Below are 55263 nucleotides of genomic sequence, written 5' to 3' on the forward strand. Positions count from 1 at the left end.
ATATTGCCAATAGACTAAGGATAATGTACGAGAGACCGCTCAACCGTCTTCCGAAGTTCGAACGGTTGTTTTTGACCATTGTTTTGTACCATGTTAATTACTGCTGCTGGACAAAATTCTTCCGGAGATAGAATCCACTATACCGTTTGGTTGAGGTTTGTTCGATGTACTATCCATCGTTATTGGGAGACTACCTCGACACCGCCGGAATATCTATGATCGGGTGCTCTGAGCGTGGTGGTTAGTCTGTGGTGGTTCGGTGGTCGTCGCGATCGGTGAGCGACCGGGAGCGGCGAGCGAGCACGTAAATTGAAGCACCTGCGAGGAGAGCGACAGTGAGGACAGCGAGGACAGCGGCGAGGAGAATGGTTGTGAGAAGGTGCGGAGCGCGAAGAGCGAGAACGAGAAGGATGATGACCGAGGCGGCGAGAGCGCCGAGTGAGAGATAGAGAGCACGTGTAGTGAAGTGAGCACGGCGGCGGTCGGCAAGAGCGTGGTGTCGGAGGTGTCGGTACTGTTTGGTCTGTATAGCGTCAATTCGGTTCGTGAGGCGATCGTCGGTGGTATCGATCCGGTGGTCAAGATCGTCGAGATCGTCGGTGAGTTGGGCAGGTGAGCGGGTTCCGCGGCCGTCCCAGTGATCGAGAACATCGCGGAGTGTGTCGGCTTCGACGCAGCGCTCGATAGCCTTCGGCGGGCGGGGGTAGCGATCATGCTCGGGCTGGTAATCGGGGACCTCGAGCACCGACCGCTGTGTCGAGCCGCCCCGAAGCCGGACGGTTAAGACGACCGCCAGCGAAACCGGCGTGTGAGCGACGACACGGGCCGAATGGAGGGACTGGAGGTGATCGAGTGCGAGCGCTGCCCCGAACTCTGTGAGTCACGCAGCCGGATCGTCAACGGGACGGGGCCCGACGACGCGGACCTGCTGTTCGTGGGCGAGGCACCGGGCGAACACGAGGACGACGGCGGCGAGCCGTTCGTCGGCCGGAGCGGAACCGTTCTCGACGAGGCGCTCCGCGAGCACGGCCTCGCACGCGACGCCGTCAGGATCACCAACTGCGTCCGGTGTCGCCCGCCGGACAACCGCGATCCTCACAAAGAGGAACTCACGAACTGTCGGGAGTACCTCGAACGTGAGATCGACACTGTGGACCCCGAGCTCGTGGTCACGCTCGGGAAGGTCCCCACCGAACACCTCCTCGAACGGGATGCCGCGGTCACGAAGGAGGCGGGCACCATCGAGGACGCGCGACTCGACGGCACCGCCCACCGCGTCCTGATCTGTGTCCACCCCGCGGCCACGCTGTACGATGGGAGCCAGCAGGAGACCTTCGAGACGGCGATCGCGACGGCCGCCGAGGTCGCCGGCGTGGCCGAGGGCGACGGGAGCGGCCAGTCGCGCCTCGACGGGTTCTGATTCACCCTCTCATCGAGTCACGGGGAACACGTCCGCGGGAAGTCCGTCGCGAACCCCGCTGGCAACGTCCTCGGGAGTCGTGAGATCGAACGACGACAGCGTGTGGACCGGCACGTCGGTCATCCGTTCGAGTTCCGCTTGATTCGTCCGCTCGGCGACGGTCTCGCTCGTGTACTCGTTCAGAACGACGGCGTGCGTTTCGACGCCGTGCGCCGCGAGCCCCTCGACCGTGAGCGCGGTGTGATTCAGTGTGCCGAGCCCGGAGCGGGCGACCACCACCGCAGGGAGTTCGAGATCGGCGACGAGATCGATCACTTCCCGATCGCCGGCGAGCGGCACCCGAACCCCGCCGACGCCTTCGAGCACCCCGACTTCGCTCGCGGCGAGCGCCCGCTCGCATCCCTCACGGATCGTCACATACGAGAGCTCCGTCCCGACCCGCTCGGCGGCGACGCGCGGCGCGAGCGGCGGTTCGAGCCGTTCGATGCAGGTCGCAGCATCGCCGGCCCTACACGCTTCGGCAACGAACCCCGCATCGTCGTCCGGCGGATAGCCGGTCTGGACCGGCTTGACCGCACGAGCATCGATACCCTCCTCGCGGAGCCAGGCGACGAGCCCGGCGGTCACGACCGTCTTTCCGACGCTCGTATCGGTCCCGACGACCGCGAACGCGTCCCCGCCGTGTGTTTCACTCATCGAGCACTCCCACGGCACGCCCTGCTTCGTGGAACGCCGCCAGGCACCGATCGATCTCGGCGTCGGTGTGGGTCGCCATCGGCGCGACCCGGATCCGACTCGTTCCCTCGGGCACCGTCGGCGGCCGGATCGCGGGCGCGACGATCCCGCGGTCGGTGAGCGCTTCCCCAAGTGCCACCGCATCGGCACGATCGCCGACGAGCACCGGGAGGATCTGAGTCTCGCCGAGCACGCGATATCCCATCCCTTCGAGTCCCTCGCGAAGGCGCTCGACGACCGTCCAGAGTCGTTCGCGACGATCGCCCTCACGAGCAACGGCGAGTGCCTCGCGTGCCGCACCCGCCGCCGGCGGCGCGAGTCCGGTCGAGAACACGAACGAGCGCGCGGCGTTCGCGAGGTGTTCGACGAGCGCCTCGTTTCCGGCGACGTACCCGCCCTGACTCGCCAGCGCCTTCGAGAGCGTCCCCATCTGGACCTGCACTCGATCTCCGAGTTCCTCGCGCCCGACGATTCCCGCGCCATCGGCGTAGAGTCCGGTAGCGTGAGCCTCGTCCGCCATCACCCACGCGCCGTGGCGCTCGGCGACGTCGCAGATCGCCGCGAGCGGGGCGACATCACCGTCCATGCTGAACACCGAGTCGGTCACGACGAGCCACGATTCGCCCGCGTCCGCCTGCTCGCGCCGTTCCGCCATCGCCGCGGCGAGCGCTTCGGCGTCCGCGTGATCGTAGACCACCGTCTCCGCGCGTGCGAGCCGACAGCCGTCCACGATGCTCGCGTGGTTCAGCTCGTCGGAGAAGATCACGTCGGGGGCGAGCGCGGCGATCGTACCGACGTTGGCGGCGTAGCCCGACGAGAAGACCAACGCGCGCTCGGTATCCTTCGTCCGGGCGAGGTCGCGTTCGAGCGCGCGGTGGATCGGTGTATTGCCGGTGACGAGCCGGCTCGCGCCCGCGCCGGTGCCGACCTCCTCGGCCGCCGTCGCGGCCGCCCGCTGGACTCGCTCGTCGTCCGCCAATCCGAGGTAGTTGTTCGACGCCAGGATCACCTGGTCTTCGCCCTCGAAGTTCGGGATTCCATCATCTGGATCGGCGACCACGCGAGCCCGCGCCGCGACCCGCTCGATCGGCGCGAGATCGCGCCGCAGGCCCCGTTGTTCGCGTGCCTTGAGGCGCTCTCGGAGGGCGAAGCTGTGTCCCGAATCCTCGTGGCCGCCCTCGACGAGCTCCGTCCGGCTCGCGTCGCGTTCTGCCATCAGAAGCCTGGCATCAGGTCGGCGGGGCCGAACACGCCGTACTCGCCCGCACGATTGCGCCGCACGCCCGCCTTCAGGTAGCCGAGCGCGGGGCCGTTGACGTTCGCCGCCATACTGGTCTCGTCGCCCAATTCGAAGGTGTTGGTCGCGCGCTCGCCGTCGAACGTCCGGCCAGTCACGTCGACGGTCGTGGTCGTGGGTTTCTCGTCGTTGCGCACGTCGAGCACCCCACCGACGGTCACGTCTTCGGCATCACAGATGCCCGCCCGCTCCAGCAACACGTCGTCGGCGTGTTCCATGTCCTCGAACTCGATGACGCCGTCGTGCTCGTCCACGATCGCCTCGATTTCGTCGTCCGAGAGGTCGCGCGCGCTCTCGATGTCGAAGCCAGGCAGGTGCGCGATGTCCTCCCGAACGGTCCCGCGATTGTCCTCGTAGCCCGACTTCAGCCCGACGCCCCAGTGGATGTCGACTGCCTCGACCTCGACGAACGACTGTGCGGCGAGCGCCGCCGCACCGGTCAGGAAGCCTGGCGTCGCGCCCGCACCGCAGACGAACGTGATTCCCGACTCCTCGAAGACGTCGGCGCGCTCGTCCAACAGCCCGATCACCCGCGAGCGCTTCAGGACATCGACGAGCACGCCCTCGTAGTCCGCATCGGCGAACTCCGCTGCAACCTCGGGGATGAAGTCGTGTTCTAAGCTCGGCAGCGCGATCAGTACCGCATCCACCGCGTCGCTCGCGGCGATGGTGTCCTCGATGGGCGTCTCTGTGGGTCGGGCTTGCGCCGACGCGACCACGCCCGCCTGCTCGCCGTGCTGTTTGACCGCCCCGCCGCCATCCGCCCGCGGCTCGCGGCTCCCGTCGGTCGCCGCTCGCCCGTCCGCGGCCTCCCGTCGGTCGGCCGCGCTCGCCACGTTCCCTTCCGTCGCGGCGAGGAGTTCGTCCACGTCGAGACCCTCGTGATCGACCGCGATGCCGTGGCGATCACACGCCGCCACGGGCGTCAGCCCCTGCTTGGCCTGCGAGACTTCGAGTGCTCGCCGCCCGATCCCGCCCGTGCCGAGTACTGCGAAGCTGATGTCGTCCATAGTGGTGTCTCCGTCCGCCATCGTCAGTCGTCACTCGCGTTGCTCGTGGCCGTCCCCGCCGCCGTCTCGATCGGCGGGTCCGACGGGTCGTCCCGTCCGCGCGCTTTCACCGCTGCCGGATCGAACTCGTTCGTCTCCATGTTCGGCTCCAGACCGGCGCGCTCGATCGTCTCGATGTCCGCACCGGGTGACTGGCCGGAAGTCGTGAGGTAATCGCCAGTGAGCACGCCGTCCGCACCCGCCTCGAAGGGCAGGTGTTGCTCGTCGTCCCGGAGGTTGACCTCGCGTCCGCCGGTCAATCTGACTCGTGCCTCGGGGTGGAGCAACCGGTAGACCGCGATCGTCTCGATCAACTCCGCCGTCGAGATGGCGGCGTGGTCGGCGTCGCCGAGCGGCGTGCCTTCGACCGGGTTCAGGACGTTCACCGGTAGCGAGGACACCCCGATCTCCTGCAACTCGATCGCGGCCTCGACTCGATCCGCGGGCGTCTCGCCCATCCCGAGGATCACGCCGGCACAGAGGTCCATCCCGGCCTCCTTGGCGACCCGCAGGGTGTGCAGCCGGTCCTCGAAGTCGTGCGTGGAGACGATCTCGTCGAAGTATCGCCGGGAGGTCTCGATGTTGTGATTGTAGTGGTTCAGCCCCTCTTCGACGAGGATCGCGGCCTCCTCTTCGGTGAGGAGGCCGAGCGAGGCGTCGGCCTCGACATCGGTCTCGTCGCGCACGAGCCGAATGGCCTCGATGACCTCTGCCCACTCCTCGGGGCGGCGCTCCTTCGAGACACCCTTCTCCGCGACCACGATCCCGAAGCGCTGTGCGCCGTCGCGTTCGGCACGCTTCGCAGCCGCGAGGATCTCTTGGGGGTCGAGGAAGCCGTAGGTGTCGATTCCCGTGTCGAAGTGGACTGACTGCGCACAGAACCCACAGTCCTCGGCACAGTCGCCCGCCTTCGCGTTCACGATCGAGCACGCGTCGACCGTGCCGTCGCCGAACGCCGCTCGGACGAAATCGGCGGCCGTCGCGAGCTCCTCGACCGGCTGAGCGAGGAGCGCGAGGCCGTCCGTCCGGTCGAGGCGCTCGCCGTCGAGCACGCGCCCCACCGCGCCGTCGATCGTCGCGTTTCCAGTCTCGTAAACCACAGAGAAGTCAACAGTTGACGGGATCATAGTCCTTGCGGGCGACGGCCGAATCCATGAGGCGACATCGCCGAGAGAAAGCGACTTAGCCCGTCCCGTGGTACGAAACGACATGAGCGAAGCGCAGACCCAGCGTACCGCGGCGGCGTCAGTGGTCGTGGTCGACTACGGTCTCGGCAACCTCCGGAGTGCGACCCGCGGCCTCGAACGCGCGGGGGCCACAGTCGAGATCACCGACGACCCTGCCGCGTTCGACGCGGCGGACGGGATCGTGCTGCCTGGCGTCGGCGCGTTCCGCGAGGGCGTCGAGAACGCCGGCCCCTACCGCGAGGCGCTGCTCGACGCCGCCGACGCGGGGACGCCGGTGTTCGGCATCTGTCTCGGGATGCAGATGCTCCTCACGACGAGCGAGGAGGCCGAACGCGCTGGCGAGGGCGACGTCGAGGGACTCGATCTGATCCCCGGCCGGAACGTCCGCTTTACCGGCGATCGGAAAGTCCCTCACATGGGCTGGAACGAGCTCACGGTCGAGCGCGATCACCCGCTCGTCGAGGGAGTAGATGGGGAGTACGCCTACTTCGTCCACTCCTACTACGCCGAGCCCGACGACGGAAACGCGGTCGTCGCCCGCACGGAGTACGGCGTCGACTTCCCGTCCGTCGTGGCCGACGACTCCGGGACCGTCTTCGGCACGCAGTTCCACCCCGAGAAGAGCGGCGAGACCGGGCTGCGGATCCTGCGGAACTTCGTCGATCTCTGTGCCGACTGAGCGATCCACGCCATCGATCCGCGGCCGCTGCTCAGGGGTTCCGAACTCCCTCGCATGCAGAAGAACCTTTGCGAATGCGCATCGACGGGCGGAGTATGGCAGAGAGCAGATCCGTCGTGATGGCCGCCCTCATCGCCAACGGCGCGATCGCCGTCATGAAGTTCATCGGGTTCCTCCTCACCGGGAGCGCGGCGATGCTATCCGAGACCTACCAGTCGGTTTCGGATACGGGCAATCAGATCTTTCTCCTCATCGGCATCCGCTACTCGAAACGGAGCGCCGACCGCACCCATCCCTTCGGCTACGGCAAGTCACAGTTCTTCTACAGCTTCCTCGTGTCGGTGCTGCTGTTCGGCGTCGCGGGGATCGCGAGCGTACGGAAGGGCTACGGAGCGATCACCGGCGAGAGCACCTTTCACGTCAGCAACGCCACGCTCCCGGTGATCGGCGTGACGCTCTCGGGTGCGGTGATCAGCTACATCGTTCTGTCGCTCGCGATCGTCTTCGAACTGTGGGCGCTCAAGAAGGCCTACGCCGGGATGCAGGCCCAGATCGACGAACACGACTGGAGCGGACTCCGCGAGGCGTTCCGGAAGACCAGCGACGTGACCACGCTGACGGCACTGATCGAGGACTCGCTCGCGCTCGCGGCGGCGGCGATCGGAATGGCCGGTATCTACCTGACCGAGCAGACGGGCAACGTGCTCTACGACGGGATCGCCGCCTTCGTGATCGGGCTGCTGCTGATGGGCTTTGCGGCTGCGCTCGCGTGGCAGAACAAGCGCCTGCTGCTCGGCGAGAGCCTCCCGGCCGACGAGGAGCGCCGCCTGCGCGACGTGATCGCCGACCACGACGGCGTGAGTGGAGTAGTCGACTTCCGGTCGGTCTACTTTGGCCCCGAGGAGATCATCGTGACTGCCGACGTCACCTTCGAATCCGGGTTCGACACCGGCGAGATCGACGACCGGATCACCGCCATCAAGAAGGCGATCAGGGAGGCCGAGCCCCAGGTGCGCAACACGTACATCGAACCCGAGGCGTAATCCCGTTTAGAACCACTTCCGTCGTGGGATACGACCCCCTTTCGACTGAACCCGCTCTAACACCAGCCACTAGGGCCGACGAGTTCGGGATCGTCTTCGGCACGCAGCTCCGTCCCGAGAAAGGCGACGAGACCGAACCGTAGATTTTGCGGAACTCCGTCGACTGAGCGACTCACGCCGTCGATCGACCGATCGCCGTCTTGGACTTCGAGTCGCTTCGTATGCAGAAGAACCTTTGCGGGTTCGCTTCCACGGACGGAGTATGGCTGGAAACAGGTCCGTCGTGATCGCCGCCCTGATCGCCAACGGCGCGATCGCGATTCTCAAGTTCGCTGGCTTTCTCCTCACCGGAAGCGCGGCGATGCTCTCGGAGACCTACCACTCGATCTCCGATACGGGCAATCAGATCTTCCTCCTCATCGGGATCCGGTACGGCGGCAAGGAGGCCAGCCGTGACCATCCCTTTGGCTACGGGAAGGCACAGTTCTTCTACAGCTTCCTCGTGAGCGTCCTCCTCTTCGGGATCGCGGGCTGGGAGAGCGCGAAACACGGCTACAACGCCATCGTGAACCCCCACGCCGCGGAGGTCGGCCAGGCGTCGCTCCCCGTAATCGGCTCCTTTCCCGGCGTTTGGGTCAACTACGTGGTGCTCGTCGGCGCGATCGTCTTCGAGAGCTACGCGCTCAAGAAGGCCAACGACGAAATGAGCCGCCAGATCGACGAACACGGCTGGAGCGGGTACCGCGAGGCCTTCCGGAAGACCAGCGACGTGACCACGCTGACCGCGCTGACCGAGGACACGATCGCCATGGCGGGTGCGGGGATCGCGCTGTTCGGGGTGTTTCTCAGCCGATACACCGGCAACCCGCTCTACGACGCGGTGGCTGCACTCCTGATCGGCCTCATGCTGATGGGGTTTGCGATCGCGCTCGCGTGGGAGAACAAGCGTCTGCTGCTCGGCGAGAGCCTGCCGGCCGACGAGGAACGCAAACTCCGCGAGGTGGTCGCTGGCTGGGATGGCGTCGAAGAAATCGTCGACTTCCGGACCGTCTACTTCGGCCCCGAGCAGCTCCTCGTGACTGCCGATGTCGCGCTCGACGCGGGCCTCGAAACCGAGGACATCGACGACTACATCTCCGAGATCGAGAACGCGCTGATGGAAACGCAACCGCAGATCCGGAAGGTCTACATCGAACCCGAGGTCTGATCGGGGATCGCGAACGCCGCCTTCGACCACTTCCGCCGCGCCACACGAACCCTTTTGACCGAACCCGCTCCAGTACTGGGTACTGTGGCCGTCGATCCGTCTCCCTCGCTGCGTTTCTTTCCGTACGACGCTCCCTACGAGAATCAGGCCGCGGCGATCGAACGCATCCACGACGCGCTCGGCGACGAACGCGACGTCCTCTTCGAGGGAGCCTGCGGCACGGGCAAGACCCTCTCGGCGCTGGTGCCCGCCCTCGAATTCGCCCGCGAGAACGACAAGACGGTGGTCATCACCACGAACGTCCACCAGCAGATGCGCCAGTTCGTCGCGGACGCCCGCGCGATCAACGACCACGAACCACTCAAGGCGACGGTATTCAAGGGCAAGGCCGCGATGTGTCACATCGACGTTGACTACGAGGAGTGCCAGGTGCTCCGCGATAGTACGAAAGACCTCGTCGACGCCGAAGAGGACCTCGCGGAGCTCGAATCCCGTGAAGACGACCTCCTCACGGCGAGCCAGGCGGGCGACGGCGACGCCGCCGAGGCCCGAAGCGCGGTGATGGACGAACTGGAGAGCGTCGAGAGCGAGGTCGACGACCTCCGCGGGGAATCGATCTGCGAGCACTACTACAACAACCTCACCGCCGACACCGACGCCTTCTACGCGTGGCTCGCGAGCGATGTCAGAACTCCCGAGGAGATCTACGAGTACGCCGAGCAGGAGTCGCTTTGCGGGTACGAACTCCTCAAGGAGGGGATGGAGGCGATGGATCTCGTGGTCTGCAACTATCACCACCTGCTCGACCCCACCATCCGCGAACAGTTCTTCCGGTGGCTCGGCCGCGATCCCGAGGACGTCATCGCCGTGTTCGACGAGGCCCACAACGTCGAGAGCGCGGCGCGCGAGCACGCGACTCGCACACTGACCGAGACCACACTCGACAGCGCGCTCGCTGAGCTCGACGACGCGGGCGATCCACGAGCGGACCAGGCGAAAAACGTCGTCGAGGCGTTCCGGCGCGCGCTCGTCACGACCTACGACGAACAGTTGGAATTCGGCGAGCGCGAGCGGATCGGCGAGGACTGGGAGGACCTCGCGATCGCCAACCCCGAGGGTCGCGACGATCTCACGCTCGCCTTTCTCGACGTCTACACCGGTCAGGGGATCGACGCCGACGTGGAGACCGGCCTCGCGCTCGGGGCGGCGCTCGACCGGGAGTACGACCGGGCGTACCGCAACGGCGAGACCCAGGTTCGAAAGGAGTGCCAGACGCTTCAGACGATGCGGTTCGTCGAGTCGTGGCTCGCCGATGGGAGTTCGGACGGTCGCCATCCCGTGGTTTCGGTGCGAGAGGGCCCGGAGGGCGTCTACGGTCGCGCGGAGTCGTTCGCGTCGATCCCGCGCGACGTGACCGAGCCGCTCTTTTCGAGCCTCCACGCGAGCGTGTTGATGAGCGCGACGCTCCGCCCGTTCGGCGTCCTCGAAGACGTGCTCGGCCTCGACGATCCGGGAACGATGGCGTACGGCCTGACCTTTCCCGAAGCGAACCGCCGAACGTTCGCTGTCGACACGCCAGCGCTGTTCGCGAGCGAGCGCGACGATCCCGCGGTCCAGGAGTCCGTCGCCAGCACGGTGGGCGACGCGATCCGCTTCACGCCAGGCAACAGCCTCCTCTTTTTCCCGAGTTACGCCGAGGCCGAGCGCTATCACGACCGAGTTGCTCCCGACACGGCGGCGACGACGTATCTCGACGAACCGGGCGAGTCGGTCGAGTCGCTGCGCGAGCGGTTCGCGGCGGACGGCAACGGCGCGCTGTTCACCTCGCTATGGGGCACGCTCACCGAGGGCGTGAGCTTCGACGGCGACGACGCCCACACCGTGCTCGTGGTCGGGGTGCCCTACCCCCACCTCGACGATCGGCTCGAAGCGGTCGAAGACGCCTATGACGCCGCGTTCGACGACGGGTGGCAGTACGCCGTCGAGATCCCCACGATCCGGAAGACGCGCCAGGCGCTCGGTCGGGTGCTGCGCTCGCCCGAGGAGATCGGCGTCCGCGCGCTGCTCGACGCCCGCTACACCCAGCGCGGCCACGAGGAAATGGGCAAGTACAGCGTCCGCGAGACCTTTCCCACCGAGGAACGCGCCGAACTCCTCGATGTCGCGCCGGAGAAGCTCAAATACGCGATGTTGAACTTCTACACTGACCACGACGCCTACGACGGTGACCCGCCGACGCCCTGATCGATAGCGTCTCGATCGTCGCATAATCCTGCGCTCTCGGCCGCAAGCCATTCGATCCGTTCCGGTAGCACCGACAGTTTTAAGTATGCGTGTAAAAGATGCTTTACTGTAAAGCAAGCTTTACGGAACGTTTGCTTTACACACCAACCATGACACGAACCGCGATATCGTCCGGGTCGAACCGACTCGCCAAACGAGACACGTATCGCCGTCTGCTGTGGGGATCCATCCTCGCCGGCGTCGTGGGGAGCCTCGCGCTCAGGTTCCTCGAGTATCCGCTCGTGGGCGAGGGTGTGTACTGGCTCGGGATCGTCGGGGCCGTCGCCGTTTGGCGCGGAACGTCGACGACGTTGTTCGACGAACGTGACGCCGCTATCGAACGCCGGGCGAGCCAACTCGCACTGTACGCGTCGGCCTTCGTGTTGGTCGCCGGCGCGTCGCTCATGCGGGTGTTGCCGAGGGTCTCCGAGTACACGGTAGCGCCGGTGATCCAAGGTTTCCTGTACGGGTACATGGCAGTGTTCGCCACGTTCGCGGCCGCCTTTCTCTGGGTTCGGTACCGATCGTGAAGAACGATCTCCGGCAGCGGCGGGAGATCGACGGGTCGAGTCAGGCCGACCTCGCGGCGGCGGTCGACGTCACCCGTCAGACCATCAACGCCATCGAACGTGATCGCTACGACCCGTCGATCGAACTGGCATTCAAACTCGCCGCCCACTTCGACTGTCGCATCGAAGATCTGTTCGAACCGGAACTGAACGGAACGGGGGCTGAACGCGATGGATGACCACTCGTGGATCCGTCGGTCGTGGTCCATCTGCCACAGCACAACGACGGACCCCACCCGCACTGCGACGAACTGAACACTTTTGTCGCCGCCGCGCGACCGCGTGACTATGGACTACCAAGCACTCGACGCCGGTCGCGAGTTCGTCGCCCGGCTCGATACCGGTGCGGACTGGCGAAGCGAGATCGAGGCGCTCGCTGCCGACGCCGGCGTGGACGCGGGCTTTTTCTTCGGGCTCGGTGCAGTACAGGACGCCGAACTCTACTTCTACGACCAAGATGAGAAAGAGTACGACGCGATCGAATTCGACGAACCGCTCGAAGTCGCGGCCTGCGTCGGCAACGTCTCGTGGCTCGACGGCGAGCGCTTCGCCCATACTCATGCAGTCTGCTCGCGCGAGGACGGCTCGACGGTCGCGGGCCACCTGAACGCTGGAACGGTGTTCGCCGGCGAAATATACCTCCGCGAGTTCGACGCCCACCTCGAACGCGAGCACGATCCGACGACTGACCTCGATCTCTGGCCGTTTTGATGAACGCCGACGACGAACGCTACTTCGAGCGGCTCGAATCCCAGCTCGACGAGGCGTTCGCGGTCGCCGAGACCGCACGCGAGAAGGGCGGCGATCCCACCCCTGAAATCGAGATCCCGGTGGCGAAGGACATGGCCGACCGGGTGGAGAACATCCTCGGGATCGAGGGCGTCGCCGACCGCGTCCGCGAACTCGAAGGCGAGATGAGCCGGGAGGAGGCCGCCCTCGAACTCGCTGCGGACTTCGCCGAGGGTCGTGTCGGCGACTACGAGACCGATGCCGGGAAGATCGAGGGTGCGGTCCGGACCGCGGTCGCGCTCCTCACCGAGGGCGTGGTCGCCGCGCCGATCGAGGGGATCGACCGGGTCGAACTCGCCACAAATCCCGATGGCACCGAGTTCGTCCGGGTGTTCTACGCCGGACCGATCCGCTCGGCCGGTGGGACCGCTCAGGCACTCTCGGTGCTCGTCGCGGACTACACCCGCGCGCTGCTCGGTCTCGCCGAATACGAGGCCCGCGAGGAGGAGGTCGAGCGCTACGCTGAGGAGGTCGACCTCTACGACGCCGAAACTGGCCTCCAGTACTCTCCGAAGGACGCCGAGACGAAGTTCATCGCCCGAAACTCACCGGTGATGCTCGACGGCGAGGCCACCGGCCAAGAGGAAGTCTCGGGCTTTCGCGACCTCGAACGCGTGGGGACGAACAACCCTCGCGGCGGGATGTGTCTCGTGCTCGCCGAGGGGATCGCCCAGAAAGCACCCAAGATCGAGCGCTACACCACCGACCTCGACGAGGTCGACTGGCCGTGGCTCGACGACCTGATCGCCGGCACCGTCGGGAAGACCGACGATGGCGACGACGCCGACGACTCGGATGCTGACGACGCCGAAAGCGAGACCGATGGAGCTGATGACAGCGACGAAACCGGCGACGAACCGGAGTCGGCTGCCGACGAGGATTCAGAACCCGACGGCCCGCTCAGGCCCGAGCCCTCGACGAAGTTCCTTCGGGACCTGATCGCCGGCCGGCCGGTGTTCGGCCACCCGAGCGAGGCCGGTGGGTTCCGACTGCGGTACGGCCGCGCGCGCAACCACGGCTTCGCGACCGCGGGGGTCCATCCGGCGACGATGCATCTCGTCGACGACTTCCTCGCGACCGGCACGCAGTTGAAGACCGAGCGTCCGGGCAAGGCCGCCGGCGTCGTTCCTGTCGACTCGATCGAGGGGCCAACTGTGAGACTGGCGAACGGCGATGTCCGCCGGATCGACGACCCAGAGACGGCGCTCGAACTCAGAAACGGGGTCGAGGCGATCCTCGATCTCGGCGAGTACCTCGTCAACTACGGGGAGTTCGTCGAGAACAACCACCCGCTCGCGCCCGCCTCGTACACCCACGAGTGGTGGGTTCAGGAGTTCGACGCCACCGATGCGAACGTCCAGGCACTCGCGGACTCGACGCGGACCGACCTCGAACACCCCACTCCCGAGGAAGCGATCGAGTGGGCGATCGAATACGATGCGCCGCTCCATCCCGAGTACACCTACTGCTGGCACGATCTCTCGGTCGAGTCGTTCGAAACGCTCGCCGACGCGGTCGCGGCGGGCGAACTCGTCGAGGGCGAGCTGGCGCTCGAACCCGCTCCCGAGGTCCGTGACGCGCTCGAAGCGTTGCTCGTTCCGCACAACCAGGCCGCGGACGCGCTCCGAATCGCCGAATTCCGGGCGCTCGTCCGATCGCTCGGGTTCGACGAGAACTGCGATCGGACGTGGAGGTCTCTTTCGACGGACGCACGCGCGTGGCCGAACGCGATGAAGGCGGCCCGCGAGGTCGCGCCGTTCGCCCTCCGCGAGCGCGCTCCCACCCGGATCGGCGGCCGGATGGGGAGGCCGGAAAAATCCGAACAGCGCGAACTCTCGCCGGCGGTCCACACCCTGTTCCCGATCGGCGAGGCCGGCGGCAACCAGCGCGACGTGAGCGAGGCCGCCGAGCACGTCCACGACGACGTCGGGGAGCGCGGTGTCGTCCCGGTCCAGGTCGGCCGACGTGAGTGCACAGAGTGCGGCGAACGGAGCTACGAGACGCGGTGCCCAGACTGCGGCGGCGTCACCGAGCCACGCTACGAGTGTCGTGACTGCGAGATCGCGGTCGAACCTGACGAGTCGGGGCGGGCCGAGTGCCCGCGCTGCGGCAGCGAGGCCACCCCGACCGAGTGGCGCACGATCGACATCCGCGAGGAGTTCCACGACGCGCTCGACGCGGTCGGCGAGCGCGAGAGCGCCTTCGACATGGTGAAAGGCGTGAAGGGGTTGACCTCGAAGCTCAAGACGCCCGAACCGATGGAGAAAGGCGTCCTGCGCGCGAAACACGGCGTCTCGTCGTTCAAGGATGGCACGGTCAGGTACGACATGACCGATCTGCCCGTCACGAGCGTCCGTCCCGCCGAACTCGACGTCTCGGTCGATCAGTTCCGCGAGCTCGGCTACCACGAGGACATCGACGGCGAGCCGCTCCGCCACGCCGATCAGTTGGTCGAGCTCCGGGTTCAGGACATCGTGCTCTCGAACGGTGCGGCCGAGCACCTCCTCCGGACGGCGGATTTCGTCGACGACCTCCTCGAACGGTACTACGGTCTCGATACCTTCTACGACTTCGACGACCGTGACGACCTCGTGGGCGAGCTCGTCTTCGGGATGGCTCCTCACACCTCGGCGGCGGTCGTTGGGCGGGTTGTGGGCTTCACGAGTGCCGCCGTCGGATACGCTCATCCGTACTTTCACGCCTCGAAACGCCGTAATTGTGATGGAGATGAAGACTGTGTGATGCTTTTGATGGATGGGCTGTTGAACTTCTCGAAGGAGTACCTCCCGGACAAGCGGGGCGGGCGGATGGACGCTCCGCTGGTGATGTCCTCGCGGATCGATCCCGCCGAGATCGACGACGAGGCCCACAACATGGACGTCGTCGAGTCCTACCCGAAGGAGTTCTACGAGGCGACCCTCGACATGGCCGATCCGGGGAGCGTGGACATCGAGATCGCCGAGGAAAGCGTCGGGACCGAGGACGAGTATTCCGGCTTCCGCCACACCCACGACACGTCAAATCTCGCGCTCGGCCCCTCCTTGTCGGCGTACAAAACGCTCGGCGCGATGACCGAGAAGATGGACGCTCAGCTCGAACTCGCCAGGAAGCTCCGCGCTGTGGACGAGACCGACGTGGCCGAACGCATCATCGAGTACCACTTCCTCCCCGACCTCATCGGCAACCTCAGAGCCTTCTCGCGCCAGGAGACGCGATGTCTCGACTGCGGCACCAAGTACCGCCGGATGCCGCTCACGGGCGAGTGCCGCGAGTGTGGCGGCGGCGTGAACTTGACCGTGCACGAGGGCTCGGTGGAGAAGTACATCGACACCGCCACCCGGGTCGCCGAGGAGTACGGCACCCGCGACTACACCAAACAGCGCCTCGAAGTGCTCGATCGCACCCTCGAAAGCGTGTTCGAGAACGATAAAAACAAACAGTCAGGAATTGCCGATTTCATGTAACAACTCCCGCCGGATTCGAGCCACACAGCATGGTTTTAGACATGGCCGTGTTGCAACTGCTCTGACCGACCGGCAGCAGACAGTATCTTGAAACCAAGCCGGTGTCTTATGATGATCTGAGATGGACCGTCGCCAGTATCTTAGAAGCGCAATAGCGCTCTCGGTCCCCCTGGCATCAGGTTGCACCTCCAACTTGCCGTTCAGTTCGTCTGGGAGAGCAAAACTCGGCGACATCAATGCCATTAATTACGACACCAAACCACACACTCTTCATGTCCTGGTTCAGGAGAACAACGAACCAACTCACTGGTCTTCACACCACCTAAAACCCGTAGAAAGGGAAGGTACGCTTGTATCTCTGAAGAACACATGGGGAGACAACGATCGACAGGACACGCTATATGCCCGACGTGACATGAATGGTTATTGGAAGAAAACGACCCTCTCCAATCTCCCAGAAGGGGCCACCTTCGATTTCGATATTGGAATCCAGACGGACAAGGAGATCACATTCTCCATGTCGCCGGTTAATGAGACGAAAAAAGGTTAGTGCCTACTCGATGACGAGCTGATGTATCCATACTTTCGTTCGTGTTTGACGAGCGCTGTCGACCATGGTTGGTCTCACTCTATATGGAACACTCGGTGGAACTTATATTCACGCGACGCGAACCACCGCCATGAGCCAGGAACCTCCCGACGTCGCGGTCGGGGCGACCGTCTACACCGAAGAAGGGGAAGAACTCGGCACCGTCCGCGGGTTCGACACGGACGGCTTCTTCGTCACGACTCGCGAGGGCGTCGCGTCGCTCTCGGTCGAACACGAGCGCGCGGGCCACGCGCTCGGCGAGGCGGAGCTGATGTGGCGGTGTAGCGACTGCGGCGAGATGGGCGAACTCGCCGACGACATCCCCGACGCCTGCCCGAACTGCGACGCGCCGAAGGAGTACCTCTACTACTGGACCGAGGACTAGCCCCACCGAATGGAGATCGTCGTCTTCGGTGCCGGGAGCCTCGGCAGTCTCGTCGGCGGCCTGTGCGCTCGCGAGCACCGCGTAACCCTCGTCGGGCGCGATCCCCACATCCAGACAGTCCGCGAGGCGGGCCTTCACGTCGGCGGTGCGTTCGATCTCGCCGTTCATCCGGCCGCACGAACCGATCCGCCTCCGTCTGCCGACCTCGCGCTGGTGACTGTCAAGGCGTTCGATACGGCTGACGCCGGCCGCACGCTCGCCGACCGTGATCTCGACGCCGTCTGCTCGCTCCAGAACGGCCTCGGCAATGAGGAAGCTCTCGCCACGCACCTCGACGGGGTTCTCGCGGGCACCTGTACCTACGGCGCGCGGTTCGTCGAACCGGGTCACGTCGAGTGCACCGGGATCGGCGAGATCGCGCTCGGCGCACCCGACGGCGGCAACTCGGCCCGTGCCGAGCGGGTCGGCCGCGCGCTCCGAGTGGCGGGCATCGAGACGGTCGTCGCCGACGACATGCCTCGACGGCTCTGGAAGAAACTCGCGATCAACGCGGGCATCAACCCCACGACCGCGCTCGCCCGGGTCGAAAACGGTGCACTCCGCGACGATACACTCTCCGGCATCGCTCGCGAAGCCGCCCGCGAGACCGCTCGCGTCGCGCGCGAGCAGGGGATCGATCTCGGAGATGACGAAGCCGTCGCGGCGCTCGAAGCTGTCGTCGAGACCACGGCCGAGAACACCTCCTCGATGCTGCAGGACGTGCGTGCGGGCCGGCGAACGGAGATCGACGCGATCAGCGGGGCCGTCGTCGACCGCGCCAGTGGTCCCGTTCCGGTGAACCGGACGCTTGCCGGCCTGGTCGGCGCGTGGGAAGCCGGCGATCGGTAACTCCGCTCGCCTCTCTCCTGTTCACTCGATGTAACCGAGGTCTTCGAGGCGCTGTTTCGCGTCGTCGCCCATCCCCGAGAGCACCGCGTCGTCCTCGACGTCGGTCCACGCCTCGCGGTCGGTCTCGAACTCACGGAGGGCGGTTTCGAGCGCCTCGATCACGGGATCGTCGGCCCCGAGCACGTTCTCGGTCTCGCCGGGGTCCTCGTCGAGCCGGTAGGCCTCGTCGGTGATCCGCTCGTTGTGGATGTACTTGCCCGCGGGTCGGCGGGCCGCCCGCATGCGGGAGTAGTATCGTGAATCCTTCGGGAGGTCGATCCCCGCATCGCTCGCCTTTCCTTCGAGCTGGTTGAGTTCGACTACCGGCCGGTAGTACTCCACGAACGCGTTCGGCTCGTCGCGGAACCCCTCACCGAGCAGCGACCGCTCGGGATCGAGTGGGACGCCCCGCCCGTCGACGCCGGCGTGATCGAGCACGGTGTGATAGCAGTCGACGAGTTCGACCTGCTCGTCGTACCGGCCCGGGTCGAGATCGGGGTGTTTGACCATCAACGGGACGTTCACGATCGGGTCGTACACGCCGAACTCGTGGCCGTAGAGGTCGTGTTCGCCGTGAAGCTCGCCGTGGTCCGCACAGACGATCACGAGGGTGTCCTCCCACTCGCCGTTCGCCCGCATCCAGCGGAACAGCCGGCCGAGCTGGTCGTCGACGTGGTGAATCTCGGCATCGTACAGTCCCCGGATCGCCTCCCACTCGTCGTCGTCGATGTCGCGTGCGCCGGCGTTGTACTCCTTCGAGTTCTGGCACACAGCAGTCGAATCGACGCCGGGCGCGAACTCCTCGCGGTGTTCGTCTGGCGGGTGGTAGGGAAGGTGGGCGTCCATCAGATTGATGAACGAAAAGTACGGCTCGTCGGTCCCGTCGATGAACTCGATGGTGCGATCGATCACCGCGGGCGTCTTCGAGTCCGCGCCGCCGCCGCTCGCGAGGTGTTCGTGGATCGCGTTGCCGACGCCGACGAGCCAGTCCGCGACCTGCCGGAGGCGCTCGCTGTCGTTCATCGTCTTCCACGCCCGCGCGAGCGGTCCCGAGAGGAACTCGCCGGGCATCACCTCGAAGAAGTTGTCTTGACTACTGAACCCGTCGGTGAGGTGGGTGTAGGGGGTGATCCACGCGTTCGAGGAGTAACACGCGCTCGCGTGGGTCGGGGAGAGCGACTCGGCGAGCGTGGTGGCGTCCTCGAGATACGGGTTCTCCTGGGTCGCGCCGTGATCGCCCGGATACAGCCCCGTGAACATCGAGGCGTGGACGGGGAGGGTCCACGGCGCGGGCGCGACCGCCTCCTCGAAGACGGCGGCCTCCGCCGCGAACCGTTCGAGCCCGGGCGTCGTCTCGCGGTCGTAGCCATAGCAGGAGAGGTGGTCCTTTCGGACTGTGTCCATGACGACGAACAGGACGTTCCGGTTCGACGCGCGATCGCTCATACATACCCGTCGCCGTCCCCGCGCATAAATACACGCCGTTCGCGCGCCGTCATCGGATGAGCGCGAGCGGTGTCACCGTGTCAACTACCTGCCGATCCTCTCTCCCGAGGACGACGCGGCACCCGCAAACACGGGGCTTAACACGCCCTGTTGAGTATCGATGGGTATGTTGGCACAGACGGTCGCGGCGACCGAGATCGATCTGCTCGTGGTGTTCATGATCGCCGCGGGCGTCGGCATCTTCGTCGCGAAGGTCGGTCGGTTCCCCTATACGATCGCGCTGCTGATCGCCGGGTTCGGGATCTCCGTCATTCAGACCGTCATCGGGGTCGATCTGTTCCCCTTCGAGCTCTCACACGACCTCATTCTCCTGGTGCTCCTCCCGCCGCTACTGTTCGAGGGCGCGGCGACGACCGAGATCGACTCGTTCCGGGCGAACCTCGTTCCGATCCTCGCGATGGCCGTCCCCGGGCTCGTGATATCGGTGCTCGCGCTCGGGTTCGTCGGGCAGTTCGCGTTCGGGTTCTCGATCCTGCTCTCGCTGTTGTTCGCCGCGATGATCCTCCCGACCGACCCGGTAAGCGTGCTCGCGCTGTTCAAGGAGCTCGGGGCGCCCGAACGCCTCGCGACGCTGGTCGAGGGCGAGAGCCTGCTGAACGACGGCGTCGGCGTCGTCGTCTTCACGGCTCTATTGGCGCTCGCCGAGGAGTCCCAGCAGTCCGGCACGCCCGCTGCAGAGCTGCTGACACCATCGCGAATCGGCTCGACGGCGATCGACATCGGGATTTCGAGCGTCGGCGGGATGGTCGTCGGTCTCGTCGCCGGATACGCCGTCTACCGGGTGATGGCGAACCTCGACGAACACATGACCGAGATCGTGCTCACCCTCATTCTCACCTACGGGAGCTTCCTGCTGGCCGAACACTACTTCCACGTCTCGGGTGTAATCGCGACGGTGGTGGCGGGGCTGTTCATCGGCAACCGTGGGGCGGAGTACGCGATGAGTCCCCAGACCAAGCTCTCGGTGTTCAACACGCTCGAGACGGCTGCGTTCATCGTCAACACCTTCATCTTCGTCGCGATCGGTGCGACCACGCCCGTCCAGAGCCTCGTCACCTACGCCGGCCCGATCCTGATCGCGATCCCGCTCGTCCTCCTCGCACGCGCCATCGCGGTCTACCCGCTCACCGCGATCGCCAATCGGTTCGTGACCCGTGAGGTCCCCCGCAACTACCAGCACGTGATGCTCTGGGGCGGGCTCCACGGCTCGATCCCGATCGCGCTCGTGCTCGGTCTCCCGGCGGAGTTCGCCCAACGCGCTCAGCTCAACGCGATGGTGTTCGGGGTCGCCGCGTTCAGTCTCGTGGTCCAGGGGCTCTCGATGGCCCAGCTGCTCGATCGGCTCGACATCGTGACCCAGTCGGACGACAAGCGCCTCTACGAACTCCTCACCGGCCGGGAACGCGCCACCGGCGCCGCGCTCGAGGCCGCCGAAGAGCTCCGCCAGCATGGCGACATCCCGAGCAACGTCTACGAGGATTTCACCGCGGAGTACGAACGCGAGCAGGAGGACCTCCACGAGGCGATCTCCCGGCTCATGCAGGACAACCCCGAGCTCCGGCGCGAGGAGCTGCTGGTCGGCGAGCGCCGGCTGCTCCAGCGCGAGAAGGGGGCGATCCAGGACGCGATGCGCGACGGCGTCATCGCCGACGACGTCGGCGATCGGCTGCTCGAAGAGGTCGATCTCAAGCTCGATCGGGTCAACGACGGCGAGAGCACCGTCGACGAGGGTGAGGAGGAGTACGAGGAGTTCTGGCGCACCCAGGCGAACGAGTTCGGGCTCGACACCGAACCACGACGCGAGGGCGCGGACGACTAATCGAACGGCGCGTTTCTGGCTGTGGATGGCTCTCGGGCGTCAGGAAAACGGGCGCAAAACCGCCACCACCGACCGTGAGACGCTGCTCGCGCCTTTCAGAACGGGGCCTGCGGCCCTTCGTCGTCGTCACCGCCGCCCTCGCCGGGGAAGGAGGGGCTCATCCCGCCGCCGCCGAAGCCGGCGTCGCCCGCGCCGCCGCCGTCCATCCCGGTGTTGGCGTGAACCTGTTCGATCTCGGGGATCTCCTTGACCATCCGGCTCTTAATCGCCTGGATCGTCATCGGCGAGATGCCACAGCCCGAGCAGGCACCGCCGAGCTGGACGGTGACCTCGCCCGACTCGCGGTCGAGGTCCTGGATCGCGGCGCTCCCGCCGTGCATCTGGATCTGAGGGAAGTTCCGGCGCAGGAAGTTCGAGATCTCCTCGCGCAGGTCGTCGTCGCTCCCCTGGGTTTCCGTGCTCATGATCGTACTCGTCGGTAGGGCGTCCCTCTTCTTAGGCCTTTGGTCCGCCCTCGTCGAGCCCGAACACCGCCGCGAGTTCGGCTTCGAGCGTGTCGACGTACTCCGCGAGAACGCCCTCCAGTTTCTCGTCGTCGACCACCACGCCGGTGACGCGCTCGGCAGGATCGTCGGGGAGTTCGATCCTGAACCCTTCCTCACTATGTCCGTCGTCTTCGCCGCTCTCGTCGGCTTCGTCGTAGAACGGTTCGCTCTCGTTCAGGATCTGCTGGTCGATGGCGTGGATCAGTTCGGAGTCGTAGCGCTCGCCCATCGCCTCGAAGGCGTTCCGGTAGGCCGTCTGGAGTTCGGGGAAGTAGTGCTCGTACTTGTCCTCGAACTTCGCGGGGCTGAACTCGGTCATGATCGGCCCGTCGGGCGGGACGGACTAAAGCGGGACGATCGGTGCGCTGGGTCGGAAGCGCGTTCGACGACTCACGCCGACGCCTGCCGTTCCGCAATCGGTTTGTGGCCCGTGACTGAACGATCGGTATGGATCCGCGCGTCAGCGACCACGCCGACGTCCTCGTCGAACACTGCTGTGATGTGACCGCCGACGACAACGTTCTCGTCCGTGCCCCGCCGGCCGCCGAGGACCTCGTGGTCGCGCTCTACGAACGCCTCGGCGAGCGCGGCGCGCGACCCGCCCTCCACTGGGGCAGCGCACGGGCCGGGCGGGCGTACGCGAGGGCGATGGATCCCGAGGAGTACCGCACCGCCGATCACACGCTCGCCGAGATGAAAGCAACCGATATCGTGTTCATGATCGGCGGGTCGCGAAACACCGCCGAGACCAGCGACGTCGCCCCCGAGATGAGCGCGGCGCGGGGCCGGGCCCGCGAGCCCATCCTGAAGGAGCGCCTCGACACCCAGTGGGTCATCACCCAGCACCCCACCGCGGGCAACGCCCAGAAGGCCGAGATGAGTACTGAAGGATACGAGGCGTTCGTCTACCGTGCGGTGAACAAGGACTGGGACGAACAGCGCGAGCACCAGGCACAGCTCGTCGACCTCCTCGATCCCGCGAGCGAGGTCCGCATCGTGAGCGGCGACACAACCGACGTCACGATGTCGGTCGACGGGATGGACGCCATCAACGACGATGGCGAGATGAACATGCCCGGTGGCGAGGTGTTCACCGCCCCCGTGCCCGACTCGGTCGATGGCGAGGTCCTCTTCGACAAGCCCCTCCTCCGGAGCGGCCGGGAGATCGAGGACGCCTTCCTCCGGTTCGAGGACGGCGAGGTGGTCGAGCACAGCGCCGAGCAAAACGAGGAACTGCTCACCGCGATCCTCGACACGGACGAGGGCGCGCGCCGGCTCGGCGAGCTCGGCATCGGGATGAACCGCGACATCGACCGGTTCACGTACAACATGCTGTTCGACGAGAAGATGGGCGACACCGTTCACATGGCTGTCGGGGACGCCATCGGCGAGTGCGTCCCCGAGGACGCCGAGAAAAACGAGAGCGCCCAGCACGTCGACATGATCGTGGACATGGCCGAAGACTCCCGGATCGAGATCGACGGCGAGGTGATCCAGCGCAACGGTACGTTCCGCTTCGAGGACGGTTTCGAGACGTAGCGCCCGTCGTTTTTGGCGCAGATTTTTGCGAGGCCCGAGCGGAGCGAGGGCGAGCAAAAAGGTGCGACTGGTACGTTCCGCTTCGAGGACGGTTTCGAGGATCCGGCGACCGACACCAAAATCGACAACCAAAAAACAGAAGCGATGTTCTGGAAATCGTTATCCGGCACCCGATCGACGCACGGGGTATGGACCCTCGCATCCACGACCACGCCGAGGTCATCGTCGAGCACTCCACGAGCATCGAGCCTGACGACGCCGTCTCGATCACCGCCCCGCCGGCCGCGGAGGACCTCGTGATCGCGCTCTACGAGAAGCTCGGCGAGCGTGGCGCGAACCCCTCGACCACGATGAGCAGCAGCCGCGCCAGGCGGGCGTTCATGCGCGCGAGCGAGCCCGACGACTTCGAGCTTCCGGCCCAGTCGATGGCCGCGGTTGAGGCCGCGGACGTGTTCATCCAGATCCGAGCGGCGACGAACACCCACGAGACGGGCGACGTCGCACCCGAGAAGAACGCCGCCTACGGGGCCGCGATGAAACCCCTCAGCGACGAAGTGATGGACAAGCGCTGGTGTGGCACCCAGTTTCCCACACACGGCAACGCCCAGGACGCCGAGATGAGCTCCGAAGGATACGAGGCGTTCGTCTACGACGCGGTGCTCAAAGACTGGGACGCCCAGCGCGAGCACCAAGAACAGCTAGTCGAGATCCTCGACCCCGCGAGCGAGGTCCACATCGTGAGCGGCGACACCACCGACCTCCGGCTGAGCGTCGACGGCATGGTCACCCAGAACGACTACGGCGAGAACAACCTGCCCGGCGGGGAGGTGTTCACCGCTCCCGTCCCCGACAGCGTGGAGGGCGAGGTGCTGTTCGACAAACCGGTGATGGCACAGGGCCGTGAGGTCAACGGCGTCTCGCTCCGATTCGAGGGCGGCGAGGTGGTCGAGCACAGCGCCGAAAGGAACGAAGACGTGCTCACTGCGATCCTCGACACCGACGAGGGCGCACGCCGCCTCGGCGAGTTGGGGATCGGGATGAACCGCGACATCACGCAGTTCACGTACAACATGCTGTTCGACGAGAAGATGGGGGACACCGTCCACCTCGCGGTCGGGCGAGCCTACGAAGAGACCGTTGGCGAGGACCGTGAGCGAAACGAGAGCGCGATGCACCAGGACATGATCGTGGACATGAGCGAGGACTCCCGGATCGAGGTCGACGGCGAGGTGATTCAGCGCGACGGAACCTTCCGGTTCGAGGACGGCTTCGAAGAGTAGCGTTTCGTCGGATTCCGTTGTAAGGGCCCGTAGCGGGATCAACGGGTCAGCCGATGGGATGTTTTTACGAATACCCTGCTTGGGACGCGCCGTACCGGAACCCGCCGCTCACGCGACTCAAATGAGGGCCGCAGGCCACTCCCTCCCCAACCGATTCGCTCGGTCACTTCGTTCCTTCGCTCATCCCTCGCACGAGTCGTGCGCACCGCGCACTCCCGCGCGCCAACCCGCTTCCGCCGCAACCGCACCGACGCTGTTTGTCGCTCGGTTTCGACGACGGCTTTGTCCTGAGTCCCCGTGGCAAAAGTTGCGTTTCGAAACTGGTTTGGACGACCCAGCGGGTGAGTGAGTATGGACCCCCGCATCCGCGAGCACGCCCATCTGATCGCCGAGGCCGTCGATCTCTCGGCGGGCGACGAGTTCGTCATCAAGTCCGAACCACCGGCCGACGACCTCGTGACTGCGCTGTACGAGATCGCCGGCGAGCGCGGCGCACACCCGCTCGCGGTGCGCACGAACCGAAGCGGCCGGGCGATCCGGGCGTACCTCCGGGCGGCCGACGAGGCCGACGTCGAGTTCGAGACGCCGGGCCACCAGCAGGCGTTGATCGAGGCAGCCGACTGCCACGCCATCATCCGCGCCCACCAGAACGTGACCGAGCTCGGCGACGTCGACAGCGAGACGAACGCCGCCTACGAGAGCGCCCACAGCCCGATCCTCGACGAGCGCCTCGGCGACCGCTGGACACTGACCCAACACCCCGCGCCCGCGAACGCCCAGCTCGCCGAGATGAGCACCGAGGCCTACGAGAACTTCGTCTACGACGCCGTTCTGAAGGACTGGGACGAGCAGGACGGGTTTCAGGCACAGATGGTCGAAATCCTCGACCCCGCCGATGAGGTCCGGATCGTCTCGGGCGAGGGGACTGACGTGACGATGTCGGTCGCCGGCAACCACACCATCAACGACACGAACACCAACAACCTGCCTGGCGGCGAGGTGTTCACCGCCCCCCAGCCGGACAGCGTGGAGGGCGAGGTCCACTTCGACAAGCCGGTGTACCGCCGCGGTAGCGAGATCACCGATGTCCGACTGAGCTTCGAGGACGGCGAAGTGGTCGAACACAGCGCCGAAAAGAACGAGGACCTCCTGACGTCGATCCTCGACACCGACGAGGGCGCGCGCCGGCTCGGCGAGCTCGGCATCGGGATGAATCGCGACATCACCGAGTTCACGTACAACATGCTGTTCGACGAGAAGATGGGCGACACCGTCCACATGGCGGTCGGACGGGCCTACGAAGCGAACGTCGGCGAGGACAACGAACAGAACGGGAGCGCCCAGCACGTCGACATGATCGTGGACATGGGCGAGGATTCGCGGATCGAGGTCGACGGCGAGGTGGTCCAACGGAACGGCACCTTCCGGTTCGAGGACGACTTCGACGAATAGCGGCCTAGAACCCCTCTGTGTGCGGCCGCAAGTCGAGTTCGAGTGTCCACGCGCTCCGATCCTGTTCGACGAGATGCCAGTAGCTTTCGGCGATGGCGTCGGGATCGAGGTACTCCTCCGGACTCCCGACCTCGCGTCCTGGTGGGCGGATGCCGCCGTCGATGACGACGTGGGCGACGTGGATCCCCTCGGGGCCGAGGTCGCGCGCCATCGACTCGGCCATTCCCCGGACCGCGAACTTCCCGGCCGAGAACGCGAGTGCGCCGTCGTTGCCTCGTACTGAGGAGGTCGCGCCGGTGAAGATCACCGTCCCGCCGTCGTTGTCGAGCATGTCCTCGACGGCCTCCTGCGAGCAAAGGAAGCCGCCGCGCGCGCCGACCGCGAGCGCCTCATCGAACTCCTCCGTCGAGAGGTCCCGTAGCCCCTTCCACGCACCGCCGCTGGCGTGGTTCACGAGTACGTCCACGGGGCCGAATGCCTCACGAACGGTCTCGAACCCCGCTGCGACCGCTTCCGGATCGGTGACGTCGGTCGGGACTGCAAGCGCGTCGCCAGGCGCTTCGTCGAGTTCGTCCGCGAGATCCTCCACGAACTTGGCCGAGCGCGCGAACAGTCCCACGTCGCAGCCTTCCGCCGCGAACTTCCGGACGATCGACGCGCCGAGCCCTGGGCCGACGCCCGCGACGACGACTGTGCGTGTCATGGTCGACTCAGTGGACGAGCGACCAAAACCGTTCGGCGGCCGGCGGTGGCGGTTGCGGTTACGGTGGCGGTGCCTGGCGGATGAAGGGCGAGGGCGCGAGCGCAGCGAGCGGCCGAGGGCTTCAGCGGTGCGGTTGCGGTCGGGTGTGAGAGGTAGCGTCCGCGCGAGCGAAGCGAGCGCGGTTCGCCGCGAGTGTGCCGAAGGCGAACGAGCGGGTGTTTTTCATGAACGTTTTTGCGAGGAGTGGTTCGCGAGCGAAGCGAGCGCACCCGACGAAGCAAAAACGTTCGGGCACGGTGGGATTCGAACCGGAACCAGACGTGCTCGCTCGCTTCGCTCGCTGCGCGCGACTGGTAGGGTTCGAATCCCGCGCGGTTCGCTCTCCGCTCCTCACGTCCGTTCGTCGCAGAAGAGCGGGCACGACGGGATTCGAACCCGCGACCGTTTGGTTAGAAGCCAAACGCTCTCTCCGGACTGAGCTACGTGCCCTGCTCGGGAGTTCGCGCCGTCGGTGAAAAGCAGTCGGGTCTGGTGCGGAACGCTTACCCCCGTCTCCGGCCAATCGGCGCTCAATGGGAGTCATCGGTATCGTCGGGCTGCCGGGCAGCGGCAAGAGCGAGGCCGCGGCCGTCGCCCGCGAGGCGGGGGTGCCCGTGGTGACGATGGGCGACGTCATCCGGCGCGAGTGTCGCGATCGCGACCTCGATCCCGCGACACACCACGGCGCGGTGGCGAGCGCGCTCCGCGAGGAGGGGGGGAAGGGAGCGATCGCCGAGCGCTCGCTGCCGATCGTCGAGGACGCGCTCGAATCGGCCGACACCGTGCTGGTCGACGGCATCCGCTCGGACGTCGAGGCAACACGGTTCGAGACGGCGTTCGGCGAAGCGTTCACGCTCGTCGCTATCGAGGCCCCCTTCGAGACCCGGGCCGAGCGCGTCGATTCGCGCGGACGGGACACCCCGGCCGCGGCGGGCGGCGAGAGCCTCGAAGCGCGCGACGAGCGCGAACGCGGGTTCGGGATGGACGACGCGATCGCCGACGCCGATCTCACGATCGCGAACACCGACTCGCTCGACGTGTTCCACGAGCGCGTCCGCGCGCTGCTCGACGGACGGACGGACGCGGTCGAGGTGGAGCGGGGTGGCGAGTCGTGATCTACCGGGTCGACGTCCAGATCACTGCGCCGGTGCGCGACACCGAGGTCACGGATCGCGTCGCCGACGCGGTGGCGAACCTCTTCCCGGAGGCCAACGTCGAGCGCGAACCGGGAGAGATCCGCGCCGAGACCCACTCGCTCGATCACTTCTCGGAGCTCCTCCACCGCCAGTCGATCCTCGACTCCGCCCGGGGCGAGTTCTTCGACGGCCGTCAGGGCGAAACGCTCTCCTTCGACCTGAAAAAACAGGCCGCGTTCGAGGGCGTGGTCAACTTCGCGGTCGGCGAGCCGAGCGAACTCGGCGAGATCCACGTCCGGGTGCGCGTCCACGAGCCGTCGGTCGAGGAATACGTCGATCACGTCGCGCCGTCGACCGAGGATGGAACCCCGATCACCGACGATCCGTAGCACGGTCCGCGCTCGCCTCGTCGAATCCGCTGACGAAGATCGCCAGCCACTCGCTCGTGTCACGCTTTCGACGCACTTCGACTGTCTCGACCCACTTCACCCACTGGAACCCGCGCCGACCGGGCGCGACGAGCCGGAGAGGAAAGCCGTGGCCATGAGAGAGTCGCTCGCCGTCGACGTGGGTCGCGAGCAGCGCGTCGCGCGCTTCATCGAGAGGGAGGCTCCAGCGATAGCCCGTCACCGATCGAAAGGAGATCCACTCCGCCTCGTCGATCGGTTCGGCGCTATCGAGGAGGTCGCCGACCCGGACACCCCGCCAGGCGTGCTCCGAGTACCAGCCGCTGGTGCAGTCGAGCACGGCACGGCGTCCTTCGTCGGAGTCGATCGTTTCGCTGTCGAGTGAGAGTTCGCGCTCGACCCGGCCACCGATCCGGAGCTGCCAGTCGTCGGGATCGATCGGATCGGGATCGTCGGCGACCCAGCTCGTGACCGGGAACGCGTTTCCCTCGCCGCTGCCGTCCTCGCGCGACCCGGTGAACCGGTGATCCGCGCCCGCGAGCCCGAACAGCCGGTTGGCCTCGCGCTGGAGTCGCCACGTCAGCGCGCCAAAGCCCACGACGGCGAGGCCGCTCAGTGCAGTCCGTCGTCCGGCGAAATCGTCGGTGCTCGGGGCCCGGAACCGTCCGCGCAGGTGGACGAGCAAGAGGGGAACGACGAGCACGCCGAGCGCCATGTGGACGAACAGCCCCGTCCACGGACCGATCCCGAAACGGCCACCGAACGTCCAGTAGGCCCCGGTGGCGAGCGCCGCGATGGCGACGATCCCCAGCAGAATCGAGAGCGGGGTGTATCGGTCCCACGCCACTCGGTCGGTCACTCGATGGCGCACCCGGCGGAGTTTCCAGAACAGCAGGAGGACGAGCGAGAGCCCGCCGATCCCGTGGGTCACGAACACCCACGCGTCGCCGGTGCGTCCCGAAACGAGCCCGAGCAGGCCGGTGGCGACCGCGAAGCACACGGCTCCGAGGATCGACCAGTCGACCAGCCGCGGCGGGAGTTCGAGACGCGACCCCATCGTTTCGAGTACGGTTTCTAGGCGGTTGAGCCCTGCGCCCGCTCGGGACGATCGACCGCTCAGCCGTACGACCGCTCGGCGACCGTTTCTCCCACCTCGTTCCGCACCGTCACGGTGTCGCCGTCGTTGTTCCAGACGGCTCCCGACGCTCCCCAGTACAGCTCGCTCGCGGTGTCCGATCCGGTCCCCGTGTGGAGCGTGACCCGCTCGCCTGGTCCGAGCGCGAATTCGCTCGGGAACGTGTATCGGTGATCGGCAGCGTCGCTCACGGTCCAGCCGCCGAGGTCGATGCGTGTCTCCCCCCGATTCTCGAACACGATTCGCTCCCCGTTGGGGTTCGCGTTGTCGTTGCCCGGTGCGTCCGGCTCGATATCGGTGATCACGAGTCCACCCGGTTCCGACCGTTCGCCGGTCGTCGCTCCCGATTCGGTGCTATCGGTCGCACACGTCCAGAGACCGAGTCTCTCCCGCTGGGCGCGTGCCTCGGCCCGATCGAACCGCTCGCGACCCGCGAACGAGGTGTCGTACACCCGGGCGTACCCCTCGGCGACGAGGCGATAGTTGACCGCAGTCCCGTCGTGCCGGACGAACGCCAGCAGCCGGCCGTAGCGGTCGCGGCGGTCGCCGCCGGCCACGAGGCGCACCTGCTCGTCCGCGAGGGCCCGTTCGACGAACGCGCTCGCGTTCCGGCCCGCGTCCCGGAGACAGGCGCTCCCTGCTTCGCTGTCGGGGACTCCCTCGAACTCCGGTGGATCGTTCGCGACGTGGACTTCCGGGGTGTCGACGCCGAGCAGCCGAACCGTATCGATCGTTCCGTTCGCGTATCGGACCTCGATGGTGTCGCCGTCGACGACCCTGGTAACGGTCGCTGCCCGCCCTCCCGGTCGGTCGACGGTCGTTCCGCTCGTGGCAGTCGCCGCCGGAGCCGTCGTGATGCTAGGTGTCTCGACCGTCGACGTCGTGGGCTCGGTCGTCCCCGGCGTCGTTCCCGCGCAGCCGGCGAGGACGACACAGGCCACGAGAACCCACGCGAGGCGGCGCATACCCACACGATCGCGTCATCCCTTCTAAACCTTCGGACGTGTCTCGGGTGTCCCGTTTCGGGTTCCGGGCTCAGATCACGATCTGGACGACCCCGAACAGCACGAGCACCCCGAGCACGTCACAGACGTTCGTCACGACCGGGATCACGAGGTCGTCGGGGTCGAGTCCGTACCGGTAGGCGGCGTAGGTCGCCACGATCGTGACGGCGACGGCGAGCACCGCGAGCACCGCGCCGCTCGCGGTCGCGACCAGCACCACCGTCGGGAGTGCGAGCCTCGAGCCGGCGGTGAGTGCGGTGAGCGCCCACGCGCCAGCACCGACGACCGGGAAGACGGTGAGCGCGAGCCCCACGGTGGCGACGGCGTTGCCCGCGAGGGTGTCGTCGGTCGGGGAAAAGGAGAGCGTGCCGAGGTGGAAGGCGGTCGAGAGCCGCGCGGCGAGCACGCTGCCCAGATTACCCGCCGTGCCGATCGTGACCGGCACGAGCACGAGCAGCGCGGGGTAGCGGAGGAGGGTGGCCTCGAACGAGCCGAGCACGAACCCGCTCCCGAGTTCGACGAGCGTGAGCACGACGAGGACGGGCAACAGCGCCCGCGTGATCGCCCGGAACGTCCACTCGGTCGGCACTCAGCCACCCCCGAGCGCGAGCACGATCCGCACCGCGAGCAACAGGTAGGCGATCCCGAACACGTCGCCGGTGGTGGTGACGAGCGGCCCGACCAGCGTGTCGGGGTTGTACCCCCGCCGGTAGCCAGCGAACACCGCGAGTACGACCACCGTCGAGAGCGTCACGCCCGAGAGCAGCCCGGCGAGTACCGAGATCCCGACGAGCGTGGCGAGCGGCGCGGGCGACGCCGCAAGTGCCCACAGGACGACGTACGCCGCGGTCGCGGCGAACGCGCTCGCGAGCAATCCGTTCGCGATCGACGCCGCAACCGCCGACCGGAGCCGAGGGTCGCCGCCGCGCACGCGAGGTTCGACGAGGCCCTGGTGGAGCGCGGTGGCGATCCGCGCGCCGAGTGAGCTGTAGACGTTGCCCCGCGTCGCGAGCAGCGCGGGCACGAGCACGAGAAGTCCGGATACCGCTCGGAGTTCCTCACGCATCCCGCCGAGGACCACGCCCGCGAGAAGGCCACCGACGAGGCTCGCCGACAGCGCCGGCAGCGCCTCGCGGTAGGCCTCGCGCGCGACCTCGGCGACGGTCATCGGTTGGTCGAGACGCGCCGAGGACAAAAAGCCGGCCGCATCGATCGTGGCTCCCGACACCCATCGTCATCGGTATTCGAGCACGTCGACGACGGCTCCGGTTTCGGGGTGCGTCAGGTCGTCGTCGGCGGAGACGACCGGCGCATCCAGCTCCCGTCCGGTCGCAGCGATCAGCGCATCGCAGCCATCGAGATACGGTCCCTCCGGGCCGACCTCGTCCGCGATTTCGGCCGCGGTAACGGCGAGCTGCTCGTCGACTCCGTATACCTGCCCCCACGCGAGGGCCTCCACAGCACCGGCAACGTCCCCGTCGGGAAGATTCCCCTCGCCAGCGAGCACCTCCGCGTAGGCCGGCGTAGGCATGATCCACGCCTCCGCTCCGCCACCGTACTCCTCGTAGAAGTCCTTCGTCGCGGAGACGCCGCCGAGATAGTCGATGAGGAAGGTCGCATCGAGAACCTTCATCGGGAGCTCAGCGCTCGCGCCTCATCCGACGCTTTCGCTTCTCCCGTGTCTGCCGGCGTCCTTCGCGGACGCGTGCTGCCTCCTCGTCGGACCAGCGACCGAACCCGTCCTCGAAACTCGCCGCAGGCTGTTCGGCGAGCATCCGTTCCAGCACTTCGTTGTACGACTCGCCGGCGCGTTTTTGCCGTTCGAGTTCACGCTTCACCCCGCTGCTGACGCGGATCTGCTCGTCGGCGATCCCCATGCGTTGACGGTGGCGTTGACAACGAATAACTGTTCGGCCGACGCTTCGTCGACAGTACTGATCGACCCGACTGTCGGAATATTTTTACTTCGACATATCGTCGCCGGACCCGAATGTGGAGTTCCCGTGAACGAGCCGTGTTGTATTTGCTGCTCGTCTTCGGTGGCGGGGCTGTTCTGATCGTCGATACCGTGTTCGATCTCACGGTTTCGACGGACAGCTACACCGTTCCGTTCGGTCTAATGACCGGCTTTGCGTTTCTTGTTGGTGGCGTGTTCCAGCTCATCGAAATCGCTAATCGGCGACGCACACGAGCCATCGGTTGGGTCGGCCTGGCCATCGGTCTCGCCCTCGCCTTCGTCGTCGATGGGTTCGTGGCGCAAGGCCCGTTCGTCTACTACGCCGGCATCGCGGCGCTGGTCGGTACTGGTATCGCTCTCTTCTCCATGTTCTCTGGCTCCAACCCCGAGGACCGCGCGAACGCTTCGTAGCCTTACCCGAACGGTCCGCCACCACCCCCCATCCCACCCATTCCGCCCATGCCGCCGCCGCCCTCGCCCTCCATCCGCTTCATCATCCGCTGCATGTCGGCGTCGCCCATCCCCTGGAACTGTTTCAACGTTCGTTCCATCATGCGGTGCTGCTCTAAGAGTTCCTGGACCCGCTCTTCGGGCTGGCCGCTGCCGCGCGCGATCCGGCGAGTCTGGCTCGCGCCCACGGATCGGGGGTTTTCGAGCTCGTCTTCGGTCATCGAGTCCATCACGATGTCGAAGCTCCGCATCCGATCCTGGGTGACGTCCATCGCGTCGTCGGGGAGCTGGTCCTTGATCCCGCCGCCCAATCCGGGGATCATGTCGAGCACCTGATCGAGCGGCCCCATCTTGTTCATCGCGTCCATCTGGTGGCGCATGTCCTTCAGGGTGAACTGGCCATCCAGGATGTCCTCGGGATCCCAGTCCTCCTCGTCGGTGTCGGTGTCGGCCATCGCGCGCTCGACCCGCTCGGCGAGCTGCTTGAGGTCGCCCATCCCCAGCAGTCGGGAGATGAACCCGTTGGGCTCGAAGCGCTCGACGTCCTGTACCGTCTCACCCGTCCCGAGAAACGCGATCGAGGAGTCGGTCTCGTTGACCGCCGTGAGTGCGCCCCCACCCTTCGCGGTCCCATCGAGCTTGGTGATCGCGACGCCGTCGATCCCGATGGCCTCCTCGAAGCGCTGGGCCTGGTCCTTCGCTCCCTGGCCCAACGCCGCGTCCATCACGAGCAGGCTTCGATCGGGTTCGACGACCTCATCGATTTCCTGGATCTCGTCGATCAGCCCCTCCTCTAAGGCGTGGCGACCCGCGGTGTCGACGATGTGGATGTCGGCCTCCTCGGTCGCCGCCAGCCCGTCGCGGGCGATCTGGACGGGGTCGTCGGCGTCGGGGTCGCCGTAGAAGGTGACTTCCGCGCGTTCGGCCATCTCCTTCGCCTGATCGTACGCGCCTGGTCGGAAGGTGTCGGTCTGGATCACCGCTGGCCGGAGCCCCTTCTTCGAGAACCACCACGCCATCTTCGCCGCGGTCGTGGTCTTCCCCGACCCCTGGAGCCCCGCGAGCAGGATGGTCTGGGGTTCGAGAGGCAGATCGGTCGACTCGCCGACGAGGTCGACCATCTCCTCGTAGACGATCCGGAGGACGAAGTCCCGAGCCGTGGTGCCGCCGGGGGGCTCCTCTTCGAGCGCGCGCTGCTCGATGCTCTCGGAGAGCTCCATCACGAGGCCGATCTCGACGTCGGCCTGGATCAGCGAGCGCTGGATTTCTCTCACTACTTCCTCGACGTCTTCCTCGTCGAGCCTGGTCTTTCCCTGAAGTCGGTCGAGGGTTCCCCGAAGGGAACTCCCGAGATCGTCGAGTACCATTTGCGGGAGCTACGTCGTGTGGCTGGTAAAGGCTTGTCCGTCGAACTGTGTGGCTGAGGGCCGTTCTGGTTACGAGGCTGTAGCGTCGAAACGAGTGGAACCGATAGTGAAACGCCCACTTGCCCGAGACAAATGAGTACCGCAAGCCACACCCTCCCCAGCCGATTCGCTCCGCTCGCGTTGCTCACGGGTCGCCTTCGCTCCCCGTTCGCTTGGCGGCCCTCACTACGTTCGCGCCGCCCACTGCTCGCTTCGCTCATCCCTCGCGCGAGTCGTGCGCTTCGCGCACTCCCGCGCGCCATCCGCCGTTACCCGATCAATCCCGTGACCCACAGCACCGCGGCCGTCGCGCCGACGCCGAGCACGAACAGAAACCCGTTCGCGAGCGTGCTCGATGCGCGAGCGAACCCGAGCGAGAACCGACGGGCCGACAGCGGCCAGAACGGCGCGATCCCCATCGGCGTCAGCCAGTCGGCGATCAGATGGGCGACGACCGCCAGCGCACCGAGTCCGAACCCGAACGAGGCAAGCAGCCGTGGCTCGAACATAACTAGCTCAGATCCGAGAAACCAGCCGACTGCACCGCATACGAGCCCAACGATCACCGCGAACCCGAGCGTGTGGGTCGGGCCTCGATGAGTGACATACGGAAGCCGCATATCGATGTCTGGCAGCATGGCGAGCCAGATCATCACCGCGAACCCGGCAACAGCGAGCGCGACCCGCCCGGTCGAAAGCATCGCATAGCCAGCTGGGGCGTAGCAAAGCAGCCCGACGCCGATGTGGCCCTGGCGGTACACACCTGTTCTTCTCCCCGACCTACTCCTCGCCGCCGAGCAGCCGGTCGACGAGCACGTCGGGATCGAACCGCTCGATGTCGTCGTAGCCTTGGCCAGTGCCCAAAAAGAGGATCGGCTTGCCGGTGACGTGGGCGATCGAGATCGCCGCCCCGCCCTGGGAGTCGGCGTCTGCCTTCGCCAGAATTGCGCCGTTGATCGCCGCGGCGTCGTCGAACTCCTCGGCACGATTGGTGGCGTCCTGGCCCGCGACCGCCTCGTCCACGAACAGCGTCATGTCGGGATCGACCACCCGATCGATCTTTGCCAACTGGGCCATCAGGTCGTTCGAGGTGTGGAGCCGACCCGCCGTATCCCCCAACACCACGTCGATATCGTTCGCCTCGGCGTACTCGACGGCGTCGTAGAGCACGGCGGCGGGATCCGAGCCCTGGTCGTGGGCGATCAGCTTCTTTCCCAACCGGTCTGCGTGCTCGCCCAACTGCTCGTTCGCGCCCGCCCGATAGGTGTCGCCGTTCGCGAGCACGGTCGAAAGGCCGCGCTCCTCGAAGTAGCGTGCGAGCTTCGCGATCGTCGTCGTCTTCCCGACACCGTTGATTCCCGTGAAGACGATCGTCACGGGTTTGTCGGCTGCGGCGATTCGCTCGTCGAAGTCGAACTGACCGACGCTGATGACCTCTCGAAGTGCCTCGGCGAGCGCCTCCTCGACCACCGTGCCGGTGGTCTTGACCTGGGCGCGGGTCGCGCCAGTGAGTTCCTCGCGGAGTCGGTCAAGGATCGCCTCGGCGACGCTCATCTCGACGTCGCTTTCGAGCAGCGCCATCTCGAGATCGAATAGGGGATCGTCGAGCTCGCCCGCCTCGATCAGTGACTGCCCCGTGGCGAACAGCTTCGCGCGCGTCCCGAGACCGAGATCGCTTCCCTCCTCATCGTCACTCTCCGCCTCGTCCGCTTCTCGATCGTCGTCCGTCCTCGATGTCGACCATCCTCGACGTGCCGCGTCGGCGGCGGTCTCCGTGGACCGCTCCGCCGCCGGCTCCGTTGGCTCGTCTGCCGTCGCCGATGCGGGTTCACCGTCGGGGCCTTCCGTTTCGGGGCCCGCGTCGCTTTCGACTCCCGCTGACGCCGCCGTCGTGGTCCCCGGCTCCGTCTCGGCTCCGGCTTCTGCCTCGACGTCGCCCTCATCGTCGGGAGCGTCGGGTTCGGCCTTCTCGCTCTCGATTTCACTCTCGGCTTCGGGGTCTGCGGCCTCACTGGCCGCCTCGTCGAGTTCCTCCTCGGCGTCGCGCTGGAAGGAGGAGAGCTTGTCCTTGAGTCCGTCGAACATCGTCCGGCCTTACTCGTCGTCGTCCGCTTCCTCGCCCATGCCGCCCATCTGGCCCTGGAGCTGCTGCATCTGCTGTTGTTGCATCTGCTGGGCCTGCTGTTCGAGCTCGTTGCGTTCGCCCTCGACCTCGGTGATCTCCTCGCGGACCTCCTCGATCCGGTCGTCGAGCGCGTCGCGTTTGGTTTCGAGGGTGTCGATCGCGCCCTCCTTGTCGCGCTCGGCGGCGTACCCGCCACCGAGGCTCACCACTGCCTCGTCGATATCCTGGATCTCGGCCCGGACGTACGCGTCGCCGCCGAGCGGGACCTGAACTGTGGAGCCGCTTTCGAGCGCGTCGAGCGCCTCGGTCGCCTCGTCGATCTCGCGCTGCTCCTCCTGGAACTCCTCGATCTCCTGTTCGAGCGCCTGCTCGTGGCGTTCGAGGTTCTCGATCTCCTCGGAAAGCTGTTCGAGCTGGCCGCCACCGCCGCCACCACCGAGGCTCATCGGCTGTCCCCCTGCACGGCAGTCGCTTTCGATCGATGCGTTTCGGGTGTCACGAACTCGTCCATACCCCGGTTGGGCGGGCGCGCCGGAAGTATGTTGTCTTACCTGCTCACTCGATGTAGCCGAGCGCGTCCTCGATCCGACCGAGCTCTGGCCCGGTCGTCTCCTCGCCCGCGACGTACCCGTGAGAGTTGGCGAGCAGTCCCGACCCCACCACCGGCGCACCGTAGTTGATGGTCCCGATGTCCGCCGGAACGCCGAGCAGCTCCTCGACGTGATCCAGCTCCTCGTCGGTGCTTTTCGGATGGCAGAGCACGCCCCGATTGGTGGCGACCGCCGCCGTGCCGACAGTTCGAACGCCAGCGAGTGCACCCCGATCGGCCGGCACGTCGAGATGTTCCTCGACGGTCGATACTGCCTCGTCGGGGAGATCCGGGTGGAGGTACGCCCCGTGGTCGTTCGCGAGCACGACGTTGCCGGCGGCGTTGATCCGGCCGGGCAGCTCCGCCACGGGCACGTCGAGCGCGTCGTCGAGCCGGTCGCGCTCGACGTCGGTGAGACGGCTGCTCGTCACCAACCCGTTGGAGTTGCCCGCGACGAGCGCGCCCACGGTGCCGGAGCCGGCGACCGTGGTTCGCACCGCGGAGACGCCGAGCTCGTCGGTCAGCGCCGCGAGAAGGTCGTCGTCGACGTCGGGTCGAACGAGCACGCAGTCGTCGGTGGCTCGGGCGAAGACGCCGACGTACGCCGAACCGGAAAAGGCCGCGCGGAGCACGCTACTCCGCGTGCTCGGCTTCGACCACGCGCTCGCCTTCCTCCTCGAACCGGGCCGCCCGCACGCGGAGCTTGCTCGGGGGGTTGCCCCGGCCGCGCGCCCAGACCGCCTCGTTGATGGAGGGGTCGAGCCGCACCGCGTCGTGATCGGTCTTGAAGTGCTGTGCGAGGTGATCCCGGATGATCTTCATCGCCCGGTCCGCACCCTCGTGGTTCGCGCCCGCCTTCACGTCCCGGAGCGGGACCGTCACGACCCGCTCCTCGAAGTCCTCGGCGCTCATTCGTCCGTGTCACTCCGCCGCCAGTTGCGCCGTTTCGGGTTGCGCATCGTGTCGCGGTCGGTCTTCATGATGACCCACGCCGGCACTCGGGAGTTCTGGCGTTCGAGCTTCCCCAGCCGCTTCTTCTTGGCTTTCGAGTTCTTGCCCATGATGGACGCATTCGGCCGGCGTGGCTTAAATCGTTGTTCCTTCACACCCACCTTTTGCTACGGTCGCTCACTCCGGTCGCTCTCTGCTCGCGGGCCGAAGGCCCGCTCGCACGGTACGAGGGACGCGAAGCGTCCCTCGCTACTCCAAAATGTGGATCAAAAGCCACCGACAGAGCTTCGCTCTGCCGAGCCTGCGTTCGCTTCGCTCACGCAGACTCCGGCACTCCACTCGCTTCGCTCGGGGGTTCCTCGGCCCGCTCACTCGCCCGCGGCTCGTTCGCGGTGCAATCACTGACGTTCCGCCACCGGACCGCGACGACCACACCCTCCCCAGCCGATTCGCTCCGCTCGTTTCGCTCACGGGTCGCTTTGCTCCCCGTTCGCTTGGCGGCCCTCGCTGCGCTCACGCCGCCCACCCCTCGCGTCGCTCATCCCTCGCGCGAGTCACGCGCTTCGCGCGCTCCCGCGCGCCACCGCTACGTCCAGCAACAAATCACCTCCAGCAACAAACGTCCCTCAGAAAACAGGATACGCCCTCACAACTCGAAGCGCTCGACGGTCGTGTACTCCGGGCCGTCGTCGGCGAGCACGCTCTCGGTCAGTCGGACCTCGTCCACGTTGAGCGCCCCGACGGTGGGATCGCTCTCGCGGAGCGCGCGCTGGACCCGATCCTTGCCGCCGGCGTGATCCATCCGGGCGATCGTCGCGTGCGGCGTGAACTCGTGATCGGCGGGATCGAACCCCATCTCGGTGGTTCGATTCTCGATCGCTCCGTGGAGCCTGGCAAGCTCGTCGCCACCCTCGCGGACGCCGACCCAGATCACGCGGATGTACTCCTCGCTCGGGAACGCGCCGAGCCCGCCGAAGACGGCCGCGAACGGCTCGACACCCGCCTCGTCGATCGCGTCGGCCAGATTCGCCGCGAGATCCGACACCCGCTCTTCCTCGACCTCGCCGAGGAACTTCAGCGTCACGTGGACGTTCTCGGGATCGGTGCGTCGCACCCCGCTCGCGTCGCCGACCCGCTCCTGAACGCTCCTGATCTCCGCGGCGAACCCGTCGAGATCGACGCTCACGAACAGTCGCATACCGAGCGTACGCGGTCGTAGCCCTTAATCACGGTCGTCGTCTATGGATACCCATGACCGACGACGAGTCCGAACGCGCCCCCGACGCCGAACGGAATCGCGATGCCGCCGACGACCACGATCCTCGCCCCGCAGCCGACGAGCCCGTCCCCGATCCCGCCGACGACGCCGCGGACGACCACCAGTTCTCCGCGGGTCAGGGGTTCGGCGAGCCCGAGGGGTTCGATCTCGACCCGCCCGAGCTCTCGGTCGACCCGAGCGAGGTCGATCCCGTCGACTCGCGCGCGGTGGCCGACCTGCTCGACGAGCGCCAGCTCGGTGCCGGTGACGTGGATGCCGAAGAACTCGTCGACGTGGGGCTGAACTACCTCCGGATCAACCGCTACGAGCAGGCGACTGAAACGCTGGAACGCGCCGCCCGCTTCGCCGACGACGAGTCGACCGAACAGGAGGCGTGGGTCAACAAGGGCGCGGCCCACGCCGAACTCGAAGAGTACGACGAGGCGATCGGCGCGCACCAGGAGGCGCTCCGGATCGACGATCGGAGCGAACACGCCGCGAGCGCCGAGACCAACCTCGCCTCGGCGCTCTGGGAGGCCGGCCGGTCCGAGCAGGCGCTGGAACACGCCGAACGCGCCGTCGAGATCGACGCACGCTTCCCACAGGCGTGGTTCAATCGCGGCTTTTTCCTGCTCGAACGCGGGCTCGCGAGCGAGGCGCTCGACGCGTTCGACAACGCGATCCGGCTGGGATTCCGAAACGCCGAGGTCATCGAGGAGAAAGCGCGCGCGCTGGAGGAAACCGGCGAGGACGAGAAAGCCGAGGAGCTCGCCGCGGAGGCGCGCGAACTCCGCGAGGAGGCCGAAGAGGAGCTCGTCCGTGATCGTCAACGAGCGTGAGACGCCCGAGGGCCGCCTGGTCTCGGTCTGCGACTCCGATGTGCTCGGCGAGACCTTCGCAAACGGCGAGATCGACTTCGAGGTGAACGAGGAGTTCTACGACGGCGAGCCCGCCGACGAGGAAGAGGTGGTGGCGAGTCTCGCGGGTGCGCGGGTGGCGAACATCGTCGGGACCGACGCCGTGGCGCTCGCGGTCGAGCACGGGTTCGTCGACGAGGAGAGCGTGCTCGATCTCGGCGAGACCCGCCACGCTCAGCTGTTGCGTCTGGAGTGAGTCGTCTTACTCGTCGACCATGCCGCCGAACGCCTCGATCGGGACGCCCTCCATCGAGTCCATGTCGAGGCCGTGGCGCTCGGCGGCCAGCGAGACCTCGAACACCGACTCGCGGTCGGGGGCCTCGAACACCACGAGGAAGTCGTACCGCCCGAGCAGCGCGTAGGTCTCCTGGAGTTCGGCCTCGACCTCCTCCAGTTCGATGTTGATGTCGCCCCAGAGCGAGGCGAGCTCCTGGAGGTCCTGAAACTCGGCATCGACGACTTCGACGAGCGCAACCCAGGTCTGCATGGCCGGCGTTCCGACCGCGGCAACTAAAACCGTTCCGGCCGACCCGTCGCCGGCACCGACGTTTCGTCGTTCTGATCGCGAACAGTCGGTATCCACTCAGCACTCGTCGCTCCCACGAACGGGTGTCGGCTTGCAACTGCCGACGGGGAGCTTTACCCGTTCGCGTCCGGCGTAGTTCCATGAGCCACTCCACGACCGTCGGTTGGTCGCTGTTCACCTCCGGTATCGTCACGCTGCTGTTGGTCTGGGTGCCCGGCGATTCGCTGTACTGGGGGCTCGCGCTGCTCGTGCTCGGACTGCTGGTGATGTCGCGCCGCGTCGTCTGAGCGCCACGAGCGCGTGCTGACCGAAGGAATGTTCCCCTTGCGGACCCTACGAACCGCCAATGAGCAGTCAGACCGCCGAACCGCTCGATGTGGAACGAGTGCGAGGCGAGTTCCCGATCCTCGAACGCGAGGTGGGCGACGGCCAGCGCCTCGCGTATCTCGACAACGCCGCCACGAGCCAGACGCCCGATCGCGTGGTCGACGCGATGAGCGACTACTACCGGGGCACCAACGCGAACGTCCACCGGGGGATCCACCACCTGAGCCAGGAGGCCTCGATCGCCTACGAGGAGGCCCACGACCGCCTCGCGGAGTTCGTCGGGGCGTCGGGCGGTCGCGAGGAGATGATCTTCACGAAGAACACTACTGAAGGGCTGAATCTCGTGGCGTACGCGTGGGGACTCAACGAGCTCGGTGAGGGCGACGAGGTCGTCCTGTCCGAGATGGAACACCACTCCTCGCTGGTGACGTGGCAGCAGATCGCCAAACGCACCGGTGCGGACGTGCAGTATATCGAAATCGACGACGAGGGCCGTCTCGACATGGACCACGCCCGCGAGGTGATCGGTCCCGACACCGAGATGGTCTCGGTCACCCACGTCTCGAACACGCTCGGCACGATCAACCCGATCGGCGACCTCGCCGATCTCGCTCACGAACACGACAGCTACATTTTCGCCGACGGTGCCCAGGCTGTCCCCCACCAGCCCGTCGACGTCGAGGCGCTCGACGTGGATTTCTACGCCTTCTCGGGCCACAAGATGTGCGGACCGACGGGGATCGGCGGGCTCTACGGCAAGAAAGCGATCCTCGAAGCGATGGAGCCGTTCATGTACGGCGGCGGGATGGTCCGGAAGGTCGAGTTCGAGGGGACGACGTGGGCCGACCTGCCGTGGAAGTACGAGGCCGGCACGCCGCTGATCGCGGAGGGGATCGCGCTCGCCGAGGCCGCCGATTATCTCGACGAGATCGGTCTCGATCGGATCGATCGCCACGAGCGCGACCTCGCCGACTACGCAGTGGAACGGTTGGAAGAGTTCGACGACGTCGAGATCTACGGCCCACCGGCGGGCGAGCGCGCGGGCCTCGTCTCGTTCAACCTCGACAGCGTCCACGCCCACGATCTCGCGAGCATCATGAACGACCACGGCGTGGCGATCCGGCCCGGCGACCACTGCACCCAGCCGCTCCACGACGTGCTCGGCACGGCGGCCTCCGCCCGTGCCTCGTTCTATCTCTACAACACGAGAGCCGAGGTCGACACTCTCGTGGACGCGATCGACGACGCCAGGCAGCTGTTCGCGTAGGCTGTCGGATCCTGCCCGGAATCCTTTTGCGTCGCACGCCCGTACCCCGATTCACTATGAGCATGGGTTCGGACATGTATCGCCAGCAGATCCTCGATCACTACAAGAACCCGCGCAACTACGGCGATCTCGACGATCCCACCTTCAGCCACGTCGGCGAGAACCCGATGTGCGGTGACGAGATCAAAGTCGACGTCAACCTCGCCGACGACGGCGAGACTATCGAGTACGCCGCCTTTTCGGGCGAGGGTTGTGCGATCAGTCAGGCGAGCGCAAGCATGTTGACCGACGAACTCCAGGGGATGACGCTCGACGAACTCGACGAGCTCGACCGCGACGACGTCATCGACCTCCTCGGGGTGGACATCAGCCCGATGCGAGTGAAGTGTGCGGTGCTCGTCGAGATGGTGGCCCAGGACGGCGCGGCGATCCATCGGGGCGAGGAGACCTCGATCGAGAAGACCACGACTGAATAGCGGTTTTTGCTGCGGTTGCGGTGCGGGGGTAGTGCGGTTGCGGTGCCTGGCGTCCTGCGTTCGCAGTGCGAACGCAGTGGCTCGGGAGAGCGAAGCTCTCCTGGCGGATGAAGGGCGAGCGAACGTAGTGAGCGAGGGCTTCGGCGGTGCTGTGCGGTTCGCGGAAGGCTAGCAGCTCTACCGTGAGCGAGGCCGCAGGCCGAGCGAGCGGGTGTTTTTCATGAACGTTTTTGCGAGGGGTTGAGCGAACGAGCGGAGCGAGTGAGCGATCCCCCGAAGTAAAAAGGTTCGTGCTATTCGGGCTTCAGTCCCTCCTCCTCGACGCGCATCACGGCCTCGCCGTCAGCGAGGTTTGGCGCGTCGACGAGGCGGACGATCCGTTTGGTGCCCTTCGACTTTCTGAGGTACATCCGGAACGTCGACTTGTGGCCGAGGATGTTCCCGCCGATGGGCTGTGTCGGGTCGCCGAAATAGGAGTCGGGGTTCGAGGCGACCTGGTTCGTGACGACGGTGGCGGCGTTGTAGAGGTTGCCGACCTTGTCGATGTCGTGGAGGTGCTTGTTGAGCTTCTGCTGGCGCGAGGCGAGTTCTCCACGGCCGACGTACTCCGCACGGAAGTGGGCGGTGAGCGAGTCGATGCAGACTAGGCGAACGGGCCACTCCGAATCCTCGTGCTCGCTCGCGATGTCCTGGGCCTTCTGCGCGAGGAGGATCTGGTGGTTGGAGTTGAACGCCTTCGCGACGTGGATGTTGTCGAGGATGCCATCGATGAACTCGTCCATCGCTTCCTCGCTGTCGGGACCGCCCTCGATCTCGCGGACCTCCATCGCGGCGGCGATCGCCTCGTCGGGGAGCCCACGGACCATCTGTGCGATCCGCTCGGGGCGGAAGGTGTCCTCGCTGTCGATGAAGATCGCGCTGCCCTCCAGCCCGCCGTACTCCTTGGGGAGCTGGACGTTGACCGAGAGCTGGTGGGTGACCTGGGATTTGCCCGCACCGAACTCGCCGTACACCTCGGTGATCGACTGGGTTTCGACTCCTCCTCCAAGGAGGTCGTCGACCTCGTCGACCTGCCAGCTGAGCTTGCCGATCTCGTTGCGGCGCTCCAGTACGTTGGCACCGGTCTCGAACCCGCCGATGTCGGCGGCGTCGCGTGCGGCGTTGATGATGTCCGCCGCCGTGCTCTCGCCGATGTCGGCGGTGTTCGAGAGCTCGCCGGGGCTCGCGACCGCGATGCCCTGATACGAGTCGAAGCCGGATTCGGTGAGCTTGTCCGCGGTCGCCGGTCCGACGCCGGGCAGGCTCTCTAGGTCCTCGGTTGTTGCCATACCTCCGGGTTGTGCGGCTCCCTTCATAAAGCCTCGTCAACAGCTCGGTGGAAGTGTAGTTGGAGGGGCGGGGTCGGGTCCGTCGGACGGAATCGGGACGGCCGAGTGACTGTGGCGAACCGGGGTCGGTAGTGGGTGCCGTGGGCCCGCTCAGAGTCGGCCGCTGCCGATATAAGCGAGGCCGAACGCACCGGCCAGCACCAGGCCACTCAGTGCGGCGTCGGAGAGCTCCAAGACTCCCTCGCCGAACCAGCCGGTGACGAGGAGCGCGAGTGCGACCGCCGAGGCGAAGGGATGGGTAGCGAGCGACCCGGCGAACGTCCGGAGCGACCAGTACGCGTTCTCGCTCAGCGACGCAAGCGCGACACCCACCGAACGGTTGCCGTCGGGGTTCTCGGCCGGTTCGAACCCCGAGCGGGCGTCGTTCGGGACGGTGACGATCTCGCCCGTGTGGACTCGTCTGCCGTCGGCGTCGCCCACCCGGAGGAGCGTGACGTCGTCCTCGCTCGTGCCGACGACGCGATAGATACCCGGTTGATGGCTTCCGTCGGCGTCCGTCGGTCGGAGATGGTCGTAGACGGCGAGCGTGTCGGCGGGCATCTACTCCCAGGGATGTCGCCCGCTGTCGGGCCAGAGCGCGTACCAGTAATCCTTGTCGGGTTCGATTTCGAGCTCGCCGTCGAGCACCGATTCGAGTTTGAACTCCACGGTCGAGTCGCGCTCGCTGCTCGACCGCGGTGCGAAAGGGTAGTACGCGCCCCGTCGGAAGGAGTACACCCAGTAGATCGGGGTGCCCTCGTTCTCGAAGCCGAACAGCGCGGCGAGCAGCCGCGAGCCGTACCCCCGCTCGATCAGCGTGTCGGCGGCAAAGTGAACGCTCGTCACGAGATCCTCGAAATCCCGGTCCGCGAGCACGACCCACTCGTACCCATGAGAGTCGTCGACGAAGCGGGCCTCGGTCCCGGTCTCGACCTCGCCCGCGTCGAGGATCGCCTCGACCTCTTCCACCGCGTCCGCGAAGTCCGTACTGTCGACGCCCGAAAAGCAGAGCGCGGCCACCCCGGCGGGTGGGAAGCCCAGGTCGGCCTCCATCGTGAGGTAGGCGGTGCTCATCCCGAAGAGGTCCTCGGGATCGGCCTCGCGGGTCGCGTCCGCCTCCGCGCTCATCCCGAGCGCCGATCGGAGTCCGTCGAAGATGCCCATGTCGGGGGTTACAGCGCTGGGAATAAAAACCCGAACCGATCCGACCCGAACTTCTCACCACCTCCTGTGGAAGCGCGCGTAGCGAACGGATTGCGCGGTTGCGGTGCGGTTGGCAGTTAGAGCAGTTGGCGGTTGGCGCGCGGCTGCGCGCCGCTTGTCGGCGCGCAACTCCCGTGCGAGGGATGACTGAGGGAGCGAACGGAGTGAGCGACCGAAGGAGTCGGTTGGGGAGGCGTGTGGCCTGCGGTTCTCATTTGAGTCGGCATCAGTGCGGTCTCGATAGCGGTAGCACCGCCGACCACAACCGTTTCGAAAGCCCCCGGCGGCTCGGCGTCTTCGTGAGCGAACGGAATGAGCGAGCGAAGGCACGGAAGAAGAGTGAAGCGAGTCTTCCGACGAACCCGGACGAAGTAAGCACCGCAGCCGAGCAAACGAAGTGAGCGAGGCGCGGAGCGCAGCGAGGCCCGGGAGTCGAGCCGCCGGCCCCTTTCAGTCCCATCCGTGGCGGATGCTCGGCGGGTCGCCGATCGGTGTAACTCGCAAAAATCCAGTGTGCGATCAGGCCGTTTCGAGTTCGCTCTGCATGTCCTTCAGCCGCTCGACGCGCTGCTCGGTCGAGGGGTGCGTCGAGAGCAGCTTCCCGATCGCGCCGCTCTTGATCGGGATGATGAAGAAGGCGTTCATGTCGGCCTGCTCGCGGAGGTCGTCGTCGGGAACGCGATCCATCCGGCCGTCGATCTTCACGAGCGCGCTCGCGAGCGCGGACGGCCGGCCGGTGATGATCGCCCCGCCACGGTCGGCGGCGTACTCCCGGTAACGCGAGAGCACGCGCACCAGGAGGAAGGACACCACGCCGACCACCAGCGAGACGAGGATCGCGACGAGTACGGGTGCGCCGCCGCCCTCGCGGTCGCCGCCGCCGAACAGCCAGCCCCACCGCACGATCATGAACGCGAGCGTCGAGAGGAACGTGGCGATCGTCATCACCATGACGTCGCGATTTTTGACGTGGGTGAGTTCGTGCGCCATCACGCCCTCCAGCTCCTCTTGGTTCAAGGTATCCATGATCCCTCGCGTGACGCAGACGGTCGCGCTCGACTGCGAGCGGCCGGTCGCGAAGGCGTTCGGCTGTCGGCTGTCCGCGACCGCCACCGTGGGCTTCGGGAGGTCGGCCTGCTGGGCGAGTCGCCCCACCATCGCGTGGAGTTCGGGGTACTCCTCCTCGCTCACCTCGCGGGCACCCATGCTCCGGAGCGCGAGCTTGTCGCTGAAAAAGAGCTGTCCGACCATGAACAGTCCCATCACGAGGGTGATCCAGAACAGCCCAACCCCGTAGATTGACAGCGCGCCGATGAAGACGACGTAGAGCGCGAGCAGCAACAGCATCGTCAGGCCCATCCTCGCCTGGAGGCCCCAGTCGGTCTTCCATTCCATATGGGCCTTACTAAGCGTTCAGGTCATAAATCTTCGTCGTTCCGTGCCACGGATTCCCGAATTCCGCCATGCCGATCCCGGGCTCGTCACCGGACGAGTCACGCTGTTTAACCCGCTAAGGACCCTCCCTTGTCCAATGAGCGAGTCGCGGCAGTTCTGTCCGCGGTGTGGCGACCCCGTCGAGTCGGGGGCGAGGATCGCCGCGGCCGACGGACGCGCACCGATCTGTGAGGACTGTTTCTTCGAGGAGTTCTCCCTCGTCGACGCGCCCGATCGGATCGAGGTCCTCGTGTGTGCGACCTGCGGGGCGGTCCGGCGCGGCAAGCGCTGGGTCGACGTCGAGGCGCGCGATTACACCGACGTCGCGATCGACGAGGTGGCCGAGGCGCTCACGATCCACGTCGACGCCGAGGCGTTCGAGTGGCGGGTCGAGCCCGAACAGGTCGACGAGACCACCGTCAGAATGCACTGTCTCCTCTCGGCGGTCGTCCACGACCGGCCGATCGAGACCCGTATTACAGTGCCGGTGAAGATCGGGCGCGGGACCTGCACCCGGTGTGGCCGGATCGCGGGCGAGTACTACGCGAGCACGGTCCAGGTTCGCGCCCACGGACGCACGCCAAACGACCACGAGACCGAGCGCTCGATCGCCATCATCACCGAGTACGTCGAGGGGCGCGAGGCCGACGGCGACCGCGATGCGTTCGTGACCGAACTCGACGAGACTGCCGATGGTGTGGACGCCAAGCTCTCGACCACTCAGATCGGCCGGGCGGTCGCCGACCGGATCGTCCGCCAGCTCGGCGGCACGGTGGACGAATCCGCGACGCTCGTGACCGAGGACGAGGACGGTGACGAGGTGTACCGCGTGACCTACGCCGTCCACCTCCCCGAGTTCACGCCGGGCGACGTCATCGACCCCGACGACGACGATCCGCTGCTCGTCCGGAGCGTCCAGGGGAACCTGAAGGGCGTCCACGTCACCACCGGCGAGCCCTACGAAGCGGCGTTCGAGGACGGCGAGGCTCCCGACGCCAGGCGGCTCGGGGACCGCGGAGACGCCGTGGAGACGACCCTGGTCGCCGTCGAGGATTCGCATGCCGTCCAGGTGCTCGATCCCGAGACCTACGCAGCGAAGACGATCCCGCGGCCCGACTACCTCGATCCCGACGCCGACACAGTACCGGTGCTCAAGAGCCGCGCCGGGCTTCACGTCCTGCCGGCCGACGAGGCGGCCGAAACCGACTAATCCCCCGGTTCGCAACGGTTCCCCATGGATCGACAGCAATGGCTCGCCCTGATCCTCGTGATACTCATGCTCGGCTCCTCGTTCGCGTACGCCGTGGGAAGCGTTCTCTGAGCACCACTCCGTCCCCGGTAGCCGATCGGCGTCGCCTGCTCACGTGCTTTCACGATCCATCGGCGCAAACCGACGTACGACGACCGGCTATCCGTGACCGATTTTCCGAGGTTTCCTCGCGCTGGATGTTTCTTTCATCGGCCTTTTATCCCGTCCTCCGGTCGTGAGTGGCATGCCGCTCGAAAGTATTGCCGCGGGTCCGTGGTCGTTGCTGCCGGCGCTCCTCGCCATCGCGCTCGCGTGGTACACCCGCGACGCGCTCATCGGCCTGTTCGTCGGCATCGCCGGCGGGGCCGTCGTCTACGGAGCCTTCCGCCCCGGGGTGGTCGGGGTTCCGGACGGTCTCGTCGGCCAACCCGCCGGCACCGTTCTCGGGGGACTGCTCGGCCCGACGGTGATCCCCGAACTCATCGCCACGTCGGCGCTGTTCGCCGACCCGTGGTACGTCAAGAACGTCCTGCTCGCGCTCTTTGCGATCGGCGGGCTGATGGGGCTGATGATCCGTGCCGGCGCGATCCGCGGCGTGCTGGAGGCGCTCGCCAGCCGGGTCGACTCGCCAGCCGACGCCGAGAAAGCCTCGTTTCTCGCGGGCGTCATCATCCACATCGACGACTACTTCAACTGTTTGGTGGTCGGCTCGATGATGCGCCCGCTGACCGACGAGTACGACGTCTCGCGCGCGAAACTCGCGTACTACGTCGACAGTGCGGGCAGCCCGGCCGCCCGGCTGGCCTTCTACTCGACGTGGGGCGTCGCGCTGGTGGGGTTCATCGGAGCCGGAATCACCGCCGCGGCCCAGCAGAACGTCCTCCCGTCGGGGATGTCGAACTACGTCACTCAGTCGGGCGACGGCCTCCAGGCCGCCACCGACGCGGTCTGGCCGCTGTTCTTCAACAGCATCGGCTTCGCCTTCTACTCGTGGACCGCGCTCATCGTCGCCGCCCTCGTCGCGTGGCAGGTCATCCCCAACATCTTCGGGATGGGGGTGGAAGAAGAGCGCGCCCGCAACGGCGGTGGCGTGGTGGGTCCCGACGACGACCCGCTGGTCTCCGACGAGATGGCGAACTACGAGATGTACGAGGGCGCGACGCCCGACTGGCGTAACTTCGCGATCCCGGTCGCGGTGATCGTCGGCGTCGGCCTGATGGCGATGTTCTGGCGCGCTTCCCCCGTCGTGAACGCGCCGGGGATGTCGACGGTGTTTGCGGCGCTCGGCTACGAGTTGATCGTCCCCGCTGGCGGGCCGTGGTCGTTCAACATCGGCGGGATCCGGCTCGGTCTCGCCGCGCTCACCGGTTTAGTCGTCGGCTTCCTGCTCTTTCGGGCGCGTGGCGACATCCCCTCGAACGCCGACGCGACCGACGCGATGGTCAACGGGTTCAAGGGCATCTTCCTCGCAGCCGCGATCCTTACGCTCGCGATCACGATCCAGAACACCGTCACGACCCTCGGGATCTCCGATTTCGTCACCGACTGGTTCCGCGGCGTGCCGGTCGGGCTCATCCCGGTGCTGGTCTTTCTCACGACGGGGTTCGTCAGCTTCTCCGACGGCAGTTCGTGGGCGACCTACGGGATCATGTTCCCGATCGCGATCCCGGTGGCGTTTTCGACCGGCGCGAACCTCCCGCTGGTGCTCGGTGCGGTGCTCTCGGGGGGTATCTTCGGCGATCACTGCTCGCCGATCTCCGACACCACGGTGCTCTCTTCGTCGACCAGCGGTGCGGACCACATGGTCCACGTCCGGACCCAGATCCCCTACGCGCTCGTGTGTGCGGCGGTCGCCGGCACGCTCTTTCTCGTGCTCGGCTTCGTGGTGCCGGGGGAGTTCTCGCTCATCCCGTACTGACCGCTCCGCCGCGCTCGGCCGTGTTCGCTCAGTCGTCCTGTGGTGTGGTCGCGGGCTCGCCACTCCCGGACCACACGCTCGCGGTTCGGTCGATGCCGTCGTAGACGTGTGCGACGAGCGCCGTCACGGCCAGATCGCCGGTGACGTTGTTCATCGTCCGGAGCCGATCGAGCAGCGGATCGACGCCCGCGACCATCCCGACCACTTCGAGCGGGAGTCCCAGTTGAGTGAGCACGAGCGTCAACATGATGAGACCGCTGCCCGGCACGCCCGCCGTCCCGATGCTCGCGAGCAGCGCGGTGACGACGACGGTGAACTGCTCGCCGAGCGTGAGCGCCTCGCCGACGAGGTTCGCCGCGAAGATCGCGGCCACGCCCTGGTACATCGCGGTCCCGTCCATGTTGATCGTCGCTCCCAGCGGGAGCGAGAAGCTGTAGATCTCCTCGCTGATCCCGAAGTTCTCGTCGGCGTCGCTCATCGTCACTGGTAGTGTTCCGCTCGACGAGCGGATGCTGAGCGCAGTCACCATCGCCTCGCGCGCCCCGCGGAGGAACGCGATCGGCGATTCTCGAAGGAGGCCCCACTGGATCACGAGGAGATACGTGAGCGTGATGTGGATGCCGACGGCGAGGCCGAGCGCCCCGATGAGCTTCGCGTACGGCACGATGGCGTCGACACCGGCGGTCCCGAACGTTGCGGCCATCAGCGCGAACACGCCGACGATCCCGAACTCCATCACGCCCCAGACGATCTTGAACATCGCTTCCGCGCCCGCCTCGACGACGTCGAAGATCGTCTCGACGCCGCGATGGACGGCGCTGTCGGCTGCGAACTCCTCCTGGAGGAGGGTGAGCGCGATCCCGAACACGAGCGTGAAGAAGATGATCGGCAGGATGTCGCCCTCGGCCATCGCACCGAGCGGATTGGTTGGGACGATCCCCAGAAGCACCTCGCCGAGGTTCGGGGCCTGTTTCGTCTGGACGTCCGTGCTGACGACCTCCAGTCCCACGCCGGGGTCGACGAGGTTCCCGACGCCGAGCCCGATCACGATCGCGATCGCGGTCGTCACGACGTAGCAGAGCACCGTGACGCCGCCGATCTGACCGAGCGTCGACGGCGTGAGCCGCCGTGCGCCCATCAGCAGCGTGAAGAAGACGATCGGGACGATGATCATCTCGAGGAGCCGGACGAACAGATCGCCGATCGGCTGCAACGCCGTCAGCGGCTGGCCGCCGACCAGTCCGGCTATCGAACCGAGGACGAACGCCACTCCGATCCGGTAGACGATCGGTACCGAGCGATACGCTCCCCAGAGATCCGTGAACGAAGACGACACGGAACGTCATTTCACTTCGTGGCGGAATGAACCCTCCGAACATTTGCCGGAGTTGCACCACGATACCACACGTCCCGTCACCGGCTCCCGCTCGATCGTTCGGTTCCCGCCGACTCACCGTGTTCCGGATCGACGTCGACCGTCGTGTCTCAGTCCGATCCCCAGACGTCCGCGAGCGGGTGGTCGTCGGGATCGGACCGCGATCGTCGCGTCCGCCGGCTCGCTGTTGTGGTACCGTTCGTGCCACCGTCGCCGCCGGCAGCGCCGGGATCGAACGCCGGCAGCTCCGGACGGCTCATCCGATCGACCTGAGCGGCGAACCACTCCGGCATCGCGCCGCGCGATCGGTCGAACAGGTCGAGCAGGCTCGCGTCAGCGAGGTAGGTCGCCCCGCGATCGTCGGGCGCGCGCACCACCCGACCGCACGCCTGGATCACGGTCTTGAGCGCGGTCCGGTAGTACCAGCCCCACTGGCCCTCCTCCAGCCGCCGGGCGACCCGCGAGTCGCGGGTGTTCGGATAGGGTGCCTTGCAGAGCACCTGCCACCGGGCGAGATCGCCCTCCAGATCGAGCGCCTCCTCCATCTTCACCGCAACGAACAGTTCGGGATCGTCCGTCGCGAGCCACGTCTCCAGCGCCGCGTCGCGGTTCTCGCGGTCGTGCGTGCGGACCCGTCCATCGACCCCGAACTCGCGCAGTCGGTCCACGAGGCGCTCGGCGATGGCGTAGGAGTGTGCGTGGACGATCCCCTTCTCGTCGGCGTGGTGGGCCATGAGCCGGACGATCAGGCGCGCGATCTCCGGGAGCGTCTCGTCGCGGTGCTCGTAGGTCATCTTCCCCTGCGTGACGTCGTACAGCGGCCGATTTTCGACCGGAAAGGTATGGGAGACGTCGATCAGCGCCGCGTCGTCGGGATCGAGTCCGACGCCACGACAGAACCCCTCCTTGTCGAGGATGGTCGCCGACAGTAGCGCGAAGTTGTTGGCGCGGTCCCAGACCGTATGCTGGAGGTAGCGTTCGGGGTTCAGGGGTTTGATCGTTACTGAACTACTCTCACCGCCCGGCTGGTCGACGATCCACGTGCTCGCACTCCCCGGGTCCCGATAGTCCGAGACGAACCAATCGAGGTTCGAGATCAGCTCTTGGAGCCGGTCACGCTCGGTGACCTCCGCGATGGTGAGTTCGTCGGCTCCGACGAGCGTGTCCTTCCGGCGACCGCAGACCCCCGAGAGCCGATCGGCGAAACGGGCCGCGGCCTCAGCGCCGTCGATGTCGGGGATCGAAAGCTCGTCCCACACTGGCACCGTGTCGGGTCGGAGATCGATGGTGGCGTACATCTCGGCCCACTCGGCGAGTCCGTGGGCCTCGTCGATCACGGCGACGTCGCGCTGGCCGAAGGCATCCGAGCCCGCGGTCTGCATGAAGTACGCGAGCGTCATCGCCGCAACCGAGCGGTTCGAGGCGATCGTGCGATCCGAAAAATAGGGACAGCGATGCTTGATCGAGCAGTCGAAGCCCGTCTCGCGCGCACACGGCGCACGATCAACGGGAGTGTCGGTTTCGCCGGCGACCAGACACGTGTAGTTGCGCTTGCCCCGGATGACCTGGAGATCGGAGAGCAGGGGATCGGCCGCCACGTCGTCGAGCTGGGAGACCTGCGGGGTGGTGTAGTACGCGCCGACCGGCTCGGCGGGGGTGGCCTCGTCGGCCCGCACCGCACACCCCGCGATCGCCCGTGCGAGCAGCGACTTCCCCGAACCCGTGGGCGCGCGCACCAACACCACGTCGTTGCCCGCCGCGAACGCCTCGCGGATCTCGCCGAGGGCTGCCTGCTGATTCCCCCGGTAGGATGGCGCGGGAAACTCCTCTTCGATCCGGGCGGGGTTCACGTTCGGGGAATCGCCGCCCGGAAGGTAAATCCTCCGAGCCATCGTTCCGAGCGCCGGCAGAAAACTTATGCAAGATGTCGTGTCACTTTTCAACATGGACGACGGAACCGGCCGCGAGATCGGTTTTGCCGTCGCTGGCGCACTCGCGGCGCTGGCGCTCGTCACCGGGACCGCGCTCTTGATCGGATACAGCCTCACGCAAGCCCTCGGAGGGAACAATATGCTGGGGCGGATTCACTATCTTCTCGTGGTCAGCGCCCTCGGCGCGGGACTGGTGATCGCGTGGCAATGGGCCGCGCGTGTTACGGCCATCGGTGGCACAATTGCTCTCGTGGGCGTTCTCGTGACCAACACGCCTGACTTCTCCACATCACTCACGAGCCTGAACGTCTCGCTGACGGTTCTCGCGGTGTTGTTCGTCCACGCAGCCAGTATCGAGTACGGACTTCGACACCCGGCGGCCGTTCGGCGTATCGTCACACGTCGAGCGATGAGGACGGGAATCGCCGTCGGCGTTCTTCATGCTGGATTCGTCCTTGCTGTCCACGTGTGGCTCGGATTGTCGACTGCGTTCTTCTACACGCTGGGGAACACCGCGGTATGGTGTTGGACGCTCGGTGGCGCATTTCTCGTGGGTGCAGCAGTCGGTATCACCTTCGCTCGCTACCGTCTCTGGACGCCCGCCCTCACCGTTGCAGGATTGTTTTCGTGGGTTACATACGGGACCTACGGGTGGATCCTCCACGAAAACGGGGGTGGAACCGGCACGCTGTTCACACTGTACGAATGGGGGTGGTACGTCGTCCTTCTCTTGGCCCTCGGAGCAGGACTCGTCGAATTCGTGCTCCGATCGCGAGTTGGACGGCTCCTGACGAGCAGTACGGGTTGAGACACGGCGTAGAGCAAGCCGGTACATTGTGAGCGGGCTCCGATAAACTGCACCAATACGAAAACTGCTTAGTAGTATCGGCCCGTAATACGAATCAGTATGACGAAGACCGTCTCGGCGAAGATCCCCGAGGAACTGAAGGAAGAGCTGGAGCAGGAGGGGATCAACGTCAGCGACGTCATCCGCGAAGCACTCGCCGACGAACTCGCCGCACGCCGGCGCGAGGCGTTCCGCCGCGACGCCACCGCCCTCCGCGAGCAGGTGGGCGGCGGCGTCAAGACGGACGCGATCGTCGACGTGGTTCGCGAGACGCGCGAGGAGCACTGACCGTGGCCGACGCCAGGCTGTTCGACGCGAGCTCGATCGTCGAACTGCTGATCGGCAAGTCCGGCGACGGAGTGCCGGCCGACGTCCTGTTCGACGAGCACACGCTCGACCTGACGTTCTACGAAGCGGGCAACGCACTCTGGAAGCTGGCGGTCGCGCGGGACGACCTCTCCGATGCAAGCCTCCAGGACGCGATGGCACTCCTCGCATCGTTGCGCCGGGAGGCAGTCGTCGAGACCGTCATCGGTCCCGGGTTCGTCGACGTGTCACAGACCGCCCGGGAGGAGGGGTTGACCTTCTACGATGCCGCCTACCTCCACATCGCACGGCGGAACTCTCTCGAACTCATCACGGAGGACTCAGCGCTGCGAGACGCAGCAGGACAGTACGTTTCTGTCGGTCGAGTGGCGGCTCTCGGCGACTGAGTACCGCTCTGGAGTGCGACGCTTCACACCGACACATCGTCGTCGATCCGACGTCACTCGCCGCAGAGTGCCGCGACGTCCTCCGCCCGAGCGTCTTCGGGGAGTCGCTCGATACAGTCGTAACAGAGGAGATACTCGGAGCCGTCCTCGAATTCGAGGGCCAGACCCTCGCTCGCGTCGCCGCCGAACGTCCAGAGGTTCGCGATGCCGCCCGCGATCCCCACTGCACGCCCGCAGCCGTCACACGGCTCGCTGGTCATGGATGGACGGTGGGTGCGCCCGGAGAAAGCCCTTTCTCCGGTTCTCGGTAGTGGCCGGGGTGACGACTGTCGATTCGTGCGAACCCGATGCCGACACAAATGAGAACCGCAGGCCACATGCCTCCCGCACCCACTTTTTTACTTCGTCGGGTGCGCTCGCTTCGCTCGCGCACCACTCCTCGCAAAAACCTGGACTAAAAACACCCGCTCACTCGCGTTGCTCGTTCGCGGTTCGATTACCGACACCACCACCTCAGCACCGCGCCGCAACAGCCACATACCTCCCCAACCGACTCCCTCAGTCGCTCACTTCGTTCGCTCCCTCAGTCATCCCTCGCGCGAGTCGCGCGTCTACCGACGCGCTCCCGCGCGCCACCGCACCAACACCGCACCGATGTCTGACTGCGTTCCAACCGACAGCGCCCGAATCTACCGCCGAGCGTGGACTTATCCCCCGCCGGTCCCTGCCTCGCGTATGCGCGTGCTGGTGACCGGCGCGACGGGGTTCGTCGGCAGCCGTCTCGTCCCG

61 protein-coding genes and 1 tRNA gene (1 of these 62 only partly in view) are annotated in these 55263 nt (G+C 66.4%); 30 read left to right on the forward strand and 32 right to left on the reverse strand.

Annotation, left to right across the window (positions count from 1 at the left end):
• Window positions 1-241: 241 nt before the first annotated feature.
• The gene (locus tag TX76_RS08460) at window positions 242-745 is read right to left on the reverse strand and encodes a hypothetical protein (RefSeq protein ID WP_049901556.1); all 504 of its coding nucleotides are present in this window, start codon (window positions 743-745) and stop codon (window positions 242-244) included.
• A gap of 84 nt (window positions 746-829) precedes the next feature.
• Between TX76_RS08460 and TX76_RS08465 the strand changes: the two genes are divergently transcribed.
• Window positions 830-1420 (forward strand): uracil-DNA glycosylase, encoded by a 591-nt coding sequence (locus TX76_RS08465; protein WP_049901858.1) that lies wholly within the window; start codon window positions 830-832, stop codon window positions 1418-1420.
• 9 nt (window positions 1421-1429) lie between these two features.
• On the opposite strand, the gene bioD is transcribed toward TX76_RS08465, so the two are convergent.
• The 4 genes from bioD to bioB are packed head-to-tail and all read right to left on the reverse strand — an operon-like array spanning window position 1430 to window position 5601.
• Window positions 1430-2116 carry a dethiobiotin synthase gene (bioD, locus tag TX76_RS08470; protein WP_049901558.1) on the reverse strand — a complete coding sequence of 229 codons (687 nt, stop codon included), beginning with the start codon at window positions 2114-2116 and terminating at the stop codon, window positions 1430-1432.
• Window positions 2109-3371 (reverse strand): aminotransferase class I/II-fold pyridoxal phosphate-dependent enzyme, encoded by a 1263-nt coding sequence (locus tag TX76_RS08475; RefSeq protein WP_049901560.1) that lies wholly within the window; start codon window positions 3369-3371, stop codon window positions 2109-2111. The genes bioD and TX76_RS08475 overlap by 8 nt, the downstream gene beginning before the upstream one ends.
• Window positions 3371-4462, reverse strand: a complete 1092-nt coding sequence (locus TX76_RS08480) for a saccharopine dehydrogenase family protein (RefSeq protein WP_049901562.1) — start codon at window positions 4460-4462, stop codon at window positions 3371-3373. The genes TX76_RS08475 and TX76_RS08480 overlap by 1 nt, the downstream gene beginning before the upstream one ends.
• A gap of 23 nt (window positions 4463-4485) precedes the next feature.
• Window positions 4486-5601 (reverse strand): biotin synthase BioB, encoded by a 1116-nt coding sequence (gene bioB, locus TX76_RS08485; protein WP_049901564.1) that lies wholly within the window; start codon window positions 5599-5601, stop codon window positions 4486-4488.
• Between the two features lie 109 nt (window positions 5602-5710).
• On the opposite strand from bioB, the gene hisH reads away from it, so the two are divergent.
• The 11 genes from hisH (at window position 5711) to TX76_RS08535 (ending at window position 17584) form a co-directional block, all read left to right on the forward strand.
• Window positions 5711-6367, forward strand: a complete 657-nt coding sequence (hisH, locus tag TX76_RS08490) for an imidazole glycerol phosphate synthase subunit HisH (protein WP_049901566.1) — start codon at window positions 5711-5713, stop codon at window positions 6365-6367.
• A 95-nt stretch (window positions 6368-6462) separates the two neighbouring features.
• Window positions 6463-7410 carry a cation diffusion facilitator family transporter gene (locus tag TX76_RS08495; RefSeq protein WP_049901861.1) on the forward strand — a complete coding sequence of 316 codons (948 nt, stop codon included), beginning with the start codon at window positions 6463-6465 and terminating at the stop codon, window positions 7408-7410.
• Window positions 7411-7672: 262 nt separating this feature from the next.
• The gene (locus TX76_RS08500) at window positions 7673-8617 is read left to right on the forward strand and encodes a cation diffusion facilitator family transporter (RefSeq protein ID WP_049901567.1); all 945 of its coding nucleotides are present in this window, start codon (window positions 7673-7675) and stop codon (window positions 8615-8617) included.
• 84 nt (window positions 8618-8701) lie between these two features.
• Window positions 8702-10861 carry an ATP-dependent DNA helicase gene (locus tag TX76_RS08505; RefSeq protein WP_049901570.1) on the forward strand — a complete coding sequence of 720 codons (2160 nt, stop codon included), beginning with the start codon at window positions 8702-8704 and terminating at the stop codon, window positions 10859-10861.
• A 149-nt stretch (window positions 10862-11010) separates the two neighbouring features.
• Window positions 11011-11430 carry a hypothetical protein gene (locus TX76_RS08510; RefSeq protein ID WP_049901572.1) on the forward strand — a complete coding sequence of 140 codons (420 nt, stop codon included), beginning with the start codon at window positions 11011-11013 and terminating at the stop codon, window positions 11428-11430.
• Window positions 11427-11648 carry a helix-turn-helix transcriptional regulator gene (locus TX76_RS08515; protein ID WP_049901574.1) on the forward strand — a complete coding sequence of 74 codons (222 nt, stop codon included), beginning with the start codon at window positions 11427-11429 and terminating at the stop codon, window positions 11646-11648. The genes TX76_RS08510 and TX76_RS08515 overlap by 4 nt, the downstream gene beginning before the upstream one ends.
• Before the next feature lie 109 nt (window positions 11649-11757).
• A complete protein-coding gene (locus TX76_RS08520) occupies window positions 11758-12180 on the forward strand; it encodes a PPC domain-containing DNA-binding protein (protein WP_049901576.1) in 423 nt (140 codons plus the stop codon).
• Window positions 12180-15722, forward strand: coding sequence for a DNA polymerase II large subunit (locus TX76_RS08525; RefSeq protein ID WP_049901579.1), 3543 nt, complete (start codon window positions 12180-12182; stop codon window positions 15720-15722). Before TX76_RS08520 ends, TX76_RS08525 begins: the two co-directional genes overlap by 1 nt.
• A gap of 121 nt (window positions 15723-15843) precedes the next feature.
• On the forward strand, window positions 15844-16272 hold the full coding sequence (locus TX76_RS17575) for a hypothetical protein (protein ID WP_154019042.1): 429 nt from the start codon (window positions 15844-15846) through the stop codon (window positions 16270-16272).
• A gap of 130 nt (window positions 16273-16402) precedes the next feature.
• Window positions 16403-16696 carry a DUF7130 family rubredoxin-like protein gene (locus TX76_RS08530; RefSeq protein WP_049901581.1) on the forward strand — a complete coding sequence of 98 codons (294 nt, stop codon included), beginning with the start codon at window positions 16403-16405 and terminating at the stop codon, window positions 16694-16696.
• Between the two features lie 9 nt (window positions 16697-16705).
• Complete coding sequence (locus TX76_RS08535) at window positions 16706-17584, forward strand: ketopantoate reductase family protein (protein WP_049901584.1); 879 nt, start codon at window positions 16706-16708, stop codon at window positions 17582-17584.
• A gap of 21 nt (window positions 17585-17605) precedes the next feature.
• Here TX76_RS08535 and TX76_RS08540 read toward each other — a convergent pair whose 3' ends face one another.
• A complete protein-coding gene (locus TX76_RS08540) occupies window positions 17606-19069 on the reverse strand; it encodes a sulfatase-like hydrolase/transferase (RefSeq protein WP_049901586.1) in 1464 nt (487 codons plus the stop codon).
• A gap of 166 nt (window positions 19070-19235) precedes the next feature.
• Between TX76_RS08540 and TX76_RS08545 the strand changes: the two genes are divergently transcribed.
• The gene (locus TX76_RS08545; protein WP_049901588.1) at window positions 19236-20948 is read left to right on the forward strand and encodes a cation:proton antiporter; all 1713 of its coding nucleotides are present in this window, start codon (window positions 19236-19238) and stop codon (window positions 20946-20948) included.
• A gap of 95 nt (window positions 20949-21043) precedes the next feature.
• On the opposite strand, the gene TX76_RS08550 is transcribed toward TX76_RS08545, so the two are convergent.
• The gene (locus TX76_RS08550; RefSeq protein WP_049901590.1) at window positions 21044-21412 is read right to left on the reverse strand and encodes an iron-sulfur cluster biogenesis protein NfuA; all 369 of its coding nucleotides are present in this window, start codon (window positions 21410-21412) and stop codon (window positions 21044-21046) included.
• A gap of 31 nt (window positions 21413-21443) precedes the next feature.
• Window positions 21444-21812 (reverse strand): DUF5783 family protein, encoded by a 369-nt coding sequence (locus TX76_RS08555; RefSeq protein ID WP_049901592.1) that lies wholly within the window; start codon window positions 21810-21812, stop codon window positions 21444-21446.
• A gap of 128 nt (window positions 21813-21940) precedes the next feature.
• Between TX76_RS08555 and TX76_RS08560 the strand changes: the two genes are divergently transcribed.
• From TX76_RS08560 to TX76_RS08570, 3 genes are all read left to right on the forward strand, one after another.
• Entirely contained in the window at window positions 21941-23032 is a 1092-nt protein-coding gene (locus tag TX76_RS08560; RefSeq protein ID WP_049901594.1) for an aminopeptidase, read from the forward strand.
• A 188-nt stretch (window positions 23033-23220) separates the two neighbouring features.
• Window positions 23221-24312 (forward strand): aminopeptidase, encoded by a 1092-nt coding sequence (locus TX76_RS08565; RefSeq protein WP_049901596.1) that lies wholly within the window; start codon window positions 23221-23223, stop codon window positions 24310-24312.
• 351 nt (window positions 24313-24663) lie between these two features.
• Window positions 24664-25764 (forward strand): aminopeptidase, encoded by a 1101-nt coding sequence (locus TX76_RS08570; protein WP_049901598.1) that lies wholly within the window; start codon window positions 24664-24666, stop codon window positions 25762-25764.
• Between the two features lie 4 nt (window positions 25765-25768).
• Here TX76_RS08570 and TX76_RS08575 read toward each other — a convergent pair whose 3' ends face one another.
• Both TX76_RS08575 and TX76_RS08580 read right to left on the reverse strand, forming a co-directional pair.
• Complete coding sequence (locus TX76_RS08575) at window positions 25769-26467, reverse strand: SDR family NAD(P)-dependent oxidoreductase (protein WP_049901600.1); 699 nt, start codon at window positions 26465-26467, stop codon at window positions 25769-25771.
• A 414-nt stretch (window positions 26468-26881) separates the two neighbouring features.
• Window positions 26882-26956: transfer RNA gene (locus TX76_RS08580), tRNA-Arg, on the reverse strand.
• Window positions 26957-27039: 83 nt separating this feature from the next.
• Between TX76_RS08580 and TX76_RS08585 the strand changes: the two genes are divergently transcribed.
• The gene (locus tag TX76_RS08585; RefSeq protein ID WP_049901602.1) at window positions 27040-27621 is read left to right on the forward strand and encodes an AAA family ATPase; all 582 of its coding nucleotides are present in this window, start codon (window positions 27040-27042) and stop codon (window positions 27619-27621) included.
• On the forward strand, window positions 27618-28031 hold the full coding sequence (locus tag TX76_RS08590; RefSeq protein WP_049901604.1) for an RNA-binding domain-containing protein: 414 nt from the start codon (window positions 27618-27620) through the stop codon (window positions 28029-28031). The genes TX76_RS08585 and TX76_RS08590 overlap by 4 nt, the downstream gene beginning before the upstream one ends.
• Here TX76_RS08590 and TX76_RS08595 read toward each other — a convergent pair.
• The 6 genes from TX76_RS08595 to TX76_RS08620 form a co-directional block, all read right to left on the reverse strand.
• A complete protein-coding gene (locus TX76_RS08595; protein ID WP_049901606.1) occupies window positions 28015-29106 on the reverse strand; it encodes a molybdopterin-dependent oxidoreductase in 1092 nt (363 codons plus the stop codon). The genes TX76_RS08590 and TX76_RS08595 overlap by 17 nt on opposite strands.
• Window positions 29107-29165: 59 nt before the next feature.
• Window positions 29166-30149 (reverse strand): lamin tail domain-containing protein, encoded by a 984-nt coding sequence (locus TX76_RS08600; protein ID WP_049901608.1) that lies wholly within the window; start codon window positions 30147-30149, stop codon window positions 29166-29168.
• A gap of 70 nt (window positions 30150-30219) precedes the next feature.
• Entirely contained in the window at window positions 30220-30777 is a 558-nt protein-coding gene (locus TX76_RS08605) for a magnesium transporter (protein WP_049901610.1), read from the reverse strand.
• On the reverse strand, window positions 30778-31356 hold the full coding sequence (locus TX76_RS08610) for a magnesium transporter (RefSeq protein ID WP_049901612.1): 579 nt from the start codon (window positions 31354-31356) through the stop codon (window positions 30778-30780).
• A 66-nt stretch (window positions 31357-31422) separates the two neighbouring features.
• Complete coding sequence (locus TX76_RS08615) at window positions 31423-31821, reverse strand: PIN domain-containing protein (RefSeq protein WP_049901614.1); 399 nt, start codon at window positions 31819-31821, stop codon at window positions 31423-31425.
• Window positions 31822-31828: 7 nt separating this feature from the next.
• Window positions 31829-32065: an antitoxin VapB family protein gene (locus TX76_RS08620; RefSeq protein ID WP_049901616.1), complete on the reverse strand. Its 237-nt coding sequence runs from the start codon at window positions 32063-32065 to the stop codon at window positions 31829-31831.
• A 146-nt stretch (window positions 32066-32211) separates the two neighbouring features.
• On the opposite strand from TX76_RS08620, the gene TX76_RS08625 reads away from it, so the two are divergent.
• Entirely contained in the window at window positions 32212-32556 is a 345-nt protein-coding gene (locus tag TX76_RS08625) for a hypothetical protein (protein ID WP_154019043.1), read from the forward strand.
• Between the two features lie 2 nt (window positions 32557-32558).
• Here the strand turns inward: TX76_RS08625 and TX76_RS08630 are convergent, their stop codons facing one another.
• From TX76_RS08630 to thpR, 8 genes are all read right to left on the reverse strand, one after another.
• A complete protein-coding gene (locus tag TX76_RS08630; RefSeq protein ID WP_049901621.1) occupies window positions 32559-33962 on the reverse strand; it encodes a signal recognition particle protein Srp54 in 1404 nt (467 codons plus the stop codon).
• Between the two features lie 308 nt (window positions 33963-34270).
• Window positions 34271-34762 (reverse strand): metal-dependent hydrolase, encoded by a 492-nt coding sequence (locus tag TX76_RS08635; RefSeq protein ID WP_049901623.1) that lies wholly within the window; start codon window positions 34760-34762, stop codon window positions 34271-34273.
• A 19-nt stretch (window positions 34763-34781) separates the two neighbouring features.
• Window positions 34782-36086: a signal recognition particle-docking protein FtsY gene (gene ftsY / locus TX76_RS08640; protein WP_049901625.1), complete on the reverse strand. Its 1305-nt coding sequence runs from the start codon at window positions 36084-36086 to the stop codon at window positions 34782-34784.
• A gap of 9 nt (window positions 36087-36095) precedes the next feature.
• Window positions 36096-36572 carry a prefoldin subunit alpha gene (gene pfdA / locus TX76_RS08645; RefSeq protein ID WP_049901627.1) on the reverse strand — a complete coding sequence of 159 codons (477 nt, stop codon included), beginning with the start codon at window positions 36570-36572 and terminating at the stop codon, window positions 36096-36098.
• A 109-nt stretch (window positions 36573-36681) separates the two neighbouring features.
• A complete protein-coding gene (locus TX76_RS08650) occupies window positions 36682-37347 on the reverse strand; it encodes a translation initiation factor IF-6 (protein ID WP_049901629.1) in 666 nt (221 codons plus the stop codon).
• A 1-nt stretch (window position 37348) separates the two neighbouring features.
• Window positions 37349-37627, reverse strand: a complete 279-nt coding sequence (locus tag TX76_RS08655) for a 50S ribosomal protein L31e (RefSeq protein ID WP_049901631.1) — start codon at window positions 37625-37627, stop codon at window positions 37349-37351.
• Window positions 37624-37776, reverse strand: coding sequence for a 50S ribosomal protein L39e (locus TX76_RS08660; protein WP_049901633.1), 153 nt, complete (start codon window positions 37774-37776; stop codon window positions 37624-37626). Before TX76_RS08660 ends, TX76_RS08655 begins: the two co-directional genes overlap by 4 nt.
• Window positions 37777-38312: 536 nt before the next feature.
• Window positions 38313-38864 (reverse strand): RNA 2',3'-cyclic phosphodiesterase, encoded by a 552-nt coding sequence (thpR, locus tag TX76_RS08665; protein WP_049901634.1) that lies wholly within the window; start codon window positions 38862-38864, stop codon window positions 38313-38315.
• Window positions 38865-38917: 53 nt separating this feature from the next.
• On the opposite strand from thpR, the gene TX76_RS08670 reads away from it, so the two are divergent.
• Together TX76_RS08670 and TX76_RS08675 are read left to right on the forward strand one after the other, a co-directional pair.
• Window positions 38918-39763, forward strand: coding sequence for a tetratricopeptide repeat protein (locus TX76_RS08670; RefSeq protein ID WP_049901636.1), 846 nt, complete (start codon window positions 38918-38920; stop codon window positions 39761-39763).
• A complete protein-coding gene (locus tag TX76_RS08675) occupies window positions 39744-40037 on the forward strand; it encodes a DUF424 domain-containing protein (RefSeq protein WP_049901637.1) in 294 nt (97 codons plus the stop codon). The genes TX76_RS08670 and TX76_RS08675 overlap by 20 nt, the downstream gene beginning before the upstream one ends.
• 6 nt (window positions 40038-40043) lie before the next feature.
• Here the strand turns inward: TX76_RS08675 and TX76_RS08680 are convergent, their stop codons facing one another.
• Window positions 40044-40328 carry a GYD domain-containing protein gene (locus TX76_RS08680; protein WP_049901639.1) on the reverse strand — a complete coding sequence of 95 codons (285 nt, stop codon included), beginning with the start codon at window positions 40326-40328 and terminating at the stop codon, window positions 40044-40046.
• A 179-nt stretch (window positions 40329-40507) separates the two neighbouring features.
• Between TX76_RS08680 and TX76_RS18085 the strand changes: the two genes are divergently transcribed.
• Genes TX76_RS18085 through TX76_RS08690 form a run of 3 tightly spaced genes read left to right on the forward strand, consistent with a single transcriptional unit; the run spans window position 40508 to window position 42437 of the window.
• Window positions 40508-40654 (forward strand): hypothetical protein, encoded by a 147-nt coding sequence (locus tag TX76_RS18085; RefSeq protein WP_195156031.1) that lies wholly within the window; start codon window positions 40508-40510, stop codon window positions 40652-40654.
• Window positions 40655-40713: 59 nt separating this feature from the next.
• Complete coding sequence (locus TX76_RS08685; RefSeq protein WP_049901642.1) at window positions 40714-41961, forward strand: aminotransferase class V-fold PLP-dependent enzyme; 1248 nt, start codon at window positions 40714-40716, stop codon at window positions 41959-41961.
• A gap of 56 nt (window positions 41962-42017) precedes the next feature.
• Complete coding sequence (locus tag TX76_RS08690) at window positions 42018-42437, forward strand: iron-sulfur cluster assembly scaffold protein (protein ID WP_049901643.1); 420 nt, start codon at window positions 42018-42020, stop codon at window positions 42435-42437.
• A 293-nt stretch (window positions 42438-42730) separates the two neighbouring features.
• Here TX76_RS08690 and radA read toward each other — a convergent pair whose 3' ends face one another.
• From radA to htpX, 4 genes are all read right to left on the reverse strand, one after another.
• Window positions 42731-43765 carry a DNA repair and recombination protein RadA gene (gene radA / locus TX76_RS08695; RefSeq protein WP_049901645.1) on the reverse strand — a complete coding sequence of 345 codons (1035 nt, stop codon included), beginning with the start codon at window positions 43763-43765 and terminating at the stop codon, window positions 42731-42733.
• Between the two features lie 150 nt (window positions 43766-43915).
• A complete protein-coding gene (locus tag TX76_RS08700; RefSeq protein ID WP_049901646.1) occupies window positions 43916-44365 on the reverse strand; it encodes a hypothetical protein in 450 nt (149 codons plus the stop codon).
• Window positions 44366-44968 carry a PspA-associated protein PspAB gene (pspAB, locus tag TX76_RS08705; RefSeq protein WP_049901648.1) on the reverse strand — a complete coding sequence of 201 codons (603 nt, stop codon included), beginning with the start codon at window positions 44966-44968 and terminating at the stop codon, window positions 44366-44368.
• A gap of 558 nt (window positions 44969-45526) precedes the next feature.
• Window positions 45527-46402, reverse strand: a complete 876-nt coding sequence (gene htpX, locus TX76_RS08710) for a zinc metalloprotease HtpX (RefSeq protein WP_049901650.1) — start codon at window positions 46400-46402, stop codon at window positions 45527-45529.
• A 136-nt stretch (window positions 46403-46538) separates the two neighbouring features.
• On the opposite strand from htpX, the gene TX76_RS08715 reads away from it, so the two are divergent.
• Together TX76_RS08715 and TX76_RS18590 are read left to right on the forward strand one after the other, a co-directional pair.
• The gene (locus tag TX76_RS08715; protein ID WP_049901652.1) at window positions 46539-47651 is read left to right on the forward strand and encodes a 60S ribosomal export protein NMD3; all 1113 of its coding nucleotides are present in this window, start codon (window positions 46539-46541) and stop codon (window positions 47649-47651) included.
• A gap of 283 nt (window positions 47652-47934) precedes the next feature.
• The gene (locus tag TX76_RS18590; protein WP_049901654.1) at window positions 47935-49608 is read left to right on the forward strand and encodes a Na+/H+ antiporter NhaC family protein; all 1674 of its coding nucleotides are present in this window, start codon (window positions 47935-47937) and stop codon (window positions 49606-49608) included.
• Between the two features lie 28 nt (window positions 49609-49636).
• Here TX76_RS18590 and TX76_RS08725 read toward each other — a convergent pair whose 3' ends face one another.
• Both TX76_RS08725 and TX76_RS08730 read right to left on the reverse strand, forming a co-directional pair.
• The gene (locus TX76_RS08725; protein ID WP_049901656.1) at window positions 49637-50944 is read right to left on the reverse strand and encodes a dicarboxylate/amino acid:cation symporter; all 1308 of its coding nucleotides are present in this window, start codon (window positions 50942-50944) and stop codon (window positions 49637-49639) included.
• Window positions 50945-51093: 149 nt separating this feature from the next.
• A complete protein-coding gene (locus TX76_RS08730) occupies window positions 51094-52833 on the reverse strand; it encodes a helicase C-terminal domain-containing protein (RefSeq protein ID WP_049901658.1) in 1740 nt (579 codons plus the stop codon).
• Between the two features lie 94 nt (window positions 52834-52927).
• Here TX76_RS08730 and TX76_RS08735 point away from each other — a divergent pair, with 94 nt between their 5' ends.
• From TX76_RS08735 to TX76_RS08745, 3 genes are all read left to right on the forward strand, one after another.
• A complete protein-coding gene (locus TX76_RS08735) occupies window positions 52928-53722 on the forward strand; it encodes a hypothetical protein (RefSeq protein WP_049901660.1) in 795 nt (264 codons plus the stop codon).
• Window positions 53723-53821: 99 nt separating this feature from the next.
• The gene (locus tag TX76_RS08740; RefSeq protein WP_049901662.1) at window positions 53822-54049 is read left to right on the forward strand and encodes a type II toxin-antitoxin system CcdA family antitoxin; all 228 of its coding nucleotides are present in this window, start codon (window positions 53822-53824) and stop codon (window positions 54047-54049) included.
• Between the two features lie 2 nt (window positions 54050-54051).
• On the forward strand, window positions 54052-54474 hold the full coding sequence (locus TX76_RS08745) for a type II toxin-antitoxin system VapC family toxin (protein WP_228842340.1): 423 nt from the start codon (window positions 54052-54054) through the stop codon (window positions 54472-54474).
• A 53-nt stretch (window positions 54475-54527) separates the two neighbouring features.
• Here TX76_RS08745 and TX76_RS08750 read toward each other — a convergent pair whose 3' ends face one another.
• Window positions 54528-54734, reverse strand: a complete 207-nt coding sequence (locus tag TX76_RS08750; protein WP_049901664.1) for a DUF7561 family protein — start codon at window positions 54732-54734, stop codon at window positions 54528-54530.
• 475 nt (window positions 54735-55209) lie between these two features.
• Here TX76_RS08750 and TX76_RS08755 point away from each other — a divergent pair, with 475 nt between their 5' ends.
• Window positions 55210-55263, forward strand: partial view of an NAD(P)H-binding protein gene (locus TX76_RS08755; protein WP_049901666.1) — the 5' end (the start) only. Its footprint extends 882 nt past the window's final position; only the first 54 of its 936 coding nucleotides appear in the window; the start codon lies at window positions 55210-55212; its stop codon lies beyond the right edge, outside the window.

The sequence above is a fragment of the Halococcus agarilyticus genome (assembly GCF_000334895.1).
GTDB lineage: Archaea > Halobacteriota > Halobacteria > Halobacteriales > Halococcaceae > Halococcus > Halococcus agarilyticus.

Coding starts and splice junctions, on each gene's coding strand:
- TX76_RS08465 (WP_049901858.1), top strand. CDS start 830: ATGGAGGGACTGGAGGTGATCGAGTGCGAGCGCTGCCCCGAACTCTGT.
- TX76_RS08680 (WP_049901639.1), bottom strand. CDS start 40,328: ATGCAGACCTGGGTTGCGCTCGTCGAAGTCGTCGATGCCGAGTTTCAG.
- TX76_RS08555 (WP_049901592.1), bottom strand. CDS start 21,812: ATGACCGAGTTCAGCCCCGCGAAGTTCGAGGACAAGTACGAGCACTAC.
- TX76_RS17575 (WP_154019042.1), top strand. CDS start 15,844: ATGGACCGTCGCCAGTATCTTAGAAGCGCAATAGCGCTCTCGGTCCCC.
- TX76_RS08545 (WP_049901588.1), top strand. CDS start 19,236: ATGTTGGCACAGACGGTCGCGGCGACCGAGATCGATCTGCTCGTGGTG.
- TX76_RS08560 (WP_049901594.1), top strand. CDS start 21,941: ATGGATCCGCGCGTCAGCGACCACGCCGACGTCCTCGTCGAACACTGC.
- hisH (WP_049901566.1), top strand. CDS start 5,711: ATGAGCGAAGCGCAGACCCAGCGTACCGCGGCGGCGTCAGTGGTCGTG.
- TX76_RS08610 (WP_049901612.1), bottom strand. CDS start 31,356: ATGACCGTCGCCGAGGTCGCGCGCGAGGCCTACCGCGAGGCGCTGCCG.
- htpX (WP_049901650.1), bottom strand. CDS start 46,402: ATGGAATGGAAGACCGACTGGGGCCTCCAGGCGAGGATGGGCCTGACG.
- thpR (WP_049901634.1), bottom strand. CDS start 38,864: ATGCGACTGTTCGTGAGCGTCGATCTCGACGGGTTCGCCGCGGAGATC.
- TX76_RS08530 (WP_049901581.1), top strand. CDS start 16,403: ATGAGCCAGGAACCTCCCGACGTCGCGGTCGGGGCGACCGTCTACACC.
- TX76_RS18085 (WP_195156031.1), top strand. CDS start 40,508: ATGAGCCACTCCACGACCGTCGGTTGGTCGCTGTTCACCTCCGGTATC.
- TX76_RS08615 (WP_049901614.1), bottom strand. CDS start 31,821: ATGAAGGTTCTCGATGCGACCTTCCTCATCGACTATCTCGGCGGCGTC.
- TX76_RS08660 (WP_049901633.1), bottom strand. CDS start 37,776: ATGGGCAAGAACTCGAAAGCCAAGAAGAAGCGGCTGGGGAAGCTCGAA.
- pspAB (WP_049901648.1), bottom strand. CDS start 44,968: ATGGGCATCTTCGACGGACTCCGATCGGCGCTCGGGATGAGCGCGGAG.
- TX76_RS08600 (WP_049901608.1), bottom strand. CDS start 30,149: ATGCGCCGCCTCGCGTGGGTTCTCGTGGCCTGTGTCGTCCTCGCCGGC.
- TX76_RS08670 (WP_049901636.1), top strand. CDS start 38,918: ATGACCGACGACGAGTCCGAACGCGCCCCCGACGCCGAACGGAATCGC.
- bioD (WP_049901558.1), bottom strand. CDS start 2,116: ATGAGTGAAACACACGGCGGGGACGCGTTCGCGGTCGTCGGGACCGAT.
- TX76_RS08595 (WP_049901606.1), bottom strand. CDS start 29,106: ATGGGGTCGCGTCTCGAACTCCCGCCGCGGCTGGTCGACTGGTCGATC.
- TX76_RS08655 (WP_049901631.1), bottom strand. CDS start 37,627: ATGAGCGCCGAGGACTTCGAGGAGCGGGTCGTGACGGTCCCGCTCCGG.
- ftsY (WP_049901625.1), bottom strand. CDS start 36,086: ATGTTCGACGGACTCAAGGACAAGCTCTCCTCCTTCCAGCGCGACGCC.
- TX76_RS08495 (WP_049901861.1), top strand. CDS start 6,463: ATGGCAGAGAGCAGATCCGTCGTGATGGCCGCCCTCATCGCCAACGGC.
- TX76_RS08715 (WP_049901652.1), top strand. CDS start 46,539: ATGAGCGAGTCGCGGCAGTTCTGTCCGCGGTGTGGCGACCCCGTCGAG.
- TX76_RS08500 (WP_049901567.1), top strand. CDS start 7,673: ATGGCTGGAAACAGGTCCGTCGTGATCGCCGCCCTGATCGCCAACGGC.
- radA (WP_049901645.1), bottom strand. CDS start 43,765: ATGGCAACAACCGAGGACCTAGAGAGCCTGCCCGGCGTCGGACCGGCG.
- TX76_RS08700 (WP_049901646.1), bottom strand. CDS start 44,365: ATGCCCGCCGACACGCTCGCCGTCTACGACCATCTCCGACCGACGGAC.
- TX76_RS08570 (WP_049901598.1), top strand. CDS start 24,664: ATGGACCCCCGCATCCGCGAGCACGCCCATCTGATCGCCGAGGCCGTC.
- TX76_RS08585 (WP_049901602.1), top strand. CDS start 27,040: ATGGGAGTCATCGGTATCGTCGGGCTGCCGGGCAGCGGCAAGAGCGAG.
- TX76_RS08540 (WP_049901586.1), bottom strand. CDS start 19,069: ATGAGCGATCGCGCGTCGAACCGGAACGTCCTGTTCGTCGTCATGGAC.
- TX76_RS08535 (WP_049901584.1), top strand. CDS start 16,706: ATGGAGATCGTCGTCTTCGGTGCCGGGAGCCTCGGCAGTCTCGTCGGC.
- TX76_RS08520 (WP_049901576.1), top strand. CDS start 11,758: ATGGACTACCAAGCACTCGACGCCGGTCGCGAGTTCGTCGCCCGGCTC.
- TX76_RS08550 (WP_049901590.1), bottom strand. CDS start 21,412: ATGAGCACGGAAACCCAGGGGAGCGACGACGACCTGCGCGAGGAGATC.
- TX76_RS08735 (WP_049901660.1), top strand. CDS start 52,928: ATGGACGACGGAACCGGCCGCGAGATCGGTTTTGCCGTCGCTGGCGCA.
- TX76_RS08525 (WP_049901579.1), top strand. CDS start 12,180: ATGAACGCCGACGACGAACGCTACTTCGAGCGGCTCGAATCCCAGCTC.
- TX76_RS08475 (WP_049901560.1), bottom strand. CDS start 3,371: ATGGCAGAACGCGACGCGAGCCGGACGGAGCTCGTCGAGGGCGGCCAC.
- TX76_RS08575 (WP_049901600.1), bottom strand. CDS start 26,467: ATGACACGCACAGTCGTCGTCGCGGGCGTCGGCCCAGGGCTCGGCGCG.
- TX76_RS08480 (WP_049901562.1), bottom strand. CDS start 4,462: ATGGACGACATCAGCTTCGCAGTACTCGGCACGGGCGGGATCGGGCGG.
- TX76_RS08620 (WP_049901616.1), bottom strand. CDS start 32,065: ATGGGGATCGCCGACGAGCAGATCCGCGTCAGCAGCGGGGTGAAGCGT.
- TX76_RS08630 (WP_049901621.1), bottom strand. CDS start 33,962: ATGGTACTCGACGATCTCGGGAGTTCCCTTCGGGGAACCCTCGACCGA.
- TX76_RS08740 (WP_049901662.1), top strand. CDS start 53,822: ATGACGAAGACCGTCTCGGCGAAGATCCCCGAGGAACTGAAGGAAGAG.
- TX76_RS08690 (WP_049901643.1), top strand. CDS start 42,018: ATGAGCATGGGTTCGGACATGTATCGCCAGCAGATCCTCGATCACTAC.
- TX76_RS08750 (WP_049901664.1), bottom strand. CDS start 54,734: ATGACCAGCGAGCCGTGTGACGGCTGCGGGCGTGCAGTGGGGATCGCG.
- TX76_RS18590 (WP_049901654.1), top strand. CDS start 47,935: ATGCCGCTCGAAAGTATTGCCGCGGGTCCGTGGTCGTTGCTGCCGGCG.
- TX76_RS08510 (WP_049901572.1), top strand. CDS start 11,011: ATGACACGAACCGCGATATCGTCCGGGTCGAACCGACTCGCCAAACGA.
- pfdA (WP_049901627.1), bottom strand. CDS start 36,572: ATGAGCCTCGGTGGTGGCGGCGGTGGCGGCCAGCTCGAACAGCTTTCC.
- TX76_RS08565 (WP_049901596.1), top strand. CDS start 23,221: ATGGACCCTCGCATCCACGACCACGCCGAGGTCATCGTCGAGCACTCC.
- TX76_RS08685 (WP_049901642.1), top strand. CDS start 40,714: ATGAGCAGTCAGACCGCCGAACCGCTCGATGTGGAACGAGTGCGAGGC.